Source organism: Ruegeria sp. CDSA089 (genome assembly GCF_059612205.1).
Genome location: NZ_JBXWQD010000001.1, coordinates 335,796 through 392,234 on the forward strand (window position 1 = coordinate 335,796; position 56,439 = coordinate 392,234).

Below are 56,439 nucleotides of genomic sequence, written 5' to 3' on the forward strand. Positions count from 1 at the left end.
GCCTCGACCAGCGGGGTCAACACGTAGCCCGGACAAATGGCATTGCACGTGATCGGCTCTTGTGCCGTCTCCAGCGCCACAGACTTGGTCATACCCACTACACCGTGCTTGGCTGCGATATAGGCCGCCTTGTAGGGCGACGCCGTCAAACCATGGGCCGAGGCGATGTTGACCACACGCCCCCACCCGGCCTTGCGCATCATCGGCAAAGCGGCGGCCGTAGTGTGAAAAGCCGAGTTCATGTTGATCGCAATGATCGTATCCCATTTGTCGACTGGGAACTGATCAATCGGCGCCACATGCTGAATACCCGCATTGTTGACCAGAATATCGCATACGCCCACGGTCTCGATCAGCGCCCGGCATTCGTCGCCTTTAGACATATCGGCTTTGACATAGCGCGCGTTTGTTCCCGTCTGATCCGAGATCTCGGCAGCCAGCGCGTGATCCTCGTCGCGGTCGGTGAACGAGTTCAACACCACATCCGCCCCGGCCTTCGCCAACCCGCGTGCGATACCCAATCCAATACCTGAATTTGACCCTGTGATAATTGCCGTCTTGCCCGAAAGGCTCATGGTCGCTCTCCCTCGAAATCCGAATTTCCGCCACAGTGCCATGCTGCACCTGCAAAGAAAACGGCGAATGACAAAAGCACGAAACAGCGCCAAAAATCTGCACAAAAAAAACGCCCGCACGAAGCGGGCGTTAAGTTATTGAGGCAGGTTTCATACAGGCAAGAAACCTATCGAGCAGTGCACCCTTTATAAGCAATTCCACGCCTCCGTCCAAGCTAAAAGTTTGAAAATAAGAAAAATCATCGGTACGGTGAATCCCAACAAAATAAGGCCAGAGCAGGATTGTTTCCAAAATGCGCCCCAATATTCTCCGCCCCATTCGCCCTGTGATCACGGGAATCACCCTGCTTTTGAGCAGTGCTATCGCTAACGCAGAATCGGCTCATGGCATAGCTATGTATGGCGCGCCCGCACTACCACCGGATTTTGTGTCATTGCCTTACGCAAATCCGGATGCGCCAAAAGGCGGCAAAGTCGTTTTTGGAAATACCGGCGGCTATAACAGTTTGAACCCGTTTGTGCAAAAAGGCACCCCACCCTGGCAATTGCGATTTTGGACCCATGAAAGCCTCATGGGGCGATCCTGGGACGAGCCATTCTCGCTATACGGGTTGTTGGCCGAATCGGTTGAAACAGCACCAGACCGTTCTTGGGTCGAATTCACCCTGCGCGAAAACGCCCAATTTTCAGACGGAACCCCGGTGACTGTCGAAGATGTTATCTGGTCGTACGAGATTTTGGGCACCGAAGGCCACCTGCGATATCGCGGATTGTGGGGCAAGATCGACAGTATCGAACAGACCGGCCCGCGCTCGGTTCGGATCACCTTTAACGACCCCGACCGAGAGCTGGCGCTCATCGCCGGTCTGCGCCCGATCCTTCAAAAGGCACAGTGGGAGGGCAAGGATTTCGCTGACGCCACCCTGCATGACTTCCCCGTCGGCACCGGCCCTTATGTGATCGATGACTATGAGGCCGGCCGCTATGTCACCCTGCGCCGGAACCCGGACTATTGGGGCGCGGACATCCCGTTCCGACGCGGAACCATGAACTTGGATGAGATGCGGATCGAATTCTACGGCGACGGCACCGTTCTGTTCGAAGCCTTCAAAGCCGGTGCCCTGACCGCCGTGCGCGAATTCAACGCCGACAAGTGGGACACGCAATACACCTTCCCCTCGATCCAGCGTGGCGACGTGATCAAAACTGAAATCCCGCATGGCAAACCTTCGGGCATGACGGGCTTTGTCATGAATACCCGAAAGGCCCCGTTCGATGACTGGCGTGTGCGCGAGGCGTTGACCCTTGCCTTCAACTTCGAATTCATCAACGACACGATCACGGGCGGCGCACAGCCCCGGATTACCTCGTATTTCTCGGGCTCGGATCTTGCCATGCAACCAGGCGAAGCGTCGGGCCGAGTCGCTGAATTGCTGCAACCCTTTGCAGACACGTTGCCGCCTGGCGTGCTTGAGGGTTACAGCCTACCCGAAAGTGACGGATCAGCGCGTAACCGGTCCAATATCCGCAAAGCGACCGCTCTGCTGGCCGAGGCTGGTTGGACCATTCAGGACGGCGTGCTGCGCAATGCAGCGGGCGATGCCTTTACCCTCAACGTCCTTCTGCAACAGGGTGACACAGAAAGCGAAACGGCGATCGAGATTTACAGTCGCGCGCTGGAGCGTCTGGGTATTCAGGTCACGACCGAGATGGTCGACAGCGCCCAATATACGGGCCGCACTTCCGAGCTGGACTTCGACATGACCTTCTTCCGCCGGGCACTATCACTGTCTCCGGGCAACGAACAGCGGCTCTATTGGGGCAGCGAGAACGCCGACACGCCGGGGACGCGTAACCTGATGGGCGTTGCCTCGCCTGCGGTAGATGGGATGATCGACGCCATGCTTGCCTCGGAAAGCCGCGAGGATTTCGTGGCCGCCACCCGCGCCTTGGACCGGGTTCTGACCGCCGGGCGCTATGTCATTCCGATCTGGAATTTCGACGTTGGCCGCATCGCCCACGCGAAAGAGCTAAAATTCCCCGACACTCTGCCGATTTACGGGGACGGGCCGGAATACATGCCGCAGGTCTGGTGGTTCGAAGAATAGCCCAAATGGGGCGCTTTCGCGCCCCATTCCGCCCTCCGAGCCAAGGTCTGATCTCGCCCGTCGCAGCCTGTCGGCGAAAATTGGCACATTCGGTTTTCTGACGACATAGAGTAGTCACTGTTTTCACTACCACAAAATCTGCGGGTCCGCGAATTTTCGTCCAAAATCGGCGCAGTCTCAAAAAGAGCTTTACCGAATACATCTTTGCCGCTAGCCTTCGGCCTATACTTCGCTCTGTGTGATAAGATTTTTGCTTTTATTCTTGAACTTTAGCCAATTTCGTACCCCGCAGCGCGTCTGAGAAACGGACCTGCCTCCACTCACTCCAACCTTAGGTCCGACAGCCCGTTGCGGTGCGGCTGCAACGGGCATTTCCATTCCGAAAATACGCAAGCGCAAGGTGCGACATTTTGTCATGCACGGGGTCGCGCAGGGGCTTCGTAACCTGAATATAGGCCGGGCAGCCTTGAAACCTGGAAACCGGAAAGCTTGCACATGCTGAACTGGACTGACCTGACGCAAGACTGGGATGCGATGTATGCACGCGCCAAACGGCGGTTTCCGAACCTGCGCGATCAGGATAAGCCAAAGCTGGGCAAGGATCGCAAAGGGTTCGAAGCCTATCTGGCCGAGCGGCACCAACTGACAGTAAACGAAGCCCATGAAGAGCTGGAGGATTTTCTGTTCACAGAAGGTCTGAACCGTGAATTCAGCAGCACTTTACGTAAGTGACGTTACCCACAGGATCGTTGCGTCCTCATCGCTGACAGACACGACGTTGTGGCCCATGCTGCCGTCGTAATAGGCGCTATCACCGCGACGCATCTCGACCGGTTCATAGAATTCCGTATACAGCCGCACGACGCCGGTCAGGACATACAGAAACTCTTCACCATCATGGCGTACCCAGCCCTCGAACTCGTCCATCGAGCGGGCCCGTACGCGCGCACGGTAGGGCAGCATCTGTTTCTTGGTCAGTGTTTCCGCCAGCAACTCATGTTCGTAAGTCGCGGTCGCATGTGCCGCACCCTGACCCATCCGGGTGACAGACATCCGCCCGATCACCTGCTCGCGTTGCGGTGGCGTGAACAACTGCGGCACCGAGATCTCAAGCCCAACCGCCAACTTCTTCAGCGCGTCATAGGTGGGCGACATCTGACCGTTTTCGATCTTGCTAAGCGTCGAACGCGCCAGCCCTGCCTGCGTGGCCGCCTGTTCCAGCGTCCAGTTACGCGCTTTGCGCAATTCGCGGACACGGGCGCCCAGATCCAACGGCTCAAGCTCGGTATGGTCTCCGGATTCCCGCGCGATGCGGATCAGCGATGTCTGCTCTTGGGTGCTCATGCGTTTTTCTATAGGGCCAGCCCGTCCTGCTTGCAACGCGTCAGACGTCACGTTAGCCAAGGTCCATGTTGTCTGTCTTCGATCAAGGCCCGCCACCAGCTTGCCCCGTACCATTCAATTTGGCTGCGCATGTGTTGCGTCACGCGGATGATTTTGCGGAAAAGACCGCTTTGTCAGTGCTGGGTGCGCAGAGCGCGCAACATTGGACTTATGCCGCGTTGAAACGCGCCATACTGGGCACAGGCGCCGGCTTGCTGCAGGCGGGTCTGTTCCCGGGTGATATCGCGTTGATGCGGTTGGGAAACACGGTTGATTTTCCGATTGCGTATCTGGGCGCAATTGCGGTGGGGATTGTCCCCGTTCCAACCTCGTCTCAACTGACCGAGCCAGAAACGACGAAAATCATTCAGGATCTGAAACCAGCGGCTGTGCTGCGTGACCCATCGGTGGCTTGTGCTCCTCATCCAGTTCAAGTTTCCTTGTCCGACCTGACCATGATGCGGGACCTCGCACCCGCCACAGTCCAGATGGGCGACCCCGAGCGTTTGGCTTATGTCGTCTACACCTCCGGCACTTCGGGCAAACCCCGCGCCGTTGCCCATGCCCATCGAGCGATCTGGGCGCGGCAGATGATGGTCGATGGCTGGTACGGGTTGCGCGAAGATGACCGGTTGTGCCACGCGGGTGCCTTCAACTGGACCTATACGCTGGGCACCGGGTTGATGGATCCCTGGACAATCGGTGCCACGGCGCTGATCCCAGAACCGGGCACCGATCTGACCGCCCTGCCCGGCTTGCTGCGCGACCACCAAGCCACGATCTTTGCCGCCGCTCCGGGGGTGTTCCGCAAGATCGTATCGTCCCCTGATAACCTGCACCTGCCCGATCTACGCCATGGATTGTGCGCCGGGGAAAAGCTGTCGCCTACGCTGCACCATGCCTGGATGCGCGCCACGGGAACCGAGCTGTTCGAAGCTTACGGTATGTCCGAATGTTCGACCTTCATCTCCTCCAGCCCTAACCATCCGGCACGGGGAGAGTCATTGGGACAACCGCAACCCGGTCGTCGCGTTGCGATTCTGGGGCCCGACGGCCCTGCACCGCGGGGTCAGGCAGGCACCATCGCCATCCACCGTTCGGACCCCGGCCTGATGCTGACCTATCTGAACGCCCCGGACGAGGCGCAGGCGCGAATGCAGGGCGACTGGTTTTTAACCGGAGATCAGGGGGCGATGGCCGTTGACGGCCAGATCACTTATCTGGGGCGCGACGATGACATGATGAACGCGGGCGGCTATCGGGTCTCACCGATTGAGGTCGAAGCGGTGCTGTCGCAATACCCAGGCATCGCGCAGGTCGGAGCGGCAGCGGTTGAGGTCAAACAGGACACTTTTCTGATCGCCGCTTTCTATACCGGGCCGGAAGAACTGGACGAGGCGGACCTGCGCACCTATGTGGAAGCAAATCTGGCGCGCTACAAGCAACCGCGCGCCTTTATCTATCTGCCCGAACTGCCGACCGGTGGGAACGGCAAACTCCTGCGCCGGGCGCTTCCGGCCTACTTCAAGGCGAGCCAACAATGACCCAGACCGTCAAGCTTGATATCATGTCCGACCCGATTTGCCCGTGGTGCTATATCGGCAAGACCCATCTGGACAAAGCGCTGGCCGCGATCCCCGACCACCCCTTCGTCATCGAATGGCACCCGTTTCAGCTGAACCCCGACATGCCTGATAACGGCATGGATCGTCGTGAATATCTGGAGCGTAAATTCGGCGGCAAAGAAGGCGCCGTGCGGGCCTATGCGCCGGTGGTCGAACATGCCGAGAATGCCGGGCTGAAGATCGACTTCGAAGGCATGAAGCGCACCCCAAATACGCTGGACGCGCACCGCCTGATCCATTGGGCCGGGATCGAGGGCAAGCAAACCGAGGCCGTGGACGCCCTGTTCGACGCCTATTTCGTCCAGGCGCGCGATATCGGAGACCATGAGGTTCTTGGCGATATTGCAGACAGCATCGGCATGGACGCCGCCGTAGTGTTGAAACTGTTGAAGTCAGACGCAGACCGTTCGGATATCAGCAACCGCGACAGCCACTCGCGCCAAATGGGCGTGAACTCGGTCCCGACCTTCATCGTGGCCAACCAGCACGCCGTTCCCGGTGCGCAGCCGCCCGAGATGTGGGAGCGCGTGATCGCGGACATCATGTCTCAACTTGAGGCCTCCCCTGCAAATTAGCACAGGTCTGTGTGCATTGGCATGACTGGCGCCCCCTGACCGCGCGTGATAGCGCGAACGGGTCAGGAGGGCACCATGGCCAGTCGCATGTCTCGCGGAGAGTTCGTCGCACTTGTTGCAATGATGTTTGCAACAATTGCGTTTTCCATCGATTCAATATTGCCTGCGCTACCCGATATCGGCGCACAGCTTAGCCCCGATGACACTAACAAGGCGCAACTGATCCTGACATCCTTCGTGCTGGGTATGGGGATCGGCACCTTCTTCACCGGCCCGTTGTCGGACGCTTTCGGGCGCAAGCCTGTGATCTATGTAGGCTCCGCCCTTTATATTCTTGCCGCTGCCGCCGCATGGGCAAGTTCTTCGCTGGAAATGCTGCTGCTGGCCCGCGTTCTGCAAGGTGTCGGCAGCGCCGCGCCGCGTGTGGTCGCCATGGCCATTATCCGCGATCTCTATTCCGGGCGCGAGATGGCGCGGATCGTATCCATCGCCATGATGATTTTCACGTTGGTCCCGGCCATTGCGCCCATGATGGGCGCCGGCGTGATCGCCCTGGCCGGTTGGCGCGCGGTCTTTGTCTCCTTCATGCTGTTTTCGCTGATCACCATCGTATGGATGGGCCTGCGTCTGCCCGAGTCGCTGACGCCCGAAAACCGCCGTCCCTTGCGCTTGCCGCTAATGCTGGATGCCGCCCGCGAGATGTTCAGCCACCCCACGGTGCGCCTGTCAATCATGGTGCAGACCCTGTGCCTTGGCATGCTGTTTACCATGTTGACCATGGTCCAGCAGGTCTATGACGAGATCCACAACAGCGCCCACAGCTTTCCCTTCTGGTTCGGCTTTGTGGCACTGATGTCGGGCTCGGCCAGTTTGCTGAATGCGACCCTTGTTGTGCGTCTGGGCATGCGGCGGTTGGTGACTTGGGGGCTGGGCGGTCAGATTCTGTTCACCTCATCCGTGCTGCTGCTGAATTCGTTCGACCTGTCGGCCAACCTGTCCTTTGCGCTATTCGTCAGTTGGCAGACAGCGGTGTTCTTCATGGCCGGAATGACCATGGGCAACCTCAACGCCATCGCGATGGAACCGATGGGCCATATCGCGGGCATGGCGGCTTCGGTGATCGGTTCGGTTTCAACCGTTCTGGCCGCGCTGATCGCTGGCCCAATCGGTCTGCTCTTTGACGGTTCGATCCTGCCTCTGGGCGCGGGTATACTGACCATGAGCACATTGGGTTTCGGCCTGATGCTGCATATGGGCCGGATCGAAAACAGACTACTCGTCTGATCTGTGCAGCCAGATTGAAACGCGCTAACCTCCGCTCGACCCGAGGGGAGACTGAAATGAGCGACTATTACGATCTGGGCCCATATTCCTGCCCGATCACTACGACTTCACCCGACGCGCAGCTTTGGTTCGATCGGGGGCTGAACTGGACCTACGGTTATAACCATGACGAGGCCGTCGCCTGTTTCCAACGCGCTGCCGAGGCTGACCCGGACTGTGCCATGGCCTTTTGGGGTATCGCTTATGCGGCGGGTCCCAACTATAACCTTCCCTGGGATTTGCGAGATGACCGCGGGAAGAAAAAGTCGCTCGAGCAAGCCTATGACGCAGCGCAGCAGGCACTGGCTCTGGCCTCAATCTGCAACCCGGTCGAACAAGCGCTGATCAGCGCCCTACCCGCCCGCTATCCACAGCGCGAACCAATTCCCGACATGCACAGCTGGGACCATGACTTTGCCGAAGCCATGCGTGACGCCTTTGCCGCCCAGCCCGGTAATCTGGACCTGCGCACCATTTATGTCGAAGCGCTATTGAACCTCACCCCTTGGAAAATGTGGGACCTGAAGACAGGCTTACCCGCCGAAGGTGCAGCAACGTTTGAGGCGCAAACCACGCTGGAAGACGCCATGGCCGACGATCCCGCAGCCATGTCTCATCCCGGCCTGCTGCACCTTTACGTGCACCTGATGGAAATGTCGCCAACCCCGGAAAAAGCGCTCAAGGCTGGCGACGTGCTGCGCAGACTGGTTCCCGAGGCCGGGCACCTGGTACACATGCCCACCCATATCGACGTTCTGTGCGGCCACTACCACAATGTCGTTCAGTGGAACCAGCAGGCTTCGGTCGCGGACCTGAAGTATTTCGAGCGCGAAGGCGCCTTCACGATCTATACCGGCTACCGGCTGCACAATTACCACTTCACCATATATGGCGCGCTCTTTCTGGGTCAGATGGCACCGGCTCTGGCCGCAAATCAGGCAATGTGGGACACTACGCCGGAAGAGATGCTGCGGATCGAAAGCCCTCCGATGGCCGATTTCTTCGAAGCCTATCTGTCCATGAAACCTCACATCCTGATCCGCTTTGGTCGCTGGGCCGAGGCCAAAACGCTAGACCTGCCGGATGACCCCGACCTCTACCGAACGCTCACGGCCACAACCCACTATGCCCGCGCACTCGCCCATGCTGCGACCGGAGAGGTTGCCGAAGCCGAAGCGGAAGAATCCCTGTTCCACGCCGCCAAAGCCCGCGTGCCCGAGGCCCGCCGCCTACACAACAACCGAGTCATCGACCTGCTGGAAATCGCCAGTGAAATGCTGCGGGGTGAGATCGAATACCGCAAAGAAAACTATGAAGCGGCATACGCGCATCTGCGGCGTTCGGTCGAACTGGATGATACGCTGCCTTACGACGAGCCATGGGGCTGGATGCAGCCCACCCGCCACGCGCTTGGGGCGCTTTTGTTCGAACAAGGTCACGTGACCGAGGCCGAAGCCGTATACCGGGAAGATCTGGGTCTGGGCGGAACGCTCAGCCGCGCCTCGATCCACCCGGACAATGTCTGGAGCCTCAAAGGCCTGCATGATTGCCTCAAGGCGCGGAATGAAACGCTCGAAATCCAACAGATCAAACAACGGCTGGACCTCGCTCTAGCTCGGGCCGATCGGGCGGTCGCAGCCTCGTGTTTCTGCGCCCAAGCCGCGATGCAAAGCTAAATCGCGCTAAAGCGCGATGCCTCCGGCGGGGATATTTTTAGCCAGATGAAGCTGGGATCCCCTGTTCATCTGGCCTTAAATATCCGGGGGGACGCGCAACACGCGCAGCGGGGGCAGCGCTCCCTTCCACCGGTTTCAACTGGTTTTGGACTTCTTTTTCTGGGCGATGACTTTCTCGGCCAGATCACGGGCAATCGCAAACGCCCCCTTGATCTTGTCACCGTCATTCTTCCAGTCCCGCCGCACCACAATCTTGTTGTCTTTGACCTTAGCCATGCCACGTTGGCTTTGGATGAACTCGACCAGCCCCTGCGGAGACGCAAACTTGTCGTTGTGGAACTGAATGGTCGCGCCCTTTGGCCCCCCGTCCAGCTTGGCGATACCCGCGCGTTTGCACATAGCTTTGATGCGGACGACCAGCATCAGGGTGTTTACCTCTTTTGGCAATTTGCCGAACCTGTCGATCAGTTCGGCTGCAAACCCCTCCAGTTCAACCTTGGTCGACAACGAGGACAAACGGCGATAGAGGCCAAGTCGTACGTCCAGATCGGGTACGTAGTCTTCGGGGATCAGGACGGGAACGCCCAGATTGATCTGCGGCGCCCATTGGTCATCGCTGTCTGACAGCCCCTCCATCTCACCGGATTTGATTTTGCCAATCGACTCTTCCAGCATCGACTGATACAGTTCGTAGCCCACATCGCGCATCTGGCCGGACTGTTCCTCGCCCAGCAGGTTGCCAGCGCCACGAATGTCCAGATCCTGTGAGGCCAGCGTGAACCCGGCGCCCAGCGTGTCCAGCGAGCCCAGAACCCGCAGGCGTTTCTCGGCCGTCGCTGTCAGGCGGGCACGAGGCTTGGTGGTCAGGTAGGCGTAAGCGCGGGTTTTTGAGCGTCCCACCCGGCCTCGGATTTGGTAGAGCTGCGCCAGGCCGAACATATCGGCGCGGTGTACGACCATCGTGTTCGCGGTAGGAATATCAAGCCCGCTTTCCACAATCGTCGTAGCCAGCAAAACATCGTATTTGCCATCGTAAAAGGCGTTCATCCGATCATCAAGCTCACCTGCCGCCATCTGACCGTGGGCGACCACATAGGTCAGTTCCGGCAGTTGTTCCTTTAGGAACTCTTCGATCTCAGGCAAGTCCGAGATACGCGGGACCACGTAGAAACTCTGCCCACCGCGATAGTGTTCTCTCAGCAAGGCCTCGCGGATTGTGACCGCGTCGAACTCACTGACATAGGTGCGGATGGCCAGGCGGTCGATGGGCGGCGTGCCAATGATCGACAGGTCGCGCACGCCTGTGAGGGAAAGTTGCAATGTCCGCGGGATCGGCGTGGCGGTCAGGGTCAGGACGTGGATGTCGCTGCGCAGCTGTTTCAAGCGCTCTTTGTGGCCGACGCCGAAATGTTGCTCTTCGTCAATGATCAGCAGGCCCAGATTGTTGAACCGAATACCTTTGGCCAGCAATGCGTGAGTACCGATCACGATATCCATGGTGCCGCGTGCCAGCCCGTCGCGGGTTTGCTGCGCTTCTTTCGCTGAAACGAAACGAGAGAGTTGCCGCACTTCAAGCGGGAAACCCCGAAAGCGCTCCTTGAACGAGGCGGCGTGCTGACGGGCCAGCAGCGTTGTCGGCGCGATCACCGCGACCTGAACGCCTGACATGGCGGCGACAAAGGCGGCGCGCATTGCGACCTCGGTCTTGCCGAAACCCACATCGCCACAGATCAGGCGATCCATCGGCGCGCCGGAATGCATGTCTTCCATCACCTCGGAAATCGCGCGCAATTGGTCGTCCGTCTCTTGATAGGGAAAACGAGCGCTGAACTCTTCCCATGCGTGAGGCGGCGGATCCATCACAGGAGCCTTTCGCAGCGCGCGTTCGGCGGCGATGCGGATCAGCTTGTCCGCCATCTCGCGGATGCGCTCTTTCAGCTTGGCTTTCTTGGCCTGCCATGCGCCGCCGCCCAAACGATCCAGCAGACCTTCGTCATGGCCGTATTTCGACAGCAGCTCGATGTTTTCGACCGGCAGGTACAGCTTGGACTGTTCGGCGTATTCCAGCAGCAAGCACTCATGGGCAGCACCAGCGGCGGTGACGACCTCCATCCCCTGATAGCGGCCGATGCCGTGATCCACATGCACCACGAGATCACCGGGGGTCAGGGATTGAGTCTCAGTCAGGAAATTTTCGGCCTTGCGGCGCTTCTTTGGCTGGCGGATCAGGCGGTCGCCCAGCACGTCCTGTTCAGCGATAACGGTCAAGTCGGGGGTTTCAAACCCATGCTCCAGCGCCCAGACGGCCAGATGCAGGCCCCGTTTGCCGACGCGGGTGCCGTCGGTAACGGGGATCGCCTCGGCCAAACCTTCGTCTTCGATCAACCCGGTCAGGCGTTCGCGTGCGCCTTCGGAATAGGAGGCGATCAGCACCGGGCCTTGGGCCATCTTGTCGGTGATGTGCGCGGCCAGAGCGCCAAACAGGCTGATGCTTTCCTGCTGCCGCTCAGGCGCAAAGTTACGCCCGATCCGCCCGCCCGCGTCGATTACACCCGGCCCGCTAGCCTGTGGTAGCGGGCTGAATTGCAGCACCCGACGATCACCAATCGCTTGCTCCCATGCGGCATCATCCAGGTAGAGCAATCCGGGCGGGGTCGGCTTATAAACCGTATCCATTCGGGACCGGTTTTCCAGCGCCAAACGCCGGGTCTCATACTGATCAGCAATCGTATCCCACCGCGCCAGACGTGCGGGTGTGACCTGATCATCTACGGTGATCGTTGCGTCGGGAAGATAGTCGAACAGCGTTTCCAGCTTTTCGTGAAAGAAAGGCAGCCAGTGTTCGATGCCCTGATGTTTGCGCCCTGCGCTGACCGCCTCGTACAGAGGGTCGTCGGTGCCCGCCGCGCCGAACTCGATACGATAGTTCTGGCGGAAGCGCGTGATGGCAGCATCGTCCAGAATGACCTCGGACACCGGGGCCAATTCTACTACGTCCAGCTTTTCGGTAGTGCGCTGCGAGACGGGATCAAACCGGCGTGCGCCGTCCAGAACGTCTCCGAACAGGTCCAGCCGCACGGGGCCGGTTTCGCCCGGAGGGAAGATGTCGATGATGCCGCCGCGAATGGCATAGTCGCCGGGTTCCATTACCGTGGGGCTTTGGGTGAAACCCATGCGGACAAGGAAGTTGCGCAGCGCGGCCTCATCCACGCGGTGGTCCACACGTGCGGTAAAGGCCGCCTCGCGCAGAACCTCGCGCGCGGGCACCCGTTGGGTGGCCGCGTTCAACGAGGTCAGCAGCACAAACCGATCGGGCATCTGATGCACCAACGCCGCCAACGTCGCCACGCGCGCGGCTGCGATATCTGCGTTGGGCGAGACCCGGTCATAGGGCAGACAATCCCAGCCGGGAAACACAAAGACCGGCATATCCGGCGCAAAAAAGGCAAGGGCTGCGCGCATCGCCTCTAGCCGTTTGTCGTCGCGCGCCACATGACACACCGGCCCGCCGGACCGGGCGATCTCGTTCAGGACAAGCTGTGCGTCAAACCCTTCGGGGGCGCCGCCAACCGTGACATGGTTCGGAGCCTTCATCGCCTAACCTTTCCGAATTCTCTATCCCAGAACGCCGATGGAAAAGTTCTGATACATACCCCAAAGCGAGGTAATCAAGATCGAAATCATCCCCACGATCTGCGTATAGATCCTGCACCGCATGAGGGTTTTCGCCACAAAGGCCAATTCAGGTTCAACCCGGCTCAACTTGCGCGCGGCCGAGATATTGATGAGCGTTACCAACACCAGTGGAAATATCAGTAAAAACACCGCCTGCGCAAATTCCACGCCATAGACAAAGCCCAGCATGGCCAGCCCGGTGAAGAAAAAACAACTTAGCCCCAGCAGCGCAAGTCCCGACACCTCGACAATATAAAGCAGCCGATTGCGGTTGATCCGGACGATGTCCAGCAGATCCTGCTCGCTCTGCCCCCCGATCCGGCGGGCGCGCTGAACCAGATCAAACGGCACACCCATCGACCAATGGCTGGCGGTCGACCACAAAACGGCCAGCCCGATCCAATACCACAGGTTCGAAAAGCTGCGCATATCGATGATTTCGAAAATCGAAGAAAATAAGTCCACGCGTCAGCCCTTTAATTCACTGTCCTGAGGGACCCGCGTCGATCGTTACCCTTGAGACTACGCCGAATTCATGCCACCCAATGCACGAATATTCAAGGAGAGCGCGACATGAAACCGACCATCGCCCCTTATCCCCTGACGCGCTTTCGCCGGGCCCGCCAGTCCGAAGCCATCCGCGGACTGGTGCGCGAGAACAGCCTGTTGACCGATGATCTGATCTGGCCGGTGTTTGTGCGCGATGGGGAAGGCGTGGAAGAACCCGTGCCTTCGATGCCCGGTGTCGTCCGCCGCTCGGTCGATATGATCGCACAAGCCGCTGTTGAGGCTCAAGCATTGGGGATTCCGGCGATTTGCATCTTTCCCTATACCGACCCAAGCTTGAAAACCGAAGATTGCGCCGAGGCGTGGAACCCCGACAATCTGTCGAACCGGGCGATCCGTGCCATCAAGTCCGCCGCCCCTGATATCGCGGTTATGACGGACGTCGCGCTGGACCCTTACAACATCAACGGTCACGACGGATACGTCGTGGATGGCGAGATTGTGAACGATCAGACCGTCGAGGCACTGGTCAAAATGACGCTGGCGCAGGCCGAGGCCGGGGCTGATATCATCGGACCATCGGACATGATGGACGGACGCATCGGGGAAATGCGCCGTGCTTTGGAAAACGCCGGGCATCACAACGTGATGATCCTCAGTTATGCCGCGAAATATGCCAGCGCTTTTTACGGGCCGTTCCGCGATGCCGTGGGCGCATCGGGTGCGCTGACCGGAGACAAAAAAACTTATCAAATGGATCCCGCCAACTCGAACGAGGCTTTGCGATTGATCGAGCGCGATCTGACCGAGGGCGCAGACATGGTGATGATCAAACCCGGGATGCCCTATCTGGATATCTGTCGCCGTGTGAAGGACGCCTTTGGCGCGCCCACTTATGCCTATCAGGTGTCAGGCGAATTCGCGATGGTTCAAGCGGCGGCGCAAAACGGTTGGATCGATGGAGAAAAGGTGATGCTGGAAAGCCTGCTGGCCTTCAAGCGCGCGGGCTGTGACGGCATCCTGACCTATTTCGCGCCCACGGTCGCACGCCTCTTGCAAGGATAAAATTCCAGTGTGACGCGGTTTTTCGCCGATTGTGATGAGTGCGGCGGCAGCTTTCCCGTGACAGGACGCCGCAATCGGCGTAGTCTTCCACATAAGATCGGGATCACCCGGCAAATCAGGCAGTTATACAGAGAAAACATATGAGCAGTTCCAACCTTCCCCGACTGAACCGTCGTGGCTTTGCGCTTGGCATGGCCGGTCTGACCGTGACCGCCGCCTGTGGTAATGGCGTCGGCAATTCCAATGCGGCAACGATCGACGCTCGCGTCGATGCGACGTTGACCGAAATGTATGCGAGCTATCCCAACACTGTTGAGATCGCCAACAAGGCTAATGGTATGCTAGTCATGCCACTGATCACCGAAGCAGGTTTTGTCTTCGGCGGCGGTTTTGGGCGTGGCGCGCTGCGCATCAACGGGGCAACAGTAGACTACTACTCAGCCGTCAAAGGCACCGCCGGCTTACAGATCGGCGCCCAGCAGTATGCGCATGTTCTGTTCTTCATGACACAAGATGCGCTGAACGACTTCCGCCGCGCCAGCGGTTGGACCGCCGGAGCCGACATCGGCTACGTGGTCAGCGATCAGGGTGACAGCCTTTCGACCGACACGACGACACTGCGCTCGCCTGTTCTGGCGGCTGTGTTTGGTCAAGCGGGTCTGCAAATCGGGGCGACCGTCGAGGGCACAAAATATACGCGGATCATTCCGTAAAGCTGAAATACCACCCCCTCGCTAAGTGCCCGTCATGGCCCAACGGTTGTGGCGGGGTTTCGCGTTTCTAAAGCAGAGTTAACCCTGCATATTTCGTGGCGTTCCTCTTTCGGTTGGTACAGCCTTCCTTTACTCTGCGAGCAAGGTTTGACGGAACGGATCATGGACCGCAGATGGGTATAGTTTTTCGCTGGTTGGTGCGTATCACCTCGGCCCTTGTCATGTTAACGCTGGGGGCTGTGCTTCTGGTTTATTTCTTGGCCAGCCAATCCCTGCCCGAGTATAATCAGACCGTCGCCGTGCGGGGCGTGACCGACCCTGTCGAAATCGTACGAGACACCGCAAATGTACCCCATGTTCTGGGTCAATCCGACCCGGATGTGTTCTTTGGGCTGGGCTACGCCCACGCGCAGGATCGTTTGTGGCAGATGACCGTCATGCGCCGCACCGCCCAGGGTCGCCTGTCCGAGGTCTTCGGCGCACGCACGGTCAATATCGACAAGCTGCTGCGCCGGTTGGACCTCTACGGTCTGGCGCATCGCTCGTTTCAGGTACAGGACGACTATACCAAAGCCGCCCTGCGGGCCTATGCGGCGGGCGTGAATGCGCGTTTGGACGAGATCAACGAAATGGCCCTTGGCCGCGGCGCGCCCGAGATGTTTCTGTTCAACGCCCCCGTCTCGCCCTGGCAGCCCGGAGACAGCCTTGCCGTCATCAAGCTGATGGCGCTGCAACTGTCCGGCCACCTTGAGGATGAGGTGCTGCGCGCGCGCACTTCGCTTATGCTGAACGACTCGGCTCGGTTGGCCGATATCCTGCCCGATGTACCCGGTGCCGGGATCGCGGCTCTACCGGAATATGCCACGCTCTTTCCCGGACTTCCGCGCTATGCCCATGGCACGCCGATGTCCGATAGTCCGCTGTCGCCCTTCCCCAAGCACGGCCTTGCAGGCGCGTCCAACGCGTGGACCGCTGCCCCCTCACGCTCGGCCATCGGCGGCACACTGTTGGCCAATGACCCGCATCTGGGCTTCACCGCACCTGGCGTCTGGTATCTAGCGCGGTTGGAGCTGGCCAAGGGCGGCGTGATCGGCGCGACAATCCCTGGTGTGCCTGCGGTCATGGCCGGGCGCAGTGATCGGCTGGGATGGGGACTGACCTCGTCCTATCTGGACGATCAGGATGTGCATATCGAACGGCTCAACCCAGACAACCCCGAGGAATACGAAACACCGGACGGGTTCAAAGCCTTCCGCGCGCGCCCCTCGATCATCGAGATCAAGGACGAAGCCCCGATCACCCTGACCCTGCGCTGGACCGAGAACGGGCCTGTGCTGCCCGGCAGCCACTATGATCTGGAAACGATCACTCCACCCGGTCACGTGACTTCATTGTCGTGGACCGCGCTGAGTGCGCAGGACACCTCCATGTCCGCCGCATTGGCCCTGATGAATGCCGACAGCGTGCGTCAAGGGATCGAAGCATCCGAGGGCTATGTCGCTCCGTCACAGAACCTGTCGCTGGTCGATCGGACCACTATCGGGATGAAACTGATTGGGGCCATGCCACGCCGCGCCCTGCGCAACCAAAGCCGGGGCCGTATCCCGACGCCCGGCTGGCTGAACGAGAACCGCTGGCAAGGTCGCCTGCCCTATGCCGATAACCCCGAATTTGTGGCCCCGGCGGGCGGTATTTTGGGCAATACCAACAACAAGATCATCGACCGTCCCTTTCCTGAACATGTCTCATACGAATGGGGCGACACACAGCGCATTCACCGCTGGCAACGTTTGATGCAATCACGCGAAGTGCACACCCGCGACAGCTTTATCGAGGCGCAGCTAGACACGGTCAGTTTCACAGCCCGCTCGCTTCTGCCGCTGATCGGTGCCGACCTGTGGTTCACCGGCGCCTCTGCCCCCGAAGGCACGCCCGAACGCCAGCGCCAGATCGCGCTTGGTCTGCTGGCCGAATGGAACGGCGAGATGAACGAGCACCTGCCGGAGCCACTGATCTATGCCGCCTGGCTGCGGGCGCTACAAATCCGCCTGATCTCGGACGAGTTGGGCCCGCTGGCCGCGGAATACAAACATGTCGAGCCGCTGTTCATCGAGCGCGTCTACCGCGATATCGACGGCGCGGCGGTTTGGTGTGATGTCCGTCAAAGCGCACCGGTCGAGACCTGCACCGACATGGCGCGGCTTGCGCTGGACGATGCGCTGATCTGGATTTCCGAGAAATACGGTGGCGCGCTGGAATCCTTGCGTTGGGGCGATGCACATCAGGCCACCCATGATCACCCGGTTCTGGGCTCGGTTCCGGTTCTGCGGTTCTTCGTCAATATCCGTCAATCCACCAGCGGCGGCGACAATACTTTGCTGCGGGGGCGCACCTCGGGCGAAGGGCCGGACCCATTCCAGAACGTACATGGCGCGGGATATCGGGGTGTCTATGATTTCGCCGACCCTGACAGCTCGGTCTTCATCACGGCCACCGGTCAGTCGGGCCATTTCCTGTCGCGCTACTATGACGATCAGGCGCAACTCTGGCGGCGCGGGGAATACATCCCGATGTCGCTGGACCTTGATCTGGCGCGTGCGGCGGCGGTCGGCGTGACCCACCTGACCCCGCGCTGACACCGGGTTTTAGGCAAGACATTGCCCTGAAACCAAGGTTTCGTGGACGCAGACCCTTGTTCTGGCTTACGATCTCAAGGTGAAACGATTTGAGACCGGGGGAAATTGATGGCCAGTATTAGAGATACGATGAACAATCTTGCGCGCGACTATGCAATCGCGTGGAGTTCAGGCGACCCGGACGCCGTTGCAAGTTTCTATGCACCCGACGGGCAAATCATCATCAATCGGGGCGAGCCCATTGTCGGTCGCGCTGCGGTGGCCGAGATGGCACGCGGGTTCTATGCCGACTTCCCGGATCTTGAAGTGCGCTGCGACATGCTGCGTTGGGCGGGGAGCCACGCCATCTTTGTTTGGACCCTTGAGGGGCACCATGCACAGACCGGCAACCACGTCGTCGCCCGAGGCTGGGAAGAATGGGAACTGACCGCGGATAACAAGGTCAAATCCTCGCTAGGCTGGTTCGATGCTGACGATTACCAGCGGCAGATCGACGGGGCATAGTGCCTACAAGGCGGCGAACTGCGCCGCCTGTTTATCCGTCCACAAAACGGTGATCTTAAAGCCATCCTCAGTCTGCTCCTCGGTCCGCACGACATCCTGACGGAACAGCCACGCGCGTTTGTCGCCTTCGGCAAAGCTGAGCGTCAGGGTGATCTCGTGACGGACGCCTTGCAGCTTGGTGGCGATCTCGGTCAGCAGCACATCAACCCCGTCGCCCGTCACCGCCGAGATGGCAAAAACCGCAGGATCACGCTCGGCGCGGGCTATGGCGGCTTCGCGATTGTCGTCGGTCAACAGGTCGATCTTGTTCCAGACCTCAAGCCGAGGGCGCGCGTCATCCACACCCAGCGAGGTCAGGATCGTTTCGACATCGCGAGCCTGTTCGTCGGTCTCTTCATGGCTGATGTCGCGCACATGCACGACGATATCCGCGCCCAACACTTCCTCGAGCGTGGCGCGGAAAGCCGCCACCAGCTCGGTCGGCAGGTTCGAGATAAAGCCCACCGTGTCTGACAGGATCACCTCGGGGCCATCGGGCAGCTCTACCCGGCGCATGGTCGGGTCAAGCGTGGCGAACAGCATGTCCTTGGCCATCACCTCGGCCCCGGTCAGACGGTTGAACAGAGTGGACTTGCCCGCGTTGGTATAACCCACCAACGCCACAATCGGATACGGCACCTTGGCACGGGCCGCACGGTGCAGGGTGCGGGTCTTGACCACCTTCTGCAACTGCCGCCGCAAGCGAACAAGTTGTTCGTCAATGGCGCGCCGGTCGGCTTCGATCTGCGTCTCGCCGGGGCCGCCCACAAAACCCAATCCGCCGCGCTGGCGTTCCAGGTGGGTCCAGGCGCGTACCAATCGTGTCCGTTGATAGCTGAGCGCGGCCATCTCGACCTGTAGAACACCTTCACGTGTTCGGGCGCGGTCGCTGAAAATCTCAAGGATCAGCCCGGTCCGGTCGAGGATTTTGACCTTCCACGCTTTTTCGAGGTTTCGTTGCTGAACGGGTGTCACCGGGCCGTCGATCAGCACCAACTCAATTTCATTGTCATGTAGCCGCTCGGCCAGTTCTTCGATCTTACCACTGCCGAACAACAACCCGGCCTGCGCCCGCGGCAGGCGCACGATTTCAGAGCCGACCACGTCTAGGTCGGGCAACGCAGCGGCCAGTGCAACCGCCTCTGCCAGCGCCGGTTCGGGGACACGACGCTGTTCATCTGACTTGATTTCCGGATGCAGCACCCAGGCACGGGTGCGCGTCCTGTCATGTTCCATCAAGAGGCGTCTTCGCCCTCATACAGGTTGATCGGCTGTGATGGCATGATGGTCGAGATCGCGTGCTTATAAACCAGCTGCGACTGTCCGTCGCGGCGCAACAACACGCAAAAGTTATCAAACCACGTGATCACACCTTGCAATTTCACACCGTTGATCAGGAAAATTGTGACCGGGACCTTTGCCTTACGTACATTGTTCAGGAACGCGTCCTGCAGATTCTGTCTGTCCGAAGCCATATTTTTATAAACTCGCCATTGTTCTTGCTACGCGCTGCGGACCAACGCGCTCCCTCTGGCGGAGTATGGAGTGTCGTTAACCGAGTTTCCAGATGAAAAATCAATCATTAACACGAGTGTTGATTCTCAGTCCCGCCAGAGCGTGGGCGTAATCAAGGCAATAATGGCCAGAGTCTCCAATCTGCCAATCACCATCGCCGCGCACATGGTCAGCTTCGCGTTTGACGAAAGGTCAATCAGGCGCAGAGGTACATCGGTTGCCAGTTCGATCAGCGGACCCGTGGTGCTGAGCGCCGCGACCGTCAGCACCATCGCCTGTTCGAACCCCGCCCCCATCGCGGCCAGCAACATATTGAACAGCGCGGCGGTCAACGCGAACATCATCAAGAAGATCCACGCAATGAATGCACCATCGCTTTGAATACGTCGGTTACCGCCGCCCACCCCACTGACCGAGGATGGATAGATCAGCCGGTCAATCTCGCGCGCGCCGTTCAGATAGAGCGCAAACACGCGCAGCAGTTTGACCCCACCGGCGGTTGTCGCGACCCCGCCGCCGATCAGAGCAATGCCCATCAGGATCAGACCCGGCGTGCCAAGGCCAGACAGTTGCTGCGCATCGTTCCAGTTCGCGCTTTCAAACCCTGCCGTGGTCAAAAAGGACAAGCCTGTAAAGAGCATACCCCAAATCACATTGACCGCCTGCATCGGTTCTAACCGGTTGCCGATCTCATTGACCCCCAGCCAAACCCGGACGAACAAAAGCGCAGCGACGGCGCCAACGATCATCAGTCCGATGCGAAATTCTGGGTCTTTGTCCAGGCGCGAATAGCCGGTTGTTGCGGTGTCGGTCGAAAAGGTTAGGCGCGACAAGGCGAAGAAAAGAAACAAGAACAGGATCGCCTCACCCGTGAACCCGGCCTGTGCACCCTCCATTCCGCCGACCGGAGAAATCCCCGAGGTCGCCATCGTAGACATGGCGTGGCAGATCGCCGTCAGACCCTGCTCGCCCGCAATCAACAGCAGCAGGCAGATCACAAGCGTCAGACCGGCATAGATCGGTGTCAGCGTCCGCGCGACCCGGATCAGACGGCCACGCGGATCGACCTTTTCGCTTTGCGCCACGCCCGAGACCGGGCGACCGGGCTGCCCGCGCGCCGTAACCTCGAACCCGCCTAGCGACAGAGGGGCCAGGATCGCGGCAGCTGAAATCCACATCAGCAGGCCGCCCATCCACCCCACTTGCGCGCGCCAGAAATGCAGAGGCGCGTTCAGACGATCGGGGTCGGGAAACAGGTCGGCGCCGGTCGTGGTCAGCGCGCTGACCATATCGAAATAGGCGTTCAGAAAAGTGGTATTCCCCAAAGCGTCATGCAGCGGGATTGCCAAATAGAGGGGCAAAACGGTGAAACAGGCCAAAAGCACCGCCAACTGCCCCAAGGTCCCCCTGCGCGGCACACGGTTCGATGAGGCCAAAGCAATGATGGCCACAATAAATAGCCCAAGAAACCCGGAATAGAAGAACGAGCGCGAGGTGTCGTGATCATCCAGAACCAGCGCATAAATCGCGGGTATCCACATGGACAGCGCGGCAATAGCCCAGATCAGCAGAAACAGCGGCAAGCGCCGCACCAATCCGATCCGCTGTGTCCGCGCGCGCTCCATCAGAAGAAATCAATCGAAACCTGCATCAAGCGCTCGACCTCGGGCACGTCCTTGGCCATGGCAAAGATCGCCAGCACGTCTTTCTCTTCGATCCGCAGGCTGCCCGTGGGGCGCAGCAACTCATCCCCTTTGCGAACAGCCCCGACCAGAACGCCCTCGGGAAAGTCGATGTCACGCAGCCTTTGCCCCGCCATGGGAGAGGTCGACAGAACCTCGGCCTCAATCACCTCGGCCTCGGCATCGCCGATGGAATAAACCTGCCGCACGCGCCCATGGCGGATATGGCGCAGGATCGAGCTGACAGTGGTGGCGCGCGGGTTGATATAGGCGTCAATGCCCAAAGGTCCCATCAAGGCCACCATGCTGGGATCATTGATCAGTGCAATCGCCAGCGCACAGCCCTCGGCCTTGGCCCGCACGGCGGCCAGCAAGTTGGCGCGGTCGTCGTCAGTGACGGCCAGCATAGCGTCGGCACGCTCGATCCCGGCCTCGCGCAACAGCGCGGAGTCCAAGCCATCGCCGTTCAGAACAATCGTGCGCTCCAACGCTTCAGCGGCCAGTTCGGCACAGCTGCGGTCACGTTCGATGATCTTGGCGCGCACCCGGCTTTCGCGTTCCTCAAGCGTCCTCGCAACCTCGAGCCCGACATTACCGCCGCCCACGATGACCACGCGGTCCTGTTTCTTTTGCGCCTTGCCGAAAACCTCCATCGTGCGGTCGACGTCTTTTACGTTGGCAAAGACATAGCATTCGTCACCAACGAACAGCTGGTCCTCGGACTCCGGGGCAAACAGAGTCCCCTCGCGCCGCACCCCAACCACGATCGAGCTGAGGGTCGAGAACAGATCGGTCAACTGACGTAGGGGTGTGTTTACGATCGGACAATCCTCGTCAATGCGGATGCCCAAAAGCTGCGCCTGCCCGTCCATGAACATCTCGGTATCAAAGGCCGAGGGGGCCGAAAGGCGGCGCATGGCGGCGGCGGCCACCTCGCGTTCAGGGCTGATGACCACGTCGATGGGCAAGTGATCGCGGCGATACAGGTCGGAATGGATGGCCTGTAAATAGGATTTAGACCGCAATCGGGCAATCTTGCGCTGGATCGAAAAGACAGAATGCGCCATCTGACAGGTGACCATGTTCACCTCATCGGAATGGGTGGCGGCGATGATCATATCCGCATCACGGGCGCCCGCGCGCTGAAGTACATCAGGATAGCTGGCAAAGCCGGCAATACCCTGAACGTCCAGTGTTTCCGTGGCGCGACGCACCAGGTCCGGGTTGTTGTCAACCACTGTAACGTCATTCAGTTCGCCCGACAGATGCCGCGCAATCTGCCAGCCAACCTGACCGGCCCCGCAAATGATGACCTTCATATACCTGGCCCTTCTGCCTGAAAGGATTGAATGACAGATGGCCCCAAAACGGTCAATCGAATTGTCATTTCCGCCTGCCGAGGGCAAGATAAGCCTATGAAAACAGTTGCCCGTTTCCTGATACCTGTCTTTGCGTTGACCTCATGCGGTCCGCTTTCGATGTATTACCAAGAAGGCGCAAGCGTTTCGCGTGTGCAGACCGAGACTACACAATGTCAGGTTCAGGCACTGGATGACGCTCCGGTGGCGACCCAGGTGCGTCAAGGCCCCCCCACCTATTGGCCGGGCCGTACCCGCTGCGACGGGCGCGGCAATTGTTATCGCACAGCGGGATGGTGGCAGCCTGGGCAGATCTACACCGTGGACGTCAATAAAGGCCTACGCGACCGTGTTGAAGCACAGTGCATGGCGGCCAAAGGGTATCGCCCGATCAGCCTGCCACCGTGCAAGCAACGGATAAAAGCCAGTGTACCACCCGCACGCACGACCCAATTTCCGCCGATCGGAACCGAGTCCTGCTTTGTTAAATTCGACGACGGATCGTTTCAGATCATCACACCCGGCCAGACGGGGTGAAGGACCGGCGGATTATTCCGCCGGCTCCGGTTCGTCCAGTTGCGCCACCCTTGCGCCCGATTTGTTCGACGTCACCACGCCCAGTGATTTCAGCTTGCGGTGCAGCGCGCTGCGCTCCATCCCAACAAAGCTGGCGGTGCGGCTGATATTGCCGCCAAAGCGGTTGATCTGGGTCAGCAGGTATTCCCGCTCGAACGCCTCGCGGGCTTCGCGCAACGGCAAGGTCGCCAGCGCGCCAGACAGGACAACGCGGCCGGAATCGTCGGCCTTTTCATCCTCGGTCGGCAGCTCCTTAGCCTCGATCGGCCCCGTGCCGTCGCCCAGGATCAGCACCCGTTCGATCAGGTTTTTCAACTGACGCACATTACCCGGCCATGTCATGGTCTGCAGCAAGGCCACCGCTTCTTCGGAAATCTCGCGAACCGGCAGGCCCTGCGTTTCGTTGCACATCTCGATGAAATGCTGGGCCAAAACCGGAATATCTTCGCGCCGATCCTCAAGCGAGGGCACGTCGATCGGCACCACATTCAGCCGGTGATACAGTTCCTCGCGGAAGCGATCAGCGGCAATCTCGGCATCCAGATCCTTGTTGGTGGATGAGATCACGCGCAAATCCACCCGAACCTTGTCCGACCCGCCGACACGTTGGAATTGCTGGTCGACCAGCACGCGCAGGATTTTGGATTGCGTGCCCAACGGCATATCCGCGACCTCGTCGAAATAGACCACACCGCCATGCGCCTCTTCCAACAGACCTGATTCCACCCCCCGGTCCGAGGATTCGCGGCCAAACAGAACTTCTTCCACGCGCTCGGGTTCGATCCCGGCGCAGTTTACGGTCACGAAGGGCGCGTTGGCACGGTTTGAATGCGCGTGGATATAGCGCGCCGCGATCTCTTTGCCCGACCCTGCCGGGCCGCTCAGCATAACGCGGCCGTTCGATTTTGTGACCTTGTCCAACTGCCCCTGCATCGCTCGGAACGAGGCGGATTTGCCGATCATGTCGGAATTTGTCACCTCTTTGCGCTTGAGCAAGGCATTCTCGCGGCGTAGACGCGATGTTTCCATTGCGCGGCGGATGACCACCATCAACTGGTCAATATTGAAGGGTTTTTCGATAAAGTCATAAGCCCCCTGCTTGATCGCCGCGACCGCAATTTCGATGTTGCCGTGGCCGGAAATAATCACCACCGGCACATCCGGGTTGTCACGTTTGACGGCTTTCAAAATATCGATCCCGTCCATCCGGCTGTCCTTCAGCCAGATATCCAGAATCAACAGCCCCGGCGGTTCCGAGTTGATCTGGGCCATGCACTCATCCGAGTTGCCCGCCAAGCGGGTCGTATAGCCCTCGTCCTCCAGAATGTCGGACACCAGTTCGCGAATATCGCGTTCGTCATCTACGATCAGAATGTCGCTCATCTTTGGCCTGCTTTCAGTTTGTTTGTTTGAATTGCCTGCTTTTGGGGCGCGTCAGACGGGGAAAAATTACCCGCTGGTAAACGGATCACGGCCATCGCGCCAAAATGGTCCTGTCCGTCGAAGACCGGCGCGTCTTCCAAAGTCAGCGCGCCGCCATGTTCTTCGATAATCTTTTTGACGATGGGCAGGCCCAAACCTGTCCCAGCATCCCGCGTTGTCACATACGGCTCGAACAGGCGCGCCCGATCTTCGGGCAGGCCAATGCCGTTGTCTGCAATTGTGATGACGGTACCCGCGTCATCGCTTTCTACGTCCACTTTGATTTGTGGCTTCAGGTTCTCGGGGGGGCCTTTTTGTTTAAGGGTTTCTATGGCTTCCCCGGCATTCTTGATCAGGTTCGTCAGTGCCTGGTTCAACATCGTCGCATCCAGATCAGCTGGGATCGGATCATCCGGCAATTGCGCCGTGATCTCGACATCGGGCTGCCCTGATTGCTGCAACAAAACCGCCTCGCGTACCAGATCGACAACGTTTTCCTCACGCCGGTCGGGCTCGGGCATCCGTGCGAATTTTGAGAATTCGTCCACGATCCGCCGCAGATCATTGGTCTGCCGCACGATCACATCGGTCATGGATACAAGGCTATCGCAATCCTCTTCATCCAGCTTGCGCGAGAATTTGCGTTTGATCCGTTCGGCGCTCAGTTGGATCGGGGTCAGCGGGTTCTTGATCTCATGCGCAATGCGTCGCGCCACATCGCCCCACGCGGCCATCCGCTGCGCGCTAACCAGATCGGTCACGTCATCAAAGGCGACAACATAGCCTTCCAGCCCGCCATCCTCACCCCGTCGGGTTGCCATCCGCACCAGCAGGTTTTCAAGACGGCCCTTGCGCGTCACCTTGACCTCACCCTGAACGGCTTCCTGCCCGCTTTCCTTAAGGCTTTCGAACAAGGGCAGAAACTCGGGCACCGCTATGCCAATCGCCAGCGTTTCGTCCCCGCGCGACCAGTCCAACAATCGTTCCGCCGAACGGTTCACCAGTGTAACGCACCCATCGGGATCGACACCAACAACGCCCGACGTGACCGAACTGAGCACCGAATCGAACAACCGACGACGACGTTCGATCTGGCGGGTATTTTCTAGCAGAGTGTCGCGCTGTGCATTAAGTTGCCGCGTCATCTGGTTGAAATAACGTCCCAATATGGCAATCTCATCGTCGCTGGCTTCTTCGATGACTTGAACGCTCAGATCACCGGCCCCCACACGTTGCGCCGCTGTAGTAAGCCGTCCGACGGGACGCGACAGGCGCTCGGCAAACCACATACCCAGCGACATCGCCGCCAAGATCAAAATGACCGCAAATCCCAGATAGAGCAGACCAAATTCAAACAGTACCCTGCCCCGTTCGCTTTCAAGCTGTTGATAGAACTGCACCGTTTCCTTGGTGTCATCCAGCAGCGTCAACAACTGACCATCCACCTCGCGGCTGACATAGAGATACCGGTCCAGATAGGCGCGTAGCGGCACAAGCGCCCGGAATTCGCTGTTTTGCCAATCGTCGATGATCAGAAGGCCTGTGTCAGAGGCCTCTACGATCTGCTCGGGCGTCGGTGCCTCATAGTTGAACAGGTATGACCGGTCGCCGCGCGACTTTATTTCCCCTGCTCCGTCAATGACATAAGCCTCACGCAGCCCGCGCTGAATTTGCGATTGTCCTTGCGCAAGAACCGCGCGCAATTCCGCGTCCGAGATATAAAAATCCACCGCGCGCGCATTGTTGAGGTACAGCGCCAGAACCGTCGCGTCCTGCCGCAAACCTTCGCGGTGCTCCTGCTCATAGGCTTCGGCGGCGGTCAGGGATGAGCCAACAACCTGCCTCACCCGGTCCGAGAACCAGCCCTCGAGACCGATATTTACCGTCAGGCCAGCGAAAATCGCCACCGTCACTGTCGGCACCAGTGCGAGCAGGGTAAAGGCACCAATCAAACGCAGGTGCAGACGCGATCCGGCCGATTTCGCCCGGCGCGCGGCGATCAAACTGCCCAATTGGCTGAGAACCAGCGCAGCAACCACCAGCACATAGACCAGATCTGCCAGCAGAATCAGGCGCAGCGACGGCGCGGTTGTGCCCAAGTCAAAGGGACCGATGACCAGATAGGTCACCAACGCCAGAACCGGGCCCAGAAGAACCAGACCCAAGGTGCTAATATTGCGCAGCTTTCGGGATTTCCGCCACCGATTAATCGATAGGATCAGCCCGCTCTGTGCTCGGGATGCCACCGTCTGCCCTCATCCTGATGCGCCGTTTTCACGGCAAACCGCCATATTTCGTGGTCCTTGTCGGGGTTGAACCCGAATGCCACGCTTTGTGTGGCGATATTACATCAGTTTGCGGCGGCGTGTCACCTGAATATCGAGGTCTGTGATCTTTTTCCGCAGCGTATTCCGGTTAATCCCCAGAAGATCAGCACATTTTGCCTGATTTCCGCCGGTTGCATCCAGGGCCAACTCGATCAGAGGGGCCTCTACCTCGCGCAGGATGCGTTGATACAGGCCCGGCGGCGGCAGAATATTGCCGTGCAAGTCGAAATACCGCCGCAAGTGACGCGCGACCGAAGTCGACAGTTTCTCGCGCTCACCATCGCCCAGAACAGGTTCGGCTTCGGGCTGGCTGCCCAGAACCGCCTCGACCTCGGATTTCGAGATTTCGTCGGCGCGGCTGGTCAGGCTGAGGCGACGGATCGCGTTTTCCAACTGTCGCACATTTCCCGGCCACGAATAGCGCCGCACCAGCTCTACCGCATCCGGGCTGAGCCAGCGTTTGGTGCCGTGTTCGCGCTCTTCCCGCGCCAGAAAGTGGTCGGCCAAAAGGGTGATGTCATCCACACGTTCGCGCAGCGCAGGCACGTGGATTGTAGCGCCGCACAGACGGTAATACAGGTCCTGACGCACGCGTCCGCTCTCCATCGCGTCAGTCAGGTCCGACTGGCTGGTGGCCATAAAGCGTGGGACGTGGTCGCCGGGCGTGTCCATCATGCGGACGATGCGAGCCTGCAGTTCATCCTCGATATCGGCAATCTCGTCGATCAGCAACGTCCCACCTCGAACCCGCGCCATCACCCGTGCAGGACCTTCCAGATCGCGCAAATCAGCGGCTGTTGCCGTGACAAAGGGCAATGTGCGGCGGTCTGAGAAATCATGAATAGCCCGTGCAATCAATGATTTACCTGTTCCACTTTCACCAGATATCATCACCGAAAGATCAGTGTTCATCACCCGTGCGACCAACCGGTACAGCGCCTGCATCACCGGCGTCCGTCCGACCAGAGGGAGTTCTTCTGGGCGGTCCTGCGCCGGTTCGCTGGCGTCGGTTTGCACGCGCTGTTTCTGCTCCAGCGCCCGCGCGGTCCGTTTCATCAGATCAGGCAGGTCAAACGGCTTGGGCAGATAATCATAGGCATCGGCCTCGGCCGCCTGAATCGCCGTCATGATCGTGTTCTGGGCCGAGATCACGATGACAGGCAGGCCGGGTCGGTCCTGCGCGATCTTGGGCAGCATCTCCAGGCCATTGCCATCCGGCATAACGACATCTGAGATCACCACATCGCCTTTCCCTTCGCCAACCCAGCGCATCAGCGTGGTCAACGAAGAGGTCGCGTGCACCTTGCACCCCGCCCGCGTCAGGGCCTGTGTCAAAACGGTGCGGATCGTGCGGTCGTCATCTGCGACCAGTACTGTTCCATCCATTGGGTGCTCTCCTTAAGCTCTTGTCGGCTTTGTCCTACGTTGCATCCTTCGGTGCCCGCCTCAGCGAGATACGAAACACCGTGCGGCCCGGCACCGAGTCGGCGGAAATCCAGCCGTCATGGTCCGAGATGATCTTGCTCACCAGCGCCAGCCCGAGGCCGGTGCCGTTTTCCTTGCCCGACACGAAAGGGTCGAAAATATCGCTACGGATTTTCTCGGGCAGGCCCGGACCATCGTCGATGATCTCAACCTGCAGGGGCAACGAATGGCCCGAGCCATCGCTGCGCCGCAGGCGGAAGGAATGTTCGAAATACGTCCGCAGACGAATGGTTCCGCCTTTGGAATCAGCTGCTTCCGAAGCATTCTTCAACAGGTTCAGAATGACTTGTAGAAATTGATCGGGGTCGCCATAGGCCAAAGGCAACGAGGGATCGTAGTCCTCGATAATCTTCATATGCGCGCCGAACCCCAGCAACGCAGAGCGTCGCGCGCGGTCCAGAACGTCGTGGATATTGACAGGTTTGAAGTCGGGCTCCGACAGGTTTCCGAATTGCTCGACCTGTTCCAGCAGCTTTACAATTCGACGGCTCTCGGCAACGATAAGATCTGTTAACTCAAGGTCTTGCTGAGAGATATTCATGCTCAGCAATTGCGCAGCGCCGGTGATGCCGGCCAGCGGGTTCTTGATCTCATGCGCCAACATCTCGGCCATACCAATCGCCGACTGCGCCGCCGATTTAACCGTATTGCCCCGCGTCATCCGTCCCGCCAACTCGCGCGGTGAGATAATCATGATCATCGACCCCGGATGCCCAACCAAAGGGGCAATCTGTAGCGCGCATTGCAGCGGCGCACGATTACCCGATCCCGCATCTACATCATTCACGAACAGGGGTGTTCCCTGTGCCCGCGCCCGATCGAACGCTTCCTCGAGAGGGGCATCAACCGCGATCTGATCCCACACCGGGTGCCCGATCACCGATTTACGCGAGGCGTTCAGGAAGCCCTCTCCGGCTGAATTGACGTCGGATATCCGATCGTCGCCATCAATGATGAAGGCTGGTACCGGAAGCGAAGTCCAAATACTCTGGTCCGAATTCATGCAACCGCCTCCACTTGCGTCCCAAGCGCGTCACCCAGCAGGCGGATCACCTCATCCGTATCGCGAGAAGTCAGAACAGCGCGGCGCAAGGCTGCGGGCGTTCCGGCCTGATCCATGTACCAACCCAGATGCTTGCGCGCGACGCGCAGACCCAGATCGGTACCGTAAAAGCCCAGCATCGCCTGATAATGCGTTCGCACCATCTCGATCAGGTCATCGCCCTGCGGCACCACCGGTGCGGGCGCGCCATAAAGATCGTGGCATACCTGCGCCAGGACCCAGGGCTGACCCTGTGCGCCCCGACCGATCATGACACCATCCGCGCCTGACTGGTCCAACGCGGTTCCCGCTGTTTCCGTATCCACGATATCCCCGTTTGCGATGACGGGGATATCGACCGCCTCTTTCACTGCGCGGATCGCCTGCCAGTCCGCCTGCCCTTTGTAGAACTGACAACGCGTGCGCCCGTGGATCGTCACCATTTGCACGCCTACCTCCTGCGCGCGCCGCGCGACGTCCGGCGCGTTCAGTAACTTGTCGTTCCACCCCAACCGCGTTTTCAGCGTGACCGGAACATCGACTGCAGCGATCACCGCCTCGATCAATGTCAGCGCATGATCCGGCGTTTTCAGCAGCGCCGAGCCGGAATAGCCATTCGTTACCTTTTTGGCGGGACACCCCATGTTGATGTCGATCACCCGCGCGCCCCGATCAGCGACCTGCCGGGCGGCCTCGGCCATCCAATGCGCCTCGCGCCCGGCCAGTTGAACGGCGGTGTTTTCCACGTCGGCCGACAGCTCGGCCCGTTCGCGCACGCCGGGTTTGGCCTGCACCATTTCCTGACTGGCGACCATCTCACTAACCACCATGCCCGCGCCAAAGCGCATCACCAGATCACGGAATGGGCGGTCGGTGATTCCGGCCATCGGGGCCAGCAGAACCGGAGGGGTCAGGTCTTTTTCAGCGAGTTGCAGTGTCAACGTGCTTAATCCTTGGGCAGATGCGACTTAGATATCGAATTGAGCGTATATGAACAACAAATCGGCAACTGAAAAGCCCGCAAAATCATCACATGCTTAATTTTTAGGCGGGTTAACGCGGGTGATTGCCTCTGCATTCACCGCACCCTAAACATTGCCCTGAATTTGCCGGAGACACTCCTTATGACCACCGCCGCCATTATCGTTGCCGCAGGACGCGGCCTGCGCGCCGGAGGGGGTATCCCGAAACAATGGCGGCCTCTAGCCGGACGCCGCGTCGCGGACTGGACGATCGAGCGGTTTCGTGAGCAAGTCGATCATATTGCGCTAGTTCTATCACCTGATGACCAAGACGCGTGGGCAGAGCTCGCCGAGTCGGGCCTGATTCTGACCGCAGGCGGGGCGGATCGCGCGGGATCGGTGCGCAATGGGCTGGCCGTCCTGAGCGGTCTGGATGTGACCCGCGTTCTGATCCATGACGTCGCCCGCCCTTGTGTCAGCACGCAGATTATTCGCAACGTGTTGCAAGCGTTGGAAACTCGCCCTGCAGCAGCCCCCGGATTGGCGATGACAGACGCGCTCTGGACCGGAGATGGCGCAACCGCCACCGGCACACAAGACCGCAGCGGCCTGTTCGCCGCGCAGACGCCGCAGGGCTTTCACTATGACGCTATCGTCGCGGCCCATGCTGCGTATTCCGGCAGTGCCGCAGATGATGTCGAGGTTGCTCGGGCCGCAGGTTTGGACGTGGCCATCGTGCCTGGCGATGCGGACAATATCAAAATCACACGGCCCGAGGATTTTGCCCGGGCGGAACGCATATTGGGAACGAAAATGGATGTAAGGCTGGGCAACGGGTATGACGTGCATCGCTTTGGCGACGGGGATCATGTAATCCTCTGCGGCGTGAAGGTGCCGCATGATCGCGGGCTGCAGGGGCATTCGGACGCTGATGTGGGAATGCATGCCGTAACCGATGCGATCTATGGCGCGCTGGCGCAGGGCGATATCGGCCAACAATTCCCGCCCTCGGACCCACAATGGAAAGGGGCCGCCAGCGAGATTTTCCTGCGCCATGCGGTCGAACTGGCCGCGACGATGGGATACGCGATCTCGAATATCGATTGCACACTGGTCTGCGAATACCCCAAGATCGGCCCCCATGCCCAGGCGATGCGGATCGAGATGGCTCGGATTATGGGGCTGCGGACCGATCAGATCTCAGTCAAGGCGACCACATCAGAGCGGCTGGGCTTCACTGGCCGCAGCGAAGGTATTGCTTCACTGGCTACAGCCTGTCTGGTGAAATCATGAACGCGGCACAATTGATCGGAACCGTCTGTGGCGTGGGTTATCTACGCCCTGCGCCCGGTACATGGGGATCGCTCGCCGCCCTGCCCTTGGCGTGGGTCTTGCATACACTGGGCGGCTTTCCCCTGCTGGTGATCGCCACGCTTGCGGTGTTCTTCGGCGGCCTCTGGGCCACCCGCGTGATGACTGCAGGGCAAGACGACCACGACCCGTCCGAGATCGTCATAGATGAGGTCGCAGGCCAGTTCATCGCGCTCTGGGCGATTTCCTACCCCTCGTGGGCGCATGGTATTGATATAACCGCCCTCTGGCCCGGCTGGGTTGCAGGGTTCGTGCTGTTCCGGCTGTTCGACATCACCAAACCCGGCCCGGTGGGTTGGGCGGATCGCAAGGGAGATGCGATGGGCGTGATGCTGGACGATGTGATCGCCGGGGTGTTTGCCGCCATCGGCGTGCTGATCCTGGCCGGGATCGCGCACGGGGTGTTGGGACTTTGATCGTCGCCGCGTTACTGGACCGCGCCAAGGCGCAAGGTGTGATGATTGCCACTGCTGAAAGCTGCACTGGTGGCATGGTAGCGTCTGCTCTGACTGATATCCCCGGCAGCTCGGCCGTAGTGGACCGCGGCTTTGTCACCTACACCAACGCCGCCAAACAACAGATGCTGGGCGTGCAGGCCGCGACGCTGGATGCTTACGGCGCGGTCTCGGAAGAGGTCGCACGCGAAATGGCCGAAGGCGCGCTGCATCATTCACAGGCACAACTTGCCGTGTCGATCACAGGCATTGCAGGCCCCGGCGGGTCCGAGTTCAAACCCGAGGGCCGTGTCTGCTTCGGCCTTGCCGCCGATGGTTTGCACACACGGTCTGAGACAGTTGAATTTGGTCCGTTGGGTCGGGAAAACGTCCGGCGCGCGGCTCGAGATCACGCGCTGGGCCTGCTTTCTCAGGCGCTTTCTAGTATTGCTCAAAAATAGGGCATGTTGCTCTGATCGCCGCCTATTTAATCACCTTTTCACAAAAAGCCCCGAAAACAGGCTGCATTTTGTGATGTTGCCTCTTTTTTCCTCGTCCCTGATCCGCTTCAAGCCGCGCCACGCAAGTTGAAGAGGAGACCGGCCGATGAATGGAGCCGATACAGCCTGGATCATTGTGGCAACCGCCTTGGTCCTGTTCATGACATTGCCGGGCCTCGCCCTGTTCTATGGCGGCCTCGTGCGCGCCCGCAACGTGCTGAGCGTGTTCATGCACTGTTTCTCGATCGCTTGTTTGATGAGCATCCTGTGGCTGGTCGCAGGCTATTCCATCGCGTTCGGCGATGGCGGATCAGGCTTGTGGGGCGGTCTGGGCAAGGCGTTTCTGAACGGTGTCGATGCAGACAGCCTATCGGGCACGCTGCCCGAGGTTCTCTTCTTCGCATTCCAGATGACCTTTGCCATCATCACCCCTGCCCTGATCGTCGGCGCTTATGTCGAGCGCGTGGGCTTTGGCTTTGTGCTGACCTTCTCGGGCCTGTGGATGTTGCTGTGCTATGCGCCGGTGGTGCATTGGATCTGGGGTGGTGGCATTCTGACAGATGGCGGCATTTTGGGCGAGGTCGGCGTGCGTGACTTTGCAGGCGGAATCGTGGTGCATGAAACCGCCGGTCTGGCCGCGCTGATTATCGCCGTGGTTCTGGGCCCGCGCCGCAACCGCACGACGCCCCCACACAATCCGGGCTTTGTCATGATCGGTGCCGCGATGCTGTGGGTTGGCTGGTTCGGCTTCAATGGCGGTTCGCAACTGGCCGCTGACGGCGGTGCTGCGATGGCGATGACCGTGACGCATATCTCGGCCGCGACTGCCTCCCTGACTTGGGCGCTGTATGAGCGGATTAAGTACGGCAAGGCCTCGATGGTCGGTCTAGTGACAGGTACGATCGCCGGCTTGGCCTCGATCACACCCGCCTCGGGCTATGTGGATCCGGTTCAGGCGCTGATCATCGGTGCCGTGGCCGGTGTGTTGTGTCAGGAAGCCGTCAATGTCATCCGCAACGTTCTGAAAATCGACGATACGCTGGATGTATTCGCCGTGCATGGCGTCGGCGGCATCTTTGGCACGCTTATGATCGCCGTCTTTGGCCTGGGCGCCTGGACTGCACAGTTGGGTGGCCTGGTCATTGTAGGTGTGTTCACAGTCGTTGTGACCTTTGTACTGATCAAACTGGTCGCGCTGATCACTCCGCTGCGGGTGGATGCAGAGACCGAGACCAATGGCCTCGATCTGTCGGTGCATGGTGAGCGCGCTTACGACATGACAAGCTGATCGCGCGTCAATCTGAATGTGCATAGCGGGCCCCTTGCGGGTCCGCTTTTCTTTTGTCCGCCCCCTCGACTCTGTGCCCTGCGGCGGGCTATCAGCCCGCAACGTGTTATCAGCCCAGAGGTTTGCATCATGATCCCCAGCTCGTACCCCGACAGCACCGAAATCGCCCGCCTGACCGCGCGCATGCTGCTGGAGATCAAAGCCGTCCACTTCAACGCGCGCGAGCCGTTCACACTGGCCTCTGGCCTGCCCAGCCCGACCTATATCGACTGCCGCAAGCTGATCTCATACCCCCGCATCCGCTCGACCCTGATGGACTTCCTGACCGTCACCGTGATGCGCGAAGCTGGGTTCGAGGCGTTCGACAACATCGCAGGTGGTGAAACCGCAGGTATCCCCTTTGCCGCCATGGTCGCCGAGCGGATGGCCCTGCCGATGACCTATGTGCGCAAAAAGCCCAAGGGCTATGGCCGCAATGCCCGGATCGAGGGTGCAATGTCCGAGGGTGAGCGCGTTCTGCTGGTCGAAGATCTGACCACCGACGGCGGATCAAAGCTGTCCTTCGTGGATGCGATCCGCGACACCGGGGCGACCTGCGGCCACACGGCGGTGATCTTTTACTACGGCATCTTCCCCGAGACCGAGAAAACCCTGGGCGATCACGGTGTGAAACTGCATCACCTGTGCACTTGGTGGGATGTTTTGGCCGAAGCAAAAGCGCAGAAAGCCTTTGATGCAGAGACACTTGACGGTGTCGAAGCCTTCCTGAACGACCCGCGTGGATGGCAGGAAGCGAACAAACCCTCCTAAAGTGCCTGTGCATAAGCTGGGGGTAACTTGGCAAAGAATCGCCCCCTCAGCGCTCGCATCTAGTGCTGCCGCGATGAAGCTGCACTAAATGTTGCGCCGCGCGGTGTTCTTTGGCAAAGTTGTCCAAACTTATCCCAAGCTGAAGTCGAGTTATTCGCGACTTATCTTCAGAGATTTACAGATGGCCCAACGGGTGCCGGATTGATTAGAACTGTCGCACGGGCAGCGGGGACAAAATGAACGAGATAAGCAGTATCGAGCAGGCGGCGGCGCAGATTCAGAACGCCGAAACCATGCCGCATTCCATCGAGGCCGAGCAGCAGCTTTTGGGCGCGATTCTGACCAATAACGATCTTTATGATCGCGTCGCCTCGATCATTGGGGCCGAGCATTTCTATGACCCGGTCCATGCCCGCATCTACGAGGTGGCGGCCAATCGCATCGCCAAGAATGCTTTGGCCTCGCCCGTGACGCTGAAATCCTTCATGGCCGAGGATGAGGGCCTCAAGGAACTGGGTGGCCCCGCCTATCTGGTCAAACTGGCGGGTGCGTCGATCAGTGCCTTTGCGGTGCATGACTATGCCCAGATGATCTATGACCTCGCCATCCGGCGCGAGTTGATCCGGCTGGGCCGCGATATCTCGGACAAGGCGGCGCGGGTGGATGTCAGCAGCGAGCCCAAGGAACAGATCGTCGAGGCCGAGCAACAGCTTTATCAGTTATCCGAGCAGGGCCAGACCGAACAGGGATTTCAATCCTTCCTCAAGGCGGTCACAGAAGCCGTCAACGTCACCAACGAAGCGTATCAGCGCGGTGGTGGCATGGCAGGGATTTCCACCGGTCTGGCCGACTTGGACAAACAGCTTGGGGGCCTGCACCCGTCCGACCTGATTATTCTGGCCGGTCGTCCGTCGATGGGGAAAACCTCATTGGCGACCAACGTCGCGTTCAACGTGGCCAAAGCCTACAAACGCGGCACCAAGCCAGATGGGTCTGAGGGTGCGATTGACGGCGGAGTGGTCGGTTTCTTCTCGCTGGAGATGAGCGCCGAGCAGTTGGCAGGCCGGGTTCTGGCCGAAGCCTCGGAAATCTCCTCGCACAAGATCCGTCAGGGCGACATGACCGAAGCCGAGTTCCGCCGCTTTGTAGACGCGGCGAAAGAGTTGGAAGCCTGCCCACTGTTCATCGACGACACCCCGGCTTTGCCGATCTCGCAACTTGCCGCCCGCGCGCGGCGGTTGAAGCGGACGCACGGTTTGGACCTGCTGGTCATCGACTATTTGCAGCTGTGTCGCGGCATGGCCGACAATCGCGTCAACGAGATTGCCGAGATTTCGATGGGCATGAAGGCCATCGCCAAAGAACTGAACATCCCGGTCATCGCCCTCTCCCAGCTGTCGCGCCAGGTGGAAAACCGCGACGACAAGCGTCCGCAACTGTCAGACCTGCGGGAATCGGGCTCGATCGAACAGGATGCCGACGTGGTGATGTTCGTGTTCCGCGAGGAATACTACAAAGAGCGCGAAAAGCCCGGCGATCATGAGCTGGAAAAGATGGAAGAGTGGAAACAGGCCATGGACCGCCTGCATGGCAAGGCCGAGGTCATCGTCGGCAAGCAGCGCCACGGCCCCATCGGCACGGTTGAACTCTCGTTCGAGGCGCAGTTCACCCGCTTTGGCAATCTGGTCAAACCTTGGCAGCAGGACGGCCAGATCGAGGGCTACTGACCTACCACATCTCTGGCACATCGAAGGCAGACACGCAGCGTGACGAGCCTGCCAGCGGCGTCAAGTCCGATTTGGTCAGCGATTGCCCCTGCCATCCATGTGGCATGCTCAGCGCGTGGGGTGGGCTGGCGAACTCTATCGTCATTGGCTGAAATCCCGCTTTGCTATAGTAAGCGGGATCGCCATAGGTAACGACAACATCCAAACCCGCCTGACGCATCTGGTCCAGACCATAAGCAATCAGTTTTCTCCCAATCCCCTGCCCCTGATAGTCAGTACGAACCGCGACCGGAGACATCAGAACCACGTCGCGCGGATCATCTTCGTAAAAAAGCCGAGAAAAAAAGATACAACCCTTCAGATCACCAACCTCGCCAGCAGTGACGCAGAACAGGTCTTCGGGGGGCGTGGTGTCCATTAGGGCTTGCGTCAGCGCAAAAAGCGCATCGCCTTCCGCTTCGCCCTCGGACGCTGCGAACACATCGCGGTAGAATTCAGGAATTGCGGCCTCTTGCCCGGTAAGCCCCGAAGATAGCTTCATAATTTCACCCTTGCCCGCTGCATAACACCGTTTAGCATGATTCCTCGCCTAACCCTGCGACTGCCGTTCGGCAATTTCAATGGGATTGAGATTTTTTGCGATTTCCTGCGCGCTTTTCCCTGATCCGCGGCCAATCCCTGTCCACCTTCCTGTCAAACCGGGCAATAAACGGTGCGTACCCCCTTGACCTGCCGCGATCCAATGTCATGAACAGTGCCATGAGTACCGCACGTTTGACTATCAACCTTCTTGCGCTGGCCAATAACTGGCGCGCCTTGGATGCCAAGACGAATGCCGAGACCGCTGCGGTGGTCAAGGCCGATGCCTATGGGCTTGGGGCTGGCCCCGTTTCCGATGCGCTGGCCGAAGAAGGCGTGCGCACCTTTTTTGTTGCCGCTGCGGAAGAAGGTGCCGAGGTCCGTGCCGCCGTAGGCGCCAGTCCGATGATCGGCGTGTTCTCAGGCCATATGGAGGGCGATGCAGATCTGTTGCAGGCCCATGACCTGACGCCGATGCTGAACTCACCCGAACAGGTCCAGCGCCACGAACAAAGTCTGCCCGGCCACGCCTTCGGCATACAGCTCGACACGGGCATGAACCGTCTGGGTCTGGAACGCTCAGATTGGGCTGAACTGCGCGAACGGATCGAGGCACAAAACCCTGCGCTGATCATGTCGCATCTGGCCTGCGCCGATGAGCCCGACCACCCAATGAACACCTATCAACTGCGCAATTTCCGCGATATGACCGAGGGTGTCACTGCACGACGCTCCTTGGCAGCAACCGGTGGGATATTGTTGGGACCCGAATATCACTTTGACCTCTGCCGCGCTGGCGTCGGCCTTTACGGCGGCATGCCCTTTGCTGCGGCGAAACCCGTGGTGACAGCGGACCTGCCCGTCATTCAGGTCCGTGAACTGGCCGAAGGTGAGACGGTCGGCTACGGCAACAGCTGGACCGCGCGTCGTCCGTCCCGCATCGCCACCGTCGCGGCTGGATATGCCGACGGGCTGCATCGCGCGATTGGGGGCGGCATCGACGCCTTTGCAGGCGGTCAGCCCTGCCCGGTTGTTGGGCGCATTTCGATGGACCTGATCACCGTGGATGTCACCGACCTGCCCGAAGACCCTGAACGCCTGCGCATCCTGAACGGCCACCAGACCGTGGATGATCTGGCCGAGGCCGCAGGCACCATCGGCTATGAAATCCTCACATCGCTGGGCGCGCGCTATTCCCGAGGCTACGTGGAATGAACCCTTTGTATATGCTGGGCGGGCTGGGTCGCGTCGTCCTGTCCCTGTTTGCGAACTTCGGCAAAGTGTCGCTTTTCACGGTCGATGCGATCTCGCACATTTTCCGCCCGCCTTATTACCCGCGCGAATTTGTCGTGGCGCTGATGAATATCGGCTGGCTGTCGCTGCCGGTCGTCGGTCTGACTGCCATCTTCACCGGCGGCGCCCTGGCGCTGCAGATCTACGCCGGTGGCGCCCGTTTCAACGCCGAGGCCGTGGTGCCGCAAATCGTCGCCATCGGCATGGTGCGCGAACTGGGCCCGGTGTTGGGCGGGTTGATGATTGCCGCGCGCGTCACCTCGTCTATCGCGGCGGAAATCGCGACAATGAAAGTGACCGAGCAGATCGACGCGCTGGTCACGCTGTCCACCCATCCAATGAAATACCTAACCGCTCCACGCGTATTGGCTGCAATCATCACCGTGCCCGCTCTGGTGGCCGTGGGCGACGTGATCGGCATCGCCGGCGGCTATGTGGTCGCAACGCAAAGCCTTGGCTTCAACGCCGCCGTCTACCTGCAAAACACGGTCAATTTTCTTGAGCTGATCGACGTGATCTCGTCCCTAACCAAAGGGGCCGCCTTCGGCCTGATCACCGCCGTGATGGGCTGCTACTACGGCATGAACTCGGGCCGGGGCGCACAGGGCGTCGGGCGTGCCACCAAGTCTTCGGTCGAGGCTGCAGCCATTATGATCCTGGCCGCCAACTTCATTCTGACAGGGGTGTTCTTTTCGGTATGATACGGCTTGAGAATGTACACAAGGCCTTTGGCGACAACCGCGTGCTGCAGGGCATGAACCTTGAGATCCCCCAGGGCACCTCAATGGTGATCATCGGCGGCTCGGGCACCGGTAAGTCCGTGGCGCTGAAGTGTATTCTGGGTCTGATCAAACCCGACAGTGGCATGATCTACGTGGACGGCAAAGACGCCACCAAGGGCGACCGCGACGCGTTTCTGGCCCGCTTCGGGATGCTGTTTCAAGGCGCGGCGCTGTTTGACTCGCTGCCTGTCTGGCAAAACGTCGCCTTCCGCCTGCTGCGCGGCCCGCTGAAACGCCCGCCAGAATACGCCCGCGAGATCGCCATCGAGAAACTGCGCCGCGTGGGTCTGAAATCCGACGTGGCCGACCGCTTTCCGTCTGAGCTGTCGGGTGGGATGCAAAAACGCGTGGGCCTCGCCCGTGCCATCGCCGCCGAGCCCGAGATCATTTTCTTTGACGAACCTACCACGGGCTTGGACCCAATCATGTCGGGCGTCATCAACGACCTGATCCGCGAAATCGTGACCGAGATGGGCGCCACCGCCATGACCATCACCCACGACATGAGTTCCGTCCGCGCGATTGCCGACAACGTCGCCATGCTGCACGGGGGGGTGATTCAGTGGACCGGCCCTGTCAGCCAGATGGACGCATCCGGTGATCCTTATGTGGAGCAGTTCATCAGCGGCAGTGCCGAGGGGCCGATTGAGGCGGTGCGTTAATCTTCGTTCTTTGCCATCCAATATGCCGAACGCTCGACAATTTCCTGCGGAATGACTTCGGCGCGCCTAGTCTGCAAATTGAGCAAAACGCATTTGAAAACGGTCGTAAATGCAGGTTCTCCATCAGCAACGCGAACTAGTTTGTGGCTGAAAGTCATAGATTTCGTTCCAACCTCTAGAATCTCGCTTTCCATCTGGATGGCTTCGCCAGCACTCAATTCCGCAAGAAAATTGCTGTCTGCATGGACCACCGCAAAGGACAGCTTTCGTCCCGACCGCATGTCGTCGGCCGTAAGCCCCAACTCAGCCTGCAGCGCAAAAACGGAATCCGAACAGGCTGCAAAATACTTGGACACATTCATGTGCCCAAGAAAATCACAGTCCGATGGGTCGACAATTGACTTGTAGGCCACAAAACCCGACATCGTTCCTCCCTTCAAAAAATAACTCTGTGGTGAGCGCTGATTTCGGTTAAGCATAGCAGAACATCGCAGCGAATTTTTAATCTCGCCAAGACACCCAGTCATGCCCCTCCGCCTCGCCACCCTCTCGCTCCTAATCCTCTACCCCATCGCATGGTTTGCCCCTCTGATGCGCGCAGGCCTGCTACCCATCTTCGGCCTTAGCGAAATCAGTGTCATCACCGGGCTGCAGTCGCTCTGGAAATCCGACATCTTCCTCGCGCTGGTCGTCACCGTCTTCGCCCTCTTCGCGCCCTACATCAAAACCATCGGCACAGCCCTGATCCAATGGAACCTGTTAGACCCGCGCGTCCAGCCCGCGCTCAACGTCCTTGGCAAGCTGGCCATGGCCGATGTTTTCCTGATCGCGCTCTACATCACACTGGCCAAGGGCATCTCTTACGCCACCATCGAAACCGCCTGGGGTCTTTACCTGTTTACAGGCTGTATTCTGGCCTCGCTGGCGTTGGGACATATTACAGAGATGACATCCACCTCACGAAAAGCTTAAAGCCAATTGATTGAAAACACTTACCCAAGTATCATCTTAATATTTCGAGCAGCAAATTGTAGTTTTCGGGTCCGTAGCGGATCACTCTGTATGCGTTAAGTCTACTCCGCTTCGGCTCCGGTGTGTTCCGGTTCTAGAAGGAGATGGACAACCATGGCCGCCCTCCACAACATAACATTGCAATTTCAGAATGCCTTTTTAAGACTGACTTTTTTCCTCATCTGCATGGCTGCGCTTGCGGCCGTGGCAACCACCGCATTATCCGCGCTCGGGGTCCTACCCTGGCTGTCCATGCAAGCTGGTTTCGGCACCGCGCCGACCGCAGATGCGGGCATGTTCATACAGATCGGATTGACCGCACTGATTCTCATGCTGGCCTTCTACCTGCCCGCAAATAGCCGGATGATGGCGCTTGAAAATGCGCATCGCAAGTTTGCGATGAACATGCAGGACATAACTTACGCTTACCAACTGGCTCATGCCGCGGATCGGGGTGACACATTCATGATGTCGTCCGAGTTCGATGCCGTCAAAGAACGTATCGCCTTTTTGCGCCAACATCCCGACCTGCAAGCGCTGGAGCCCGAAATTCTGGAACTCGCCGCTCAGATGAGTCAGATCAGCCATGAATTGGCCGTCACCTACAGTGATGAACGCGTGGCCCGAGCGCGCACCTTCCTGCAACAGCGTCAGGAAGAGATCGAACAATTCCAGCAGCGCATCGGTGACGCTCAAACCATCCAGCAAGAACTGCGGCAATGGACCCGCGATGTCGAAATCGAAGAATCCATCGCCAAATCGCAACTGGCACGCCTGCGGGACGAGTTGTTCGACCTGCTGCCCGAACTTTCGACCCAGCTTCAGGCCCCGGTCGAGGATCGCAAAACGGCGACATCCAGCGTCATCGCCATGTCGCCTTCGCGCGCCGCAGAGTAGGCGCCCTTGGGCGCCCGCCGCGGACGATGGCCCGCAGGGCTTGAGGACGTGGCGCGCCACCGGCGGTAATGAAAGCCCGCAAGGGCTTGAAGAACCGCCCCACCTCGGGCACCAAGGGCCGCATGGCAAAGACGACTTTTTCATGCTCGGCCTGTGGCGCCACGCATTCCCGCTGGTCCGGCCGCTGTGACGGCTGCGGCGAGTGGAACACGATTGTACAAGAAGCCCCCCTTTCGGCTGGCCCGGCCAAGAAATCCCTCGGCGGCAAGCGGGGCCAGACCATCGCACTCACGGACTTGTCGACCGAGGAAACCCCTCCGCCTCGCACATTGTGTGGGGTCGAGGAACTGGATCGCGTACTGGGCGGTGGCCTTGTCCCCGCCTCGGCCCTGCTGGTGGGCGGAGATCCAGGCATCGGAAAATCCACCCTCTTGCTGCAAGCCGCCGCACGGTTTGCTCGTGCTGGCGTCAAAACCATCTATGTCTCGGGCGAGGAAGCCAGCGCCCAGGTACGGATGCGCGCCCGCCGTCTGGGGCTGGAGGACGCGCCGGTGCAACTGGCGGCAGAAACAAACCTGCGCAACATCCTTACCACGCTTGAGGCCGAAAAACCCGGCCTTGCCATTATCGACTCGATTCAGACCATGTGGGCCGACAATGTGGACAGCGCCCCCGGCTCGGTGTCACAAGTTCGGGCCGCTGCGCATGAATTGACCACGTTTGCGAAACGATACGGCATTTCGATCATCATGGTCGGCCATGTCACCAAAGAGGGCCAAATCGCGGGCCCCCGCGTCGTGGAGCACATGGTCGACACGGTGCTGTATTTTGAAGGCGAACGCGGACATCAATTCCGTATTCTACGCGCAGTTAAGAACCGTTTTGGCCCCGCCGACGAGATTGGCGTATTCGAGATGACGGGTAAGGGATTGGCACAAGTCACCAACCCCTCGGCCCTGTTCCTGTCCGAACGCGGCACGCCCAGTCCCGGCTCGGCCGTGTTTGCTGGGATCGAAGGCACCCGCCCGGTTCTTGTTGAGTTACAAGCACTTGTCGCCCCCTCTCCCCACTCACAACCGCGCCGCACCGTTGTAGGATGGGATAGCGGGCGACTGGCCATGATCCTGGCGGTGCTCGAAGCGCGCTGTGGCGTGCCGTTCACCGGTTTGGACGTCTACCTGAACGTCGCCGGAGGCCTGAAGGTCAGCGAGCCCGCAGCCGACCTTGCGGTGGCAGCAGCCCTGCTCAGTGCGCGCGAGGATACCGCCCTGCCTGCAGATACTGTCGTATTCGGAGAAATCTCTCTTTCCGGGGCTCTGAGACCCGCTGCCCAAACCGAAAACAGGTTGAAAGAAGCCCAGAAACTTGGTTTCACATCAGCTATAGCTCCGGCAGGTGGCAAAACCGGCACTGTGGCAGGTCTGACACTCACCCGACCCTCTGATTTAGTAGGGTTTGTTGGCGAAACCTTCGGAGCAGGTTAAGGTAAAGCCTTGAGAGGCTGAAAAAAACTACAGGCGAGGGCCATGGAAGGTTTTACAATTATTGACGGGGTGGTTGCCCTGATCATCGTGGTGTCGGGTCTTCTGGCCTATTCCCGCGGTTTATTGCGCGAGATTTTGGCAATTGCAGGTTGGGTCGCGGCCGCTGTTTTGGCCTTTATTTTCGCCCCCCAAGCGGTTCCGCTGGTCAAAGAAGTTCCGGTGGTCGGAGATTTCCTGCGCGACAGTTGCGAATTGTCCGTAATCACTGGTTTTGCAGCGGTCTTTGCGGTGGCTCTGATCGTGGTCAGCATCTTTACCCCGCTATTTTCATCGCTGGTGCAACGCTCAGCCCTTGGTGGTTTGGATCAGGCACTTGGCTTCTTCTTCGGGATTGCGCGTGGCATCCTGCTGGTCGCCATTGCCTTCTTTGTCTACGACACCGTCATGACCGGTCAGTCCTATACGATCGTCGATGAAAGCCGCTCGGCCAAAGTGTTCGAACAATTCAGCGACCAGATCGAAGAACAAAACCCGGAAGAGGCGCTTGGCTGGATCACACAGCAATATGAAGAGCTTGTCGCCAGCTGCTCGACCGAGCCCGCCGCGACCGAAGAGCTGACCGAACCGGCAGCAACTGAATAACCCCGAAAGCCCGGCCTTCGCCGGGCTTTTCTTTTACCGGTCAGGTAAAGCCCTCGCCTGCGCAGACGGTGCAGCGGATGTTCTTCAAGCCGAAGCAGCCATCACAGTGGCTGGTTATAGGTTTTCCAAACACATCGCGGCTTTTGACCACTTCGCCTGCGCCATTGCAGATCTGACAGGGCGCGCGCCCCATGCCACGGCATCGGTGACACCGGCGTTTTGCGGGTGTTTCTTTCTTTTGACCCTGTTTGTGTTGCCACATGGCTCAATTCATCCCGGCGAAAAAAATGATAGTCTCTATCCGGTCATGACAGCACACCCTGCCCTGCCTGTCACTTGAACAGGCGTCGTTGCAGCAAATTTCGCCTGCATCAGATGTGAATTGTGATCCTTTGATGACACAGGCATCGTTACGCAGTATGTGAGGGCCGAACTGAGATGGAATCGGAGCCACCGATCTTGCTGTACCCGTTTTCTTTCGCACCAGCCCGTTGCGGCAAGGGTGCGACTGTATCCACAGGCAAGCCAGCGGCTTTGAACAGGGCAAGCGCCCCGATGTTTCTCAACCTGCCGTCAATCGCTACGTCATAGAAAGTTGGAGCCCGTACATGTGTGGGATTTTGGGGATCGCAAGCCGAACGCATGATGTGTTTGCGGAAATCTATGACGGGCTGCTGATGTTGCAGCACCGGGGTCAGGATGCCTCGGGGATCGTCACCTATAACGGCGAATTCTTCCGCGAGAAGAAAGCCAATGGTCTGGTCAAGGACGTCTTCAACGCCAAGGATGCGGAAACCCTGCTGGGCAAGGTGGGCATCGGCCATGTGCGTTATCCAACCGCCGGATCGCTGAGCGCAGCCGAGGCGCAGCCGTTTTTCGTGAACGCCCCATATGGCATCTATCTGGTCCATAACGGCAACATCACCAACACGGCCGAACAGCGTGAGAAAGTGACCGGCAAATACAGCCGCCACCTGCGTACCACCTCGGACTCCGAGATTCTGCTGAATGTGCTGGCAGACAAGGTGGCTGATGCGATCAAGGTCAACGGCAATGCCGATCCGATCCGCAACATCTTTGCCGGTGTGAAGATGACCATGGAGCGTATTCAGGGCGCCTATTCGGTGATTTGTCTGATTGCCGGTGTCGGCATGCTGGCGTTCCGCGACCCGCACGGGATTCGCCCCTTGTCCGTCGCGGTCCGAGAATCGGATGTGGATGGTGACGATTTTGCCTTTGCGTCCGAGGATGTGGCCTTTGGCATCAACGGTTTTGACAAACTGCGCGACCTGCGCCCCGGCGAGGCAATCCTGATCGATCTCGACGGCAACAAGCATGAGTTTCAGGCCGTCGAAGGCAAGCTGACGCCTTGTATTTTTGAATATGTCTACCTCGCCCGTCCGGATTCGCTGTTGGATGGGGTCTCCGTCTACAAAACCCAGATGCGCATGGGGCAGACTCTGGCCAAGCAGATCCAGGACTCAGGGCTTGAGATCGACCGGATCATTCCCGTCCCCGACAGCGCCCGCCCTGTGGCGCTTGAGGCCGCAAAGATCACCGGTATTCCCTACCGTGAAGGGTTGGTGAAGAACCGATATGTCGGCCGAACCTTCATCATGCCCGGTCAGGAAGAACGCCAGAAATCGGTGCGCCGCAAGCTGAATGCGGTCCCGTTGGAGTTCAAAGGTCACAACGTGCTACTGATCGACGATTCCATCGTTCGCGGCAACACGATCAAGAAGATCGTGCAAATGTGCCGCGAGGCTGGCGCGAAAAAAGTCTATATCGCCAGCGCCTCGCCGCCTGTGAAATATCCCAATGTCTATGGCATCGACATGCCCACCAAGCATGAACTGGTCGCCAACGGCAAAGAGATCGAAGAGATCCGGCAGGAACTGGGCGCAGATGCCCTGTTCTATCAAAAGTTGGACGACCTGATCTGGGCCGCCAAGGAAGGCAACCCCGAGATCGAGGCCTTTGATTGCTCGTGCTTTGACGGTAATTACATCACCGGCAGCGTCAGCGACGATTATCTGGACAGCCTGGAAAACAGCACCCGCGTCAGCAAAAAGCGCGAGGACATGCAGGTGCCGGGCGGGTCTTGGAACGCCACGAAATTGGCGTCGGGTTCATAAATCCAGCGAATCAGAAGCGCGGAAAAGCTCGGATCTTAGTGTCGGTCCGGGCGTTTTTGTCAGATGCAGCGCCGGGGGCAAAATTTTCTGACACACAACTCTCTGGCGAAGGAAACGCAATCGCAATGGGTTCGCAGACCCACGCGAAATTGTGAGAAAACCAGCGAGCACCGCCGCCTTTCGTTTCATCTGCTCATTTGCTAGGCCGCTGCCACCACTCACTCAGACATAAGGGGGTGGGGCCCTTCGCCCCTGCCGCAAACCATGCCAAATTCCACCGTCGAAAGCGCGGCTACGCAGAAGGACGCGCTAAAGAAAAGTTCGGTCGCCCTGTTGGGCGTGTTCGGGCCCAAAACCGAGCTACGTGCGCTGATGCGCCTGTCCTCGGGTCGGGTCAAAGAGGTCAAACCGGGTAGCCGCGTTGCCTCGAGCACCGTCGTAGCCATTGATGCCGAAGGGATCATGCTGCGACAAAGCGGCCAGACCCAGCGGATCGCCATCCCCGGTCGCTAATCCTGTCTTGACGGCTTGCGCGCAGGGGTTCAAACCCCACCCATGACCGATCAGACTAAAATTGCCCTCATCACCGGGGCGTCTCGGGGCCTGGGTGCTGCCCTGGCCGAGGCGCTGGCCCCCGAATACCACATCGTTGCTGTTGCCCGCACCACCGGTGGGCTGGAAGAGTTGGACGACCGCATTCAGGCCAAGGGCGGCGCGGCCACGCTGGCGCCCATGGACATCGCCGACCCGAACGCCATGGCAACCTTGTGCCGGGGCATTCACGATCGCTGGGGCAAGGTGGACCTATGGCTGCATACCGCCATCCACACCTCGGCCCTGACGCCTACGCACTTCATCGATCCCAAGGAATGGGCGAAGGCTTTGAACACCAACGCGACGGCGACCTCAGTTCTGATCCCCTATGTCGCGCCTTTGTTGGGCGAGTGCGGTCAAGCTGTGTTTTTCGACGACCCCAAGGCGGGAGAGAAATTCTATGGCATCTACGGTGCGACCAAGGGCGCACAGATGGCATTGGCGCGGAGTTGGCAGCTTGAGACCGAGCGTACTGGCCCGCGCGTGTCTATTGTCGAGCCCGCCCCCATGCCCACCGCCGTCCGCGCCCGGTTCCATCCCGGCGAGGACCGTGATGCTTTGACGAGCCCTGCGGATGAGGCGGCCCGGATTTTGGCGTCGCTATAGGGGAATGGCCCTTGCGGGCCATGCCTCTGGCAGGGATATTTTTAGCCAGATGAAGCGGGCGGATCAGCCGATATGGGTACCGGTGCGCCCGGCCAGATCGACGAAGAATTGCCACGCTACGCGGCCAGAACGTGCGCCGCGTGTGGCCTGCCATTCGATGGCTTCGGCGCGTAGGGTGTCGGGGGCGACGTTGACGCCATAGGCGGCGCAGTAGCGGTTGATCATGGCGAGGTATTCGTCCTGATCGCAGGGGTGGAAGCCCAGCCAAAGGCCGAAGCGGTCGGAGAGTGAGACTTTTTCCTCGACCGCCTCGGACGGGTTGATGGCGCTGGACCGTTCGTTTTCAATCATGTCGCGCGGCATCAGGTGACGGCGGTTCGAGGTGGCGTAGAAGACAACATTCTCCGGGCGGCCTTCGATACCACCGTCCAGCACCGCCTTGAGCGATTTGTAGTGTTGGTCATCATGGCTGAACGAAAGATCATCGCAGAACAGGATGAACCGATGCGGCGCGGCCCGCAGATGGTTTAGCAGACGCGCGACCGAGCCCATGTCCTCGCGCTGAAGTTCGACCAGTTTCAGATCGGGGTATTCATCTTGCAAGCTCCCATGGACCGCTTTGACAAGGCTGGACTTGCCCATACCCCGCGCACCCCAGAGCAACGCATTGTTTGCCTTATACCCAGCCGCAAAGCGCCGCGTGTTGTCCAACAGTGTGTCGCGCGAGCGGTTAATGCCTATCAGCAGGTCCAGATCGACCCGGTTGACCTTTGTCACCGGTTCCAGCCGGTCCGGGTCCACATGCCAGACGAAAGCCGGTGCCGCGCCGAAATCCGGGGCTGCCAAGGGGGCTGGAGCCATGCGCTCCAAGGCATCAGCAATGCGGTTCAGGGCTTGGTCATCCATCAGGGCCTCCGACTGTTTTGGGGTTCAAACCATGATCAGATGCAAGCGGCAAGGCCCATGCATGAAAAAGGCGCGCCACCAGTGAGCGCGCCTGATCAGGATTAAGCCGGCTTACTTGCTTTCTTCGTTCACGATATCGGCGTCCGCTTCTTCTTCGTCGTCATAGTAGCCGTCAGCGCGCAGCTGTTCTTCGCGCTTTTTCTCGACACGCGCTACGAGGAAGATCGAGATTTCGTACAGTCCATAGACCACCACGAACAAGATCACCTGAGTAATCACGTCGGGCGGTGTCACCAGCGCGGCAAGCACCAGAATGGCGACCACGGCGTATTTGCGAACCGATCCCAGACCTTCGGCCGTCACAAGCCCCGCCTTGCCCATCAGCGTCAGCAGAACCGGCAGTTGGAAGCACAGACCAAAGGCTACGATGAATTTGATCGTCAGGTTTAGATATTCCTGCGCCGAGCCCTGAAAGACCACGCTCAGCGGGGCAGCAACTGCGCCATCGGTCACGGCCTCGCCTTCGGCACCGAATTGCTGGAAGCCAAGGAAGAAGTCATAGGCCAGCGGTGTGACCACGTAGAAGGCAAAGCTGGCCCCCAACAGGAACATGAAGGGCGAGGCCAGCATGAACGGTAAAAACGCGTTCTTTTCGGATTTGTACAACCCAGGCGCCACGAACCGCCACATCTGCATCCCGATATAGGGAAAGGCCAGAATGAACCCGCCCAGCAGTGAGACTTTGATGGCCACAAAGAACCCTTCCTGCGGCGAGATGAAGATCAGCCCGCAATCCTGCCCGCGTTCAGCTAGAACGTCACACAAGGGGCGCGTCAGAAAGTTGAAAAGCGGCGTCGCCACAGTGAAACAGATGATCATCCCGATCAGAAACGCCACAACGCAGTGAATAAGCCGCGTGCGCAGTTCTGCCAGATGCTCGATCAATGGGGCCGAGCTGTCCTCGATCTCGTCGGTCTTGGTCATGTCTTGCTTTCGGATTTCAGCGCGGCCTCGGCCTCTTCGGCCTTGGCCAGAGCGTCAGCCGCCTCTTTCGCCTTGCGCTCGGCGGCGGCGCGCGCAGTCGAAGCCTGGATCTTCTTGGCTTGCTCTGCCCGTTCAGCCGCCAGTTTGCCGGTCTCGCTGTCGGGGTCGAACTTCGTCGGGTCGATGCTCTTGGCCAGATCCTGCGCGGCCTCTTTCACGCCATCCATGGCGCTGCCCACAGGGTTGGTGGCCGCGTTCAGGCCCTTCTTGATCTCATTGACACCCGCCTGGTCAGCAGCCTCGTTCATGGCGCTGGAAAACTCGCGCGCCATGCCGCGGGCCTTGCCGACAAACCGCCCCACATTGCGGAACAGCACCGGCAGGTCCTTTGGCCCTACAACGATCAGGGCAACAACGCCGATGACCAGAAGCTCGGTCCAGCCCAGATCAAACATCTGCGCTTAGGCCTTGTCTTTGTCGGTCTCGGGGGTGACGTCCTTGGCCATCTCGGACGCGTCCTGTTCCAGCTCATCCGCGCCTTCTTTGACGCCCTTCTTGAACGAGGTGATGCCTTTGCCCACTTCGCCCATCAGCGAGCTGATTTTGCCGCGGCCAAACAGAACCAGAACCACAACGGCGATCAGCAGCAGGCCGGGAAGGCCGATATTGTTAAGCATGTCTTGTCTCCTTCTACATCGACGCCACGCGTCGGGAATGTTGTTTGGCCATGTGTCTACGCCTGACGAGCGGTGGACAACAGTGCGCCAGATCAAATCCGCGTTCGAATTCGTTCCGTTCACGCGTTTTTTGGGCGCTGGATTTTCTCAACTGACAGGTTTATGTCAGTTGCACGCGACTAGGAAGAGATCATCGAAACCTGGTCAACGGAGATTGAAATGACCCATGTTGCCGAAATCGTCACCTTTTCGCTCGCAGACAGCACCACGCCCGAGGCGTTCGTGAAGCTCAGCCAATCCACCGAAGCCTTCGTGCGCGCGGCCCCCGGCTTTGCGCATCGACAGCTGAGCCAAGGCGAGGATGGCCGCTGGACCGACTATGTGGTCTGGACCGACATGAAAGCCGCACAGAATGCCGCCGCGCAGTTCCCACAACAAGACTTCGCCGCTGCCTTGATGACGGCGATCAAACCCGACAGCATCCAGATGCGTCACGAGAAAGTGCTATGGAACATGATTGCTTAAACACGGTTCGGACAGCGTGACATGCGCCGCACGGATCGTCTGTTCGATATCATCCAGATCCTGCGCGATGGCAAACTGCACCGCGCGCAGGACATCGCGGACCGGCTCGAGGTGTCGGTCCGCACGATCTATCGCGACATGGACACGCTGGTCGCCTCCGGCGTCCCGGTCGAGGGCGAGCGCGGCGTCGGCTACATGGTGCGCGAACAGATCACCCTGCCCCCGGTAAACCTGACCCCAGCCGAGCTTGAGGCGCTGAACCTCGGCATGGCCATCGTGGCCCAAGCCGCCGACCCCGAGCTAAAAGCCGCCGCCGAGACGCTGGCCGACAAGATCGACGCCGTGCTGCCGACGCAAGTCGTCGCCGAAGCAGATACCTGGAAATTCGCCGTCTACCCCTTTGCCGATGCCGCGCGTGGACTGGCCCATATGGCCCCGATCCGCGCCGCCATAAAATCGCGCCAGAAACTGCACCTCAGCTACCGCCGGATCGACGGCACACTGACCGACCGCACAATCCGCCCTCTACACATGGAATATTGGGGGCGCGTTTGGACCCTCACCGCCTGGTGCGAGCTACGCCAGGGCTTCCGCGTCTTCCGCATCGACCTGATCGAAGCTGTCCAACCCCTGCCCGAACTCTTCACAGATGAACCCGGCAAACGCCTGAGCGACTTCGACCCCAAAGCGTGATCCGCCCTTCATCTGGTCAAAAATATCCCCGCCGGAGGCATGGCCCGGAACGGGCCAATTCCTATTTCAAAAACGGCTCGGGATCGACCGCTTCGAACCCTTTGCGAACCTCGAAATGGACATAGGCGTTGTCACCGTCCCGCAGGGCGGCAATCTTCTCACCACGACGCACCCGATCACCCTTTTTCACGGTGATACCGTCCACATTGGCATAAACAGTCAGCAGATCATTGTTGTGCTTGATCACAATGATCGGAACCTGATCTGCATCCGCAGTGATCGCCGCGACAGTGCCGCTATCGGCCGCTTTTACCGCGGTGCCCGGAGCTGCCGCGATGTCGATCCCCTCGTTCTTGCCTTTTTCATAGGTCCGAATGATCGAACCCGTCACCGGCAAACCCAGCGCCGAGTTGCTCTGAGACGTCGGCGCTTCCGCCGTCACATCCGGCGCGGACGGCGCTGCTACGACCTCTTCGTCAGGCAAAGGCTGGGTGGCACTTGGAGGCGTCGGCGTGGGTGAGCCTTCACCCGGCTGAGTCACATTTGTCGCCGGTTCCTCTGTCTGGCGTGGCGGCGTCAGGGTTTTAACCGGGATCAGCAAATACTGGCCTTCGCGAACGGTGAAATCGGAATCCAATCCGTTCCAATCGGCCAGTGCATCCACCGGCACGTCATAAAGGCGCGAAATCGTAAACGCGGTTTCCCCCCGCTTGACCTGATGCCGGATGGGCTCCGGCCCCGAGGCCACTGGTGCAGGCGCTGCCAGCGGCTGCGCAGGCGCAAGTGTCGAGGTACGCACAGACCCATCAGTTGGCGCCTCATCAATTGCAGTCCCGGCAATCGTGGCAATATCGACATTGCCCGACGACGCACTGACCGCACGCGGCAACGCGATCACCTCGCCATCCCGCAACGTATCGGTCGGCTTCAAACCGTTGAATACGGCCAGTTCCCCTTCGGGCAATCCGACCCGCGCCGCCACGTCGCTGACCTTGTCGCCGCGCCGAGCGATGGCGACTTGGTAGGTGGGATAAGTAATGACCCCGCGTGCATCGGGCGCAGGGCGCCTTGTGGTGGCCGATTGCGCCGCGTCAGCGGTCGAAAACCCGCCTACCTGACCGCGCAGATCATAGTCCAGCGGGCCTTCACACCCGGCCAGAACCACCATTGCCACCATGCCGCTTGCGCAGCGGAGCGTCGCTGATTTGGAAACTGCTCTCATTTTACCGTCCTCATCACCTGCCCCTGTTGACCGGGGTTCGGGTGGGTTCCTCAGAATAAACTTCTACGCCTCGTCTTTTCCCAGCCCTTCCAGCAAGGGCACGAAACGAACAGGCAACAATTCGTCATAGTCCAGGCCGGTTTCGGTCCGTCGCACACGGATCAGAGTTTGAACCGCATCCGACTGCCCCACCGGCAATACCATGATACCGCCGATTTTGAGCTGCGCCAAGAGCGGGCCCGGAGGGTCCTCAGCCGCAGCGGTCACAATGATACGATCAAACGGCGCCTGTTCAGGCAAACCAAATGAGCCGTCCGTCAACATCGCGGTCACATTGGTCAGACCCAGCTCGCGGAACAACGCGCCGGTTTCCCGCACCAGTCGCTTGTGACGCTCAACTGTGTAGACCCGGCGGGCCAACTTGGACAGGATAGCCGCCTGATAGCCCGACCCGGTCCCGATCTCGAGCACAGTATCGCGTGGCCCCACATCCAGCGCCTGCGTCATCAGCCCCACGACCGACGGCTGGCTGATCGTCTGCCCGCAAGCAATCGGCAACGGCGTGTCCTCATAGGCGCGCTCGGCAAACAGGCCCCTGACGAACTGGCCCCGGTCGATCTGTTCCATCGCCGCCAACACACGCTTGTCTGTCACGCCACGTGACCGAAGCGCAAACAGGAACTGCATCTTGGTTTCTGCACTCAAGCCCGTCATTCGATCGACTTCAAGGTCTCAAGCGTGTCATGCGCTGTCAGGTCCGCACGCATCGGCGTGACCGAGATATAGCCCGCCAGATTGACCGCCGCATCCGTCCCGGGCGCGGTCGGATTGTGCTGATAGCCGCCCTTGATCCACAAGAACCGCCGCCCTGAGGGCGAGCTGTGTGGTTCGACCGAGAAATGCGTGTCACGGCGAAAGCCCTGCGGCGCCACGCGGGTGCCCAGCACCTCATCTGCGGGAACGGGCGGGAAATTCACGTTATAAAACAGGCGGTAATCGCCCTGCTCGGCCGGGGTCGCGTCCAAGATCTTGCGCACAAGATCCGCCCCAAACCGGGCGGCGGCCTCGAACGGGTCGTCCAGCCCCAGATTGCGCGGGCCAAAGTATTGCGACAAGGCTATCGCAGGGACACCCTGCAAAGCGGCTTCCATCGCGCCACCGATCGTTCCGGAATAGAGCGTATTTTCGGCCGAGTTATTGCCCCGGTTCACCCCGGACAACACCAGATCGGGCAGTGCATCCTTCATCACATCATGCAGACCGGCCAGCACGCAATCGGCGGGCGAGCCCTCGGCGGCATAGCGACGTTCACCCAGCTTGGCGACCATCATCGGATGGGTATAGCTGATGCAATGGCCCACGCCGGATTGCTCGAATGCTGGCGCAACGACCCAGACTTCTCCGTCGGGCCCAGCAAGCTGGGCGGCGATTGCCTCAAGCGTGATCAGGCCCGGTGCATTGATGCCATCATCATTGGTCAGAAGAATACGCATATGCCCCATCCATCCCTGCGTTTCTCCCTTGATAGACCCGGCCCCGCGCCTCGGCAAGCGAAGCGCACGCGCAATCTGCGGCATTCGCGCACCAGTTGGGTCTAAAATGCCACGTCAGGCATTATTCGGGGAAAACAAAGCACCGGTCGCGGCGAATGGTCAGCCACATAACGCGCCCCGGCTGCGGCACAAAGACATTCGGCACCGTGGCCTTCAAGATCGAACCGTCATAGTCCATGCGGAACTCAACCAGGCTTTCATTGCCCAGAAAGCGCGCCCGCTGGACCACGCCACGGGCGGCCACCCCATCAGTCGGTGTGGGCAGCGGTCCTTTGCCGTTTCGGTCGAAATCCAGTTTGACGTGCTGCGGGCGGAAGACGATCTCAACGTCCGTGCCGTCAGGTACACCCGGCGCAAGAAACTGGCCGAATGGCGTTTCCGCCAGAGCTCCGTTAACTTGCGCCTTCAACACATTGACATCACTGAAGAATGCAACCGCCGCTTTATCCGCTGGCCGGGTATAGACATTATAGGGCGCGCCTTGCTGCACGATCTTACCACGCCGCATCAGGGCAATCTCATCGGCCATGCGCATCGCCTCTTCCGGCTCATGCGTCACCAAAACCACAGCGGCGTCTTCTTCTTTGAGAATTGCCAGCGTTTCATCCCGGATACCGTCGCGCAGACGATTGTCCAGCCCCGAGAACGGCTCGTCCATCAACATGATCCGGGGACGCGGCGCCAAAGCCCGCGCCAGTGCGACCCGCTGTTGTTCGCCGCCTGACAGATGATGCGGATAGCTGTCGATGAAACGCATCAGATCGACCTTGGTCAGCAATTCTTCGACCCGCGCGCGTTTTTCGTCCTTGTGGCCCTTCAGACCAAAAGCCACGTTGTCGGCCACGCTTAGATGGGGAAACAGGGCAAAGTCCTGAAACATTAGCCCAATCTCGCGCCGCTCGGGCGGGACACGAAACACCGTGTCGCAGATCAGCTTGCCATCCACATAAATCTGGCCGGACTCCTGCATCTCGACCCCGGCGATCATACGCAGCGTGGTCGACTTGCCGCAGCCCGACGGGCCTAGCAAACACGTCACCTGCCCCGCCTGAACACTAAGCGAGACGTCATCCACCACAACGCGCCCTTCATACCGGGCGACCAGATTGCGGATTTCCAGACGTGGAGGAGTTGAATTCACTGTCACCGAAGGACCCCGTTGCCTTTCCCGATCAATTTCATCGGGCTTAGGCGGGGATAGCAACCCCGCCCGTCAGGCGCAAGCGGTCAGCAGCACCCGCCCGAGGCGGCCTCACCGGTGCTGACACCAGTGGCTTCAAATGGGCTTTCCCCTCCACAACCTTCGAAGATGCCATAATGGGTCGAGAAATCGCCGATAAACTCGAAATGGCGCGCAAATCGCGTGTCTTTCAGCATCATCCAGGTGTTGCCGCAGACCGGAAAGACCTTGCCTGCTTCGATCGCATGGTGGTCATCCAGTTCGAACAGATGCGGCGCGTGGGGGATCGTGCCCTTGTAGATCACCGCTTGGCCGTAATCCTCGCAGGCCGGTTCCAGTTCGGTCAGTTTGAACAGACGATACGTGGCCGACAAGAAGCTCAAGGGCGCAACGCGCTCTTCCAGCACCGGGTTTTCGATGGTCAGCGGGCGATGCGTCACCCGGCGCGGGTCGGCAAACCCGGCCTTGCGCGAGATCGACAAGAAGTCATTCCAATAAAGCGCGCCCGACAGGCACTCCCCATACAGAACCTCATCCTCGGCCATGGCGGCGGGGATGCGGCGGTCGGCATAGACGTCCGAGAAATACATCTCGCCGCCCTCTTTCAGCAGACGCTGCGCGCCGCGCAGAACGGCCTCTTTATCGGTGACCAGGTTGATCACGCAGTTCGAGACGATGATGTCGAAGGATCCGGGCTCAAGGTCCAACTCGTCCAGCTTTTCGATATAGCCGTGGTGGAATTCCACATTCGACGCGCCATGACCGAAGGCTTGCGCGTGATAATCCTGATGGGCGCGGGCTACATCAAGCTGCTCTGGCGTCATATCCACACCGACCACACGGCCATTTTCGCCGACCATCGCGGACAGAGCATAGACGTCGCGCCCGGCACCGCAGCCCAGATCAAGGATGCTCATCCCTTCCAGATCCAGCGGTGCGATCAGACCGCAGCCATAATAGCGCGTCAGCACATCATCATGAATTTTTGAGAGAATTTTCTTTACATGATCCGGCATGTCATCGGGTGTACAGCAGGCATTGGTCTGCAAATCCGCGCTGCTTTGAAGGACATCGCCGTAATAATTCTGCACCGATTCATGCTTCATCGAAC

At 59.5% G+C, this 56,439-nt stretch carries 53 protein-coding genes (1 of these 53 cut by a window edge); 29 read left to right on the forward strand and 24 right to left on the reverse strand.

Features of this window, described 5'->3' with window-relative positions:
* On the reverse strand, window positions 1-575 hold the 5' portion of the coding sequence (locus AC2FJ6_RS01695; protein ID WP_170774287.1) for a 3-hydroxybutyrate dehydrogenase. Its footprint begins 199 nt before the window's first position; the window shows 575 of its 774 coding nt (coding positions 1-575); the start codon lies at window positions 573-575; the stop codon falls past the left edge of the window.
* Window positions 576-868: 293 nt separating this feature from the next.
* On the opposite strand from AC2FJ6_RS01695, the gene AC2FJ6_RS01700 reads away from it, so the two are divergent.
* Window positions 869-2,683, forward strand: coding sequence for an extracellular solute-binding protein (locus AC2FJ6_RS01700; protein WP_170774289.1), 1,815 nt, complete (start codon window positions 869-871; stop codon window positions 2,681-2,683).
* 495 nt (window positions 2,684-3,178) lie between these two features.
* Entirely contained in the window at window positions 3,179-3,415 is a 237-nt protein-coding gene (locus AC2FJ6_RS01705; protein ID WP_170774290.1) for a hypothetical protein, read from the forward strand.
* Here AC2FJ6_RS01705 and AC2FJ6_RS01710 read toward each other — a convergent pair.
* Window positions 3,404-4,027, reverse strand: coding sequence for a helix-turn-helix domain-containing protein (locus AC2FJ6_RS01710; protein ID WP_170774292.1), 624 nt, complete (start codon window positions 4,025-4,027; stop codon window positions 3,404-3,406). The genes AC2FJ6_RS01705 and AC2FJ6_RS01710 overlap by 12 nt on opposite strands.
* Before the next feature lie 65 nt (window positions 4,028-4,092).
* On the opposite strand from AC2FJ6_RS01710, the gene AC2FJ6_RS01715 reads away from it, so the two are divergent.
* The 4 genes from AC2FJ6_RS01715 (at window position 4,093) to AC2FJ6_RS01730 (ending at window position 9,265) form a co-directional block, all read left to right on the forward strand.
* A complete protein-coding gene (locus AC2FJ6_RS01715; RefSeq protein WP_170774294.1) occupies window positions 4,093-5,610 on the forward strand; it encodes a class I adenylate-forming enzyme family protein in 1,518 nt (505 codons plus the stop codon).
* The gene (locus AC2FJ6_RS01720; RefSeq protein WP_170774296.1) at window positions 5,607-6,266 is read left to right on the forward strand and encodes a DsbA family oxidoreductase; all 660 of its coding nucleotides are present in this window, start codon (window positions 5,607-5,609) and stop codon (window positions 6,264-6,266) included. Before AC2FJ6_RS01715 ends, AC2FJ6_RS01720 begins: the two co-directional genes overlap by 4 nt.
* A 75-nt stretch (window positions 6,267-6,341) precedes the next feature.
* Window positions 6,342-7,550, forward strand: coding sequence for a multidrug effflux MFS transporter (locus tag AC2FJ6_RS01725; protein WP_170774298.1), 1,209 nt, complete (start codon window positions 6,342-6,344; stop codon window positions 7,548-7,550).
* A 56-nt stretch (window positions 7,551-7,606) separates the two neighbouring features.
* Window positions 7,607-9,265: a hypothetical protein gene (locus tag AC2FJ6_RS01730; protein ID WP_170774299.1), complete on the forward strand. Its 1,659-nt coding sequence runs from the start codon at window positions 7,607-7,609 to the stop codon at window positions 9,263-9,265.
* Between the two features lie 135 nt (window positions 9,266-9,400).
* Here AC2FJ6_RS01730 and mfd read toward each other — a convergent pair whose 3' ends face one another.
* Together mfd and AC2FJ6_RS01740 are read right to left on the reverse strand one after the other, a co-directional pair.
* The gene (gene mfd / locus AC2FJ6_RS01735) at window positions 9,401-12,859 is read right to left on the reverse strand and encodes a transcription-repair coupling factor (RefSeq protein ID WP_496668281.1); all 3,459 of its coding nucleotides are present in this window, start codon (window positions 12,857-12,859) and stop codon (window positions 9,401-9,403) included.
* A gap of 21 nt (window positions 12,860-12,880) precedes the next feature.
* The gene (locus tag AC2FJ6_RS01740; protein WP_480874064.1) at window positions 12,881-13,405 is read right to left on the reverse strand and encodes a component of SufBCD complex; all 525 of its coding nucleotides are present in this window, start codon (window positions 13,403-13,405) and stop codon (window positions 12,881-12,883) included.
* Window positions 13,406-13,513: 108 nt separating this feature from the next.
* Here AC2FJ6_RS01740 and hemB point away from each other — a divergent pair, with 108 nt between their 5' ends.
* The 4 genes from hemB to AC2FJ6_RS01760 all read left to right on the forward strand — a co-directional run bounded on the left by hemB (window position 13,514) and on the right by AC2FJ6_RS01760 (window position 18,365).
* Window positions 13,514-14,512: a porphobilinogen synthase gene (gene hemB / locus AC2FJ6_RS01745; protein ID WP_496668283.1), complete on the forward strand. Its 999-nt coding sequence runs from the start codon at window positions 13,514-13,516 to the stop codon at window positions 14,510-14,512.
* Between the two features lie 140 nt (window positions 14,513-14,652).
* On the forward strand, window positions 14,653-15,225 hold the full coding sequence (locus AC2FJ6_RS01750) for a lipid-binding SYLF domain-containing protein (RefSeq protein ID WP_170774306.1): 573 nt from the start codon (window positions 14,653-14,655) through the stop codon (window positions 15,223-15,225).
* Between the two features lie 173 nt (window positions 15,226-15,398).
* Complete coding sequence (locus tag AC2FJ6_RS01755; RefSeq protein WP_496668285.1) at window positions 15,399-17,861, forward strand: penicillin acylase family protein; 2,463 nt, start codon at window positions 15,399-15,401, stop codon at window positions 17,859-17,861.
* A gap of 108 nt (window positions 17,862-17,969) precedes the next feature.
* A complete protein-coding gene (locus tag AC2FJ6_RS01760) occupies window positions 17,970-18,365 on the forward strand; it encodes a nuclear transport factor 2 family protein (protein WP_170774310.1) in 396 nt (131 codons plus the stop codon).
* 3 nt (window positions 18,366-18,368) lie between these two features.
* Here AC2FJ6_RS01760 and hflX read toward each other — a convergent pair whose 3' ends face one another.
* From hflX to trkA, 4 genes are all read right to left on the reverse strand, one after another.
* On the reverse strand, window positions 18,369-19,640 hold the full coding sequence (gene hflX / locus AC2FJ6_RS01765; protein ID WP_170774312.1) for a GTPase HflX: 1,272 nt from the start codon (window positions 19,638-19,640) through the stop codon (window positions 18,369-18,371).
* Complete coding sequence (hfq, locus tag AC2FJ6_RS01770; RefSeq protein ID WP_005982826.1) at window positions 19,640-19,879, reverse strand: RNA chaperone Hfq; 240 nt, start codon at window positions 19,877-19,879, stop codon at window positions 19,640-19,642. Before hfq ends, hflX begins: the two co-directional genes overlap by 1 nt.
* 126 nt (window positions 19,880-20,005) lie before the next feature.
* Window positions 20,006-21,544, reverse strand: a complete 1,539-nt coding sequence (locus tag AC2FJ6_RS01775) for a TrkH family potassium uptake protein (protein ID WP_170774314.1) — start codon at window positions 21,542-21,544, stop codon at window positions 20,006-20,008.
* The gene (trkA, locus tag AC2FJ6_RS01780; RefSeq protein ID WP_170774316.1) at window positions 21,544-22,920 is read right to left on the reverse strand and encodes a Trk system potassium transporter TrkA; all 1,377 of its coding nucleotides are present in this window, start codon (window positions 22,918-22,920) and stop codon (window positions 21,544-21,546) included. The genes AC2FJ6_RS01775 and trkA overlap by 1 nt, the downstream gene beginning before the upstream one ends.
* 96 nt (window positions 22,921-23,016) lie before the next feature.
* Here trkA and AC2FJ6_RS01785 point away from each other — a divergent pair, with 96 nt between their 5' ends.
* The gene (locus tag AC2FJ6_RS01785) at window positions 23,017-23,496 is read left to right on the forward strand and encodes a hypothetical protein (RefSeq protein WP_170774318.1); all 480 of its coding nucleotides are present in this window, start codon (window positions 23,017-23,019) and stop codon (window positions 23,494-23,496) included.
* A 12-nt stretch (window positions 23,497-23,508) separates the two neighbouring features.
* On the opposite strand, the gene ntrX is transcribed toward AC2FJ6_RS01785, so the two are convergent.
* The 5 genes from ntrX to dusB form a co-directional block, all read right to left on the reverse strand.
* Window positions 23,509-24,918: a nitrogen assimilation response regulator NtrX gene (ntrX, locus tag AC2FJ6_RS01790; protein ID WP_170774320.1), complete on the reverse strand. Its 1,410-nt coding sequence runs from the start codon at window positions 24,916-24,918 to the stop codon at window positions 23,509-23,511.
* Complete coding sequence (locus AC2FJ6_RS01795; RefSeq protein WP_170774322.1) at window positions 24,915-27,203, reverse strand: sensor histidine kinase NtrY-like; 2,289 nt, start codon at window positions 27,201-27,203, stop codon at window positions 24,915-24,917. The genes ntrX and AC2FJ6_RS01795 overlap by 4 nt, the downstream gene beginning before the upstream one ends.
* Window positions 27,204-27,302: 99 nt before the next feature.
* Window positions 27,303-28,670, reverse strand: coding sequence for a response regulator (locus AC2FJ6_RS01800; RefSeq protein ID WP_170774324.1), 1,368 nt, complete (start codon window positions 28,668-28,670; stop codon window positions 27,303-27,305).
* A 34-nt stretch (window positions 28,671-28,704) separates the two neighbouring features.
* Window positions 28,705-29,772: a two-component system sensor histidine kinase NtrB gene (locus tag AC2FJ6_RS01805; protein ID WP_496668287.1), complete on the reverse strand. Its 1,068-nt coding sequence runs from the start codon at window positions 29,770-29,772 to the stop codon at window positions 28,705-28,707.
* Complete coding sequence (gene dusB / locus AC2FJ6_RS01810; RefSeq protein WP_170774329.1) at window positions 29,769-30,752, reverse strand: tRNA dihydrouridine synthase DusB; 984 nt, start codon at window positions 30,750-30,752, stop codon at window positions 29,769-29,771. Before dusB ends, AC2FJ6_RS01805 begins: the two co-directional genes overlap by 4 nt.
* Before the next feature lie 183 nt (window positions 30,753-30,935).
* Here dusB and AC2FJ6_RS01815 point away from each other — a divergent pair, with 183 nt between their 5' ends.
* The 6 genes from AC2FJ6_RS01815 (at window position 30,936) to AC2FJ6_RS01840 (ending at window position 36,903) form a co-directional block, all read left to right on the forward strand.
* Window positions 30,936-32,066 carry a bifunctional 2-C-methyl-D-erythritol 4-phosphate cytidylyltransferase/2-C-methyl-D-erythritol 2,4-cyclodiphosphate synthase gene (locus AC2FJ6_RS01815; RefSeq protein ID WP_170774331.1) on the forward strand — a complete coding sequence of 377 codons (1,131 nt, stop codon included), beginning with the start codon at window positions 30,936-30,938 and terminating at the stop codon, window positions 32,064-32,066.
* Complete coding sequence (locus AC2FJ6_RS01820; protein ID WP_170774333.1) at window positions 32,063-32,560, forward strand: phosphatidylglycerophosphatase A family protein; 498 nt, start codon at window positions 32,063-32,065, stop codon at window positions 32,558-32,560. Before AC2FJ6_RS01815 ends, AC2FJ6_RS01820 begins: the two co-directional genes overlap by 4 nt.
* Window positions 32,557-33,039 carry a CinA family protein gene (locus AC2FJ6_RS01825; RefSeq protein ID WP_170774335.1) on the forward strand — a complete coding sequence of 161 codons (483 nt, stop codon included), beginning with the start codon at window positions 32,557-32,559 and terminating at the stop codon, window positions 33,037-33,039. Before AC2FJ6_RS01820 ends, AC2FJ6_RS01825 begins: the two co-directional genes overlap by 4 nt.
* Window positions 33,040-33,184: 145 nt before the next feature.
* Window positions 33,185-34,366: an ammonium transporter gene (locus tag AC2FJ6_RS01830; protein ID WP_170774337.1), complete on the forward strand. Its 1,182-nt coding sequence runs from the start codon at window positions 33,185-33,187 to the stop codon at window positions 34,364-34,366.
* A gap of 129 nt (window positions 34,367-34,495) precedes the next feature.
* Window positions 34,496-35,176 carry an orotate phosphoribosyltransferase gene (locus tag AC2FJ6_RS01835; protein WP_170774339.1) on the forward strand — a complete coding sequence of 227 codons (681 nt, stop codon included), beginning with the start codon at window positions 34,496-34,498 and terminating at the stop codon, window positions 35,174-35,176.
* Between the two features lie 236 nt (window positions 35,177-35,412).
* The gene (locus AC2FJ6_RS01840) at window positions 35,413-36,903 is read left to right on the forward strand and encodes a replicative DNA helicase (RefSeq protein WP_170774341.1); all 1,491 of its coding nucleotides are present in this window, start codon (window positions 35,413-35,415) and stop codon (window positions 36,901-36,903) included.
* Between the two features lies 1 nt (window position 36,904).
* On the opposite strand, the gene AC2FJ6_RS01845 is transcribed toward AC2FJ6_RS01840, so the two are convergent.
* A complete protein-coding gene (locus tag AC2FJ6_RS01845) occupies window positions 36,905-37,444 on the reverse strand; it encodes a GNAT family N-acetyltransferase (protein ID WP_170774343.1) in 540 nt (179 codons plus the stop codon).
* Between the two features lie 218 nt (window positions 37,445-37,662).
* Here AC2FJ6_RS01845 and alr point away from each other — a divergent pair, with 218 nt between their 5' ends.
* From alr to AC2FJ6_RS01860, 3 genes are read left to right on the forward strand one after another with little or no spacing between them, the layout of a single operon-like run.
* On the forward strand, window positions 37,663-38,697 hold the full coding sequence (alr, locus tag AC2FJ6_RS01850; RefSeq protein WP_170774345.1) for an alanine racemase: 1,035 nt from the start codon (window positions 37,663-37,665) through the stop codon (window positions 38,695-38,697).
* The gene (locus AC2FJ6_RS01855; RefSeq protein WP_170774347.1) at window positions 38,694-39,476 is read left to right on the forward strand and encodes an MlaE family ABC transporter permease; all 783 of its coding nucleotides are present in this window, start codon (window positions 38,694-38,696) and stop codon (window positions 39,474-39,476) included. The genes alr and AC2FJ6_RS01855 overlap by 4 nt, the downstream gene beginning before the upstream one ends.
* Window positions 39,473-40,219, forward strand: a complete 747-nt coding sequence (locus tag AC2FJ6_RS01860) for an ABC transporter ATP-binding protein (RefSeq protein ID WP_170774349.1) — start codon at window positions 39,473-39,475, stop codon at window positions 40,217-40,219. The genes AC2FJ6_RS01855 and AC2FJ6_RS01860 overlap by 4 nt, the downstream gene beginning before the upstream one ends.
* Here the strand turns inward: AC2FJ6_RS01860 and AC2FJ6_RS01865 are convergent.
* On the reverse strand, window positions 40,216-40,644 hold the full coding sequence (locus AC2FJ6_RS01865) for an acyl-CoA thioesterase (RefSeq protein ID WP_170774357.1): 429 nt from the start codon (window positions 40,642-40,644) through the stop codon (window positions 40,216-40,218). The genes AC2FJ6_RS01860 and AC2FJ6_RS01865 overlap by 4 nt on opposite strands.
* Before the next feature lie 100 nt (window positions 40,645-40,744).
* Between AC2FJ6_RS01865 and AC2FJ6_RS01870 the strand changes: the two genes are divergently transcribed.
* The 7 genes from AC2FJ6_RS01870 to AC2FJ6_RS01900 all read left to right on the forward strand — a co-directional run bounded on the left by AC2FJ6_RS01870 (window position 40,745) and on the right by AC2FJ6_RS01900 (window position 47,588).
* Window positions 40,745-41,191, forward strand: coding sequence for a paraquat-inducible protein A (locus tag AC2FJ6_RS01870; protein WP_170774358.1), 447 nt, complete (start codon window positions 40,745-40,747; stop codon window positions 41,189-41,191).
* A gap of 153 nt (window positions 41,192-41,344) precedes the next feature.
* Complete coding sequence (locus AC2FJ6_RS01875) at window positions 41,345-42,127, forward strand: GumC domain-containing protein (protein WP_170774360.1); 783 nt, start codon at window positions 41,345-41,347, stop codon at window positions 42,125-42,127.
* A gap of 122 nt (window positions 42,128-42,249) precedes the next feature.
* Complete coding sequence (radA, locus tag AC2FJ6_RS01880; RefSeq protein WP_170782977.1) at window positions 42,250-43,611, forward strand: DNA repair protein RadA; 1,362 nt, start codon at window positions 42,250-42,252, stop codon at window positions 43,609-43,611.
* A 42-nt stretch (window positions 43,612-43,653) separates the two neighbouring features.
* Window positions 43,654-44,253, forward strand: a complete 600-nt coding sequence (locus AC2FJ6_RS01885) for a CvpA family protein (RefSeq protein WP_170774362.1) — start codon at window positions 43,654-43,656, stop codon at window positions 44,251-44,253.
* Between the two features lie 608 nt (window positions 44,254-44,861).
* Entirely contained in the window at window positions 44,862-46,388 is a 1,527-nt protein-coding gene (gene purF / locus AC2FJ6_RS01890; RefSeq protein ID WP_170774364.1) for an amidophosphoribosyltransferase, read from the forward strand.
* A gap of 264 nt (window positions 46,389-46,652) precedes the next feature.
* Window positions 46,653-46,901: a hypothetical protein gene (locus AC2FJ6_RS01895; protein ID WP_170774366.1), complete on the forward strand. Its 249-nt coding sequence runs from the start codon at window positions 46,653-46,655 to the stop codon at window positions 46,899-46,901.
* Window positions 46,902-46,943: 42 nt separating this feature from the next.
* Window positions 46,944-47,588: an SDR family NAD(P)-dependent oxidoreductase gene (locus tag AC2FJ6_RS01900; RefSeq protein ID WP_170774368.1), complete on the forward strand. Its 645-nt coding sequence runs from the start codon at window positions 46,944-46,946 to the stop codon at window positions 47,586-47,588.
* A gap of 63 nt (window positions 47,589-47,651) precedes the next feature.
* Here the strand turns inward: AC2FJ6_RS01900 and AC2FJ6_RS01905 are convergent, their stop codons facing one another.
* The 4 genes from AC2FJ6_RS01905 to AC2FJ6_RS01920 form a co-directional block, all read right to left on the reverse strand.
* Window positions 47,652-48,494, reverse strand: coding sequence for an ATP-binding protein (locus AC2FJ6_RS01905; protein WP_480874111.1), 843 nt, complete (start codon window positions 48,492-48,494; stop codon window positions 47,652-47,654).
* Window positions 48,495-48,605: 111 nt separating this feature from the next.
* Window positions 48,606-49,478, reverse strand: a complete 873-nt coding sequence (tatC, locus tag AC2FJ6_RS01910; protein ID WP_170774372.1) for a twin-arginine translocase subunit TatC — start codon at window positions 49,476-49,478, stop codon at window positions 48,606-48,608.
* Entirely contained in the window at window positions 49,475-49,933 is a 459-nt protein-coding gene (gene tatB, locus AC2FJ6_RS01915; RefSeq protein ID WP_170774374.1) for a Sec-independent protein translocase protein TatB, read from the reverse strand. Before tatB ends, tatC begins: the two co-directional genes overlap by 4 nt.
* A 6-nt stretch (window positions 49,934-49,939) precedes the next feature.
* Window positions 49,940-50,155, reverse strand: a complete 216-nt coding sequence (locus AC2FJ6_RS01920; protein ID WP_170354368.1) for a twin-arginine translocase TatA/TatE family subunit — start codon at window positions 50,153-50,155, stop codon at window positions 49,940-49,942.
* A 219-nt stretch (window positions 50,156-50,374) separates the two neighbouring features.
* Here AC2FJ6_RS01920 and AC2FJ6_RS01925 point away from each other — a divergent pair, with 219 nt between their 5' ends.
* Window positions 50,375-50,680, forward strand: a complete 306-nt coding sequence (locus AC2FJ6_RS01925; RefSeq protein ID WP_170774376.1) for a hypothetical protein — start codon at window positions 50,375-50,377, stop codon at window positions 50,678-50,680.
* Window positions 50,681-50,701: 21 nt separating this feature from the next.
* On the forward strand, window positions 50,702-51,373 hold the full coding sequence (locus tag AC2FJ6_RS01930) for a helix-turn-helix transcriptional regulator (RefSeq protein WP_170774378.1): 672 nt from the start codon (window positions 50,702-50,704) through the stop codon (window positions 51,371-51,373).
* A 61-nt stretch (window positions 51,374-51,434) separates the two neighbouring features.
* On the opposite strand, the gene AC2FJ6_RS01935 is transcribed toward AC2FJ6_RS01930, so the two are convergent.
* The 5 genes from AC2FJ6_RS01935 to AC2FJ6_RS01955 form a co-directional block, all read right to left on the reverse strand.
* Window positions 51,435-52,595, reverse strand: a complete 1,161-nt coding sequence (locus tag AC2FJ6_RS01935) for a M23 family metallopeptidase (protein ID WP_170774381.1) — start codon at window positions 52,593-52,595, stop codon at window positions 51,435-51,437.
* Between the two features lie 63 nt (window positions 52,596-52,658).
* Window positions 52,659-53,309, reverse strand: a complete 651-nt coding sequence (locus AC2FJ6_RS01940; protein WP_170774383.1) for a protein-L-isoaspartate(D-aspartate) O-methyltransferase — start codon at window positions 53,307-53,309, stop codon at window positions 52,659-52,661.
* Window positions 53,306-54,088 carry a 5'/3'-nucleotidase SurE gene (gene surE / locus AC2FJ6_RS01945; RefSeq protein WP_170774385.1) on the reverse strand — a complete coding sequence of 261 codons (783 nt, stop codon included), beginning with the start codon at window positions 54,086-54,088 and terminating at the stop codon, window positions 53,306-53,308. The genes AC2FJ6_RS01940 and surE overlap by 4 nt, the downstream gene beginning before the upstream one ends.
* Before the next feature lie 121 nt (window positions 54,089-54,209).
* Complete coding sequence (locus AC2FJ6_RS01950; RefSeq protein WP_170774388.1) at window positions 54,210-55,295, reverse strand: ABC transporter ATP-binding protein; 1,086 nt, start codon at window positions 55,293-55,295, stop codon at window positions 54,210-54,212.
* An 80-nt stretch (window positions 55,296-55,375) separates the two neighbouring features.
* Window positions 55,376-56,434, reverse strand: a complete 1,059-nt coding sequence (locus tag AC2FJ6_RS01955) for a methyltransferase domain-containing protein (RefSeq protein ID WP_170774390.1) — start codon at window positions 56,432-56,434, stop codon at window positions 55,376-55,378.
* Window positions 56,435-56,439 lie beyond the last annotated feature (5 nt).

What these genes read in the sequence shown, in the direction of transcription:
- AC2FJ6_RS01715 (WP_170774294.1), top strand. Translation starts at nt 4,093, where the DNA reads ATGTTGTCTGTCTTCGATCAAGGCCCGCCACCAGCTTGCCCCGTACCA.
- AC2FJ6_RS01885 (WP_170774362.1), top strand. Translation starts at nt 43,654, where the DNA reads ATGGAAGGTTTTACAATTATTGACGGGGTGGTTGCCCTGATCATCGTG.
- AC2FJ6_RS01955 (WP_170774390.1), bottom strand. Translation starts at nt 56,434, where the DNA reads ATGAAGCATGAATCGGTGCAGAATTATTACGGCGATGTCCTTCAAAGC.
- AC2FJ6_RS01900 (WP_170774368.1), top strand. Translation starts at nt 46,944, where the DNA reads ATGACCGATCAGACTAAAATTGCCCTCATCACCGGGGCGTCTCGGGGC.
- AC2FJ6_RS01775 (WP_170774314.1), bottom strand. Translation starts at nt 21,544, where the DNA reads ATGGAGCGCGCGCGGACACAGCGGATCGGATTGGTGCGGCGCTTGCCG.
- AC2FJ6_RS01830 (WP_170774337.1), top strand. Translation starts at nt 33,185, where the DNA reads ATGAATGGAGCCGATACAGCCTGGATCATTGTGGCAACCGCCTTGGTC.
- alr (WP_170774345.1), top strand. Translation starts at nt 37,663, where the DNA reads ATGAGTACCGCACGTTTGACTATCAACCTTCTTGCGCTGGCCAATAAC.
- AC2FJ6_RS01855 (WP_170774347.1), top strand. Translation starts at nt 38,694, where the DNA reads ATGAACCCTTTGTATATGCTGGGCGGGCTGGGTCGCGTCGTCCTGTCC.
- AC2FJ6_RS01730 (WP_170774299.1), top strand. Translation starts at nt 7,607, where the DNA reads ATGAGCGACTATTACGATCTGGGCCCATATTCCTGCCCGATCACTACG.
- tatB (WP_170774374.1), bottom strand. Translation starts at nt 49,933, where the DNA reads ATGTTTGATCTGGGCTGGACCGAGCTTCTGGTCATCGGCGTTGTTGCC.
- AC2FJ6_RS01875 (WP_170774360.1), top strand. Translation starts at nt 41,345, where the DNA reads ATGGCCGCCCTCCACAACATAACATTGCAATTTCAGAATGCCTTTTTA.
- AC2FJ6_RS01940 (WP_170774383.1), bottom strand. Translation starts at nt 53,309, where the DNA reads ATGACGGGCTTGAGTGCAGAAACCAAGATGCAGTTCCTGTTTGCGCTT.
- AC2FJ6_RS01870 (WP_170774358.1), top strand. Translation starts at nt 40,745, where the DNA reads ATGCCCCTCCGCCTCGCCACCCTCTCGCTCCTAATCCTCTACCCCATC.
- hfq (WP_005982826.1), bottom strand. Translation starts at nt 19,879, where the DNA reads ATGGCTTCGGACAGACAGAATCTGCAGGACGCGTTCCTGAACAATGTA.
- AC2FJ6_RS01800 (WP_170774324.1), bottom strand. Translation starts at nt 28,670, where the DNA reads ATGGATGGAACAGTACTGGTCGCAGATGACGACCGCACGATCCGCACC.
- AC2FJ6_RS01920 (WP_170354368.1), bottom strand. Translation starts at nt 50,155, where the DNA reads ATGCTTAACAATATCGGCCTTCCCGGCCTGCTGCTGATCGCCGTTGTG.
- AC2FJ6_RS01710 (WP_170774292.1), bottom strand. Translation starts at nt 4,027, where the DNA reads ATGAGCACCCAAGAGCAGACATCGCTGATCCGCATCGCGCGGGAATCC.
- surE (WP_170774385.1), bottom strand. Translation starts at nt 54,088, where the DNA reads ATGCGTATTCTTCTGACCAATGATGATGGCATCAATGCACCGGGCCTG.
- tatC (WP_170774372.1), bottom strand. Translation starts at nt 49,478, where the DNA reads ATGACCAAGACCGACGAGATCGAGGACAGCTCGGCCCCATTGATCGAG.
- AC2FJ6_RS01905 (WP_480874111.1), bottom strand. Translation starts at nt 48,494, where the DNA reads ATGGATGACCAAGCCCTGAACCGCATTGCTGATGCCTTGGAGCGCATG.
- AC2FJ6_RS01700 (WP_170774289.1), top strand. Translation starts at nt 869, where the DNA reads ATGCGCCCCAATATTCTCCGCCCCATTCGCCCTGTGATCACGGGAATC.
- AC2FJ6_RS01820 (WP_170774333.1), top strand. Translation starts at nt 32,063, where the DNA reads ATGAACGCGGCACAATTGATCGGAACCGTCTGTGGCGTGGGTTATCTA.
- AC2FJ6_RS01845 (WP_170774343.1), bottom strand. Translation starts at nt 37,444, where the DNA reads ATGAAGCTATCTTCGGGGCTTACCGGGCAAGAGGCCGCAATTCCTGAA.
- ntrX (WP_170774320.1), bottom strand. Translation starts at nt 24,918, where the DNA reads ATGAGCGACATTCTGATCGTAGATGACGAACGCGATATTCGCGAACTG.
- AC2FJ6_RS01785 (WP_170774318.1), top strand. Translation starts at nt 23,017, where the DNA reads ATGAAAACAGTTGCCCGTTTCCTGATACCTGTCTTTGCGTTGACCTCA.
- AC2FJ6_RS01760 (WP_170774310.1), top strand. Translation starts at nt 17,970, where the DNA reads ATGGCCAGTATTAGAGATACGATGAACAATCTTGCGCGCGACTATGCA.
- AC2FJ6_RS01835 (WP_170774339.1), top strand. Translation starts at nt 34,496, where the DNA reads ATGATCCCCAGCTCGTACCCCGACAGCACCGAAATCGCCCGCCTGACC.
- hemB (WP_496668283.1), top strand. Translation starts at nt 13,514, where the DNA reads ATGAAACCGACCATCGCCCCTTATCCCCTGACGCGCTTTCGCCGGGCC.
- AC2FJ6_RS01720 (WP_170774296.1), top strand. Translation starts at nt 5,607, where the DNA reads ATGACCCAGACCGTCAAGCTTGATATCATGTCCGACCCGATTTGCCCG.
- AC2FJ6_RS01895 (WP_170774366.1), top strand. Translation starts at nt 46,653, where the DNA reads ATGCCAAATTCCACCGTCGAAAGCGCGGCTACGCAGAAGGACGCGCTA.
- AC2FJ6_RS01815 (WP_170774331.1), top strand. Translation starts at nt 30,936, where the DNA reads ATGACCACCGCCGCCATTATCGTTGCCGCAGGACGCGGCCTGCGCGCC.
- mfd (WP_496668281.1), bottom strand. Translation starts at nt 12,859, where the DNA reads ATGAAGGCTCCGAACCATGTCACGGTTGGCGGCGCCCCCGAAGGGTTT.
- hflX (WP_170774312.1), bottom strand. Translation starts at nt 19,640, where the DNA reads ATGGAACATGACAGGACGCGCACCCGTGCCTGGGTGCTGCATCCGGAA.
- AC2FJ6_RS01840 (WP_170774341.1), top strand. Translation starts at nt 35,413, where the DNA reads ATGAACGAGATAAGCAGTATCGAGCAGGCGGCGGCGCAGATTCAGAAC.
- AC2FJ6_RS01860 (WP_170774349.1), top strand. Translation starts at nt 39,473, where the DNA reads ATGATACGGCTTGAGAATGTACACAAGGCCTTTGGCGACAACCGCGTG.
- purF (WP_170774364.1), top strand. Translation starts at nt 44,862, where the DNA reads ATGTGTGGGATTTTGGGGATCGCAAGCCGAACGCATGATGTGTTTGCG.
- AC2FJ6_RS01930 (WP_170774378.1), top strand. Translation starts at nt 50,702, where the DNA reads ATGCGCCGCACGGATCGTCTGTTCGATATCATCCAGATCCTGCGCGAT.
- AC2FJ6_RS01750 (WP_170774306.1), top strand. Translation starts at nt 14,653, where the DNA reads ATGAGCAGTTCCAACCTTCCCCGACTGAACCGTCGTGGCTTTGCGCTT.
- AC2FJ6_RS01755 (WP_496668285.1), top strand. Translation starts at nt 15,399, where the DNA reads ATGGGTATAGTTTTTCGCTGGTTGGTGCGTATCACCTCGGCCCTTGTC.
- AC2FJ6_RS01925 (WP_170774376.1), top strand. Translation starts at nt 50,375, where the DNA reads ATGACCCATGTTGCCGAAATCGTCACCTTTTCGCTCGCAGACAGCACC.
- AC2FJ6_RS01935 (WP_170774381.1), bottom strand. Translation starts at nt 52,595, where the DNA reads ATGAGAGCAGTTTCCAAATCAGCGACGCTCCGCTGCGCAAGCGGCATG.
- trkA (WP_170774316.1), bottom strand. Translation starts at nt 22,920, where the DNA reads ATGAAGGTCATCATTTGCGGGGCCGGTCAGGTTGGCTGGCAGATTGCG.
- radA (WP_170782977.1), top strand. Translation starts at nt 42,250, where the DNA reads ATGGCAAAGACGACTTTTTCATGCTCGGCCTGTGGCGCCACGCATTCC.
- AC2FJ6_RS01805 (WP_496668287.1), bottom strand. Translation starts at nt 29,772, where the DNA reads ATGAATTCGGACCAGAGTATTTGGACTTCGCTTCCGGTACCAGCCTTC.
- AC2FJ6_RS01725 (WP_170774298.1), top strand. Translation starts at nt 6,342, where the DNA reads ATGGCCAGTCGCATGTCTCGCGGAGAGTTCGTCGCACTTGTTGCAATG.
- AC2FJ6_RS01705 (WP_170774290.1), top strand. Translation starts at nt 3,179, where the DNA reads ATGCTGAACTGGACTGACCTGACGCAAGACTGGGATGCGATGTATGCA.
- AC2FJ6_RS01865 (WP_170774357.1), bottom strand. Translation starts at nt 40,644, where the DNA reads ATGTCGGGTTTTGTGGCCTACAAGTCAATTGTCGACCCATCGGACTGT.